The following is a 56,150-nucleotide window of genomic DNA, read 5'->3' as shown; positions in this document are numbered from 1 at the left end:
GGTGCGCGAACATGCACGAGACGCGCCCGAGTTTCGCCAGCGACGCTGCGGTTCCCGAGCTGTGGGACTGCCCGCGTTGCGGTCTTCCGGCGGGCCAGGACAGTGCGAATCCGCCGGCACCACCGAGGAACGAGCCGTACAAGACGCACCTCGCGTACGTGAAGGAGCGCCGCAGCGACAAGGACGGCGCGCAGATCCTCGCCGAGGCCCTGGAGCGGCTGCGCTCCTCCTCGCGCCCGATTTACTGACCGTTCAATCCGGTTTTCGGTCCAACGTCGAAGGCCCTCCCCGCCGATGCGGAGAGGGCCTTCGACGTGTCCGGATCGAGGCCCCGAGGCGTCGAGGGCGGGGCTCAGCCGTGGACGAGCCGCCCGTCGACGAAGGTCATCCGCACCCGAGTCGTCCAGATCTCCTGGGGGTCGAGCGTGAACGGATCCCGGTCGAGCACCACGAGGTCGGCGGGCCGGCCCTCCTCGATCGCCCCGGCCGGTGAGCCGTTCAGCCGGGCTGATCCCGCCGTGTAAGCGGTCATGACCGTCCTGAGGTCGATGCTCTGGCCGGGCAGGAACGGAGTCTGCGCGGTGGGATAGGACGCGTGAACCGACCCTCCCGGCTCGGTGCGGTTGACCGCGACGTGCATGCCCTGCAGCGGGTCGGCCGACGACACCGGCCAGTCGGAGCCCGCCGCCAGACGGGTGCCGTGCCGTACGAGATCGGCGAAGGGGTACTGCCACGACGAGCGCTCCGCGCCGAGGTACGGAATGCACAGCTCGTCCATCTGCGCGTGGTGGGTGGCCCACAGCGGCTGCAGGTTCGCGGTCACGCCGAGCGCGGCGAAGCGCGGCACGTCCTGTGGCGTGATGATCTGCAGGTGGGCGATGTGGTGGCGGTTGCCCGGGTCGGTCCCGGCCAGGGCGTCCAGGGCCTCTCGTACGGCACGTTCGCCGATGGCGTGGAAGTGGACCTGGAACCCCAGAGCGTCGAGCTCCTTGACGTACACCTTGAGCAGCGCGGGGTCCACGTACGAGAGGCCGCGGCCCAGCTCGGGACCACCGCAGCGGCAGTAGGGCTCGATGACGGCGGCGGTGAAGTTCTCCGCGATGCCGTCCTGCATGATCTTCACGGCGGTGGCCCGGAACCGGTCCAGGCCCTCGGCCCTGGCACGCCGCTCGACCAGGCCGGGAACCTGCTCGGCCCCCCGCGCGCGGTCCCACCACAGCGCGCCGACCACCCGAGCGGTGAGGCGGCCGGACGAGGCGGCGGACAGATACGCGGGAAGCTGGTCGTCCGAGCCGGCGTACGATCCCACGATCGCGTCCTGCCACCCGGTGATGCCCAGGGAGAACAGGTGCGCCTGCGCGTCGAGCAGGGCCGCCACCAGGTCGCCGGGGGTCGGACGCGGGGTGAGCAGGCCGACCAGGTCCATCGCGCCCTCGTGCAGCACCCCGCTGGGCGTGCCGTCGGGATCCCGCTCGATGCGGCCGTCCGCGGGGTCGGGGGTGTCCCGGGTGATCCCGGCCAGCTCCAGCGCCCGGGTGTTGACCCAGGCGGCGTGGTGGTCGCGCTGGATCAGGTACGCCGGGCGGTCGAGGAAGTCGAGCTGGGACCGATGGGGAAGGCCGCCCGGGAAGGCCGACATGTCCCACCCGCCGCCGTCGATCCACTCCTTGAATGGATTTTTCGCGGCATAGTCGGATATAGCGCCGAGGTAGGCGTCGAGGCCGTACACCTGGGCCAGATCACACCTGGCGCGCTCCAGCCCGGCCTGTACCGGGTGCATGTGCGCGTCGGTGAAGCCCGGAGTGAGCAGGCCGCCGTCCAGGTCGACCGGCTCGGCCCCGGGCGAGATCCGTGCGAGATCGGCCTCGGCGCCCACGGCGGCGATGACGCCGTCGCGGACGAGGACCGCTTCGGCGAAGCCGCCGGAGTCGCGGGCGTCGACGGCGTGCGGCGTGAAGGCGCGGCCGCCGCGGAACAGGATGTCTGAGCTCACAGTGCCGTCTTCCGCTCAGTGACCGGTGATGAGGTCGGCGATCTTGGCGAGTGCGGAGGTCCGTTCGGCCCCCCGGCTCTCGCGGGCGTCGGCCATGCGGTAGAGGCGGTACATCGAGTGCACGCCCAACCAGCGTAGTGGCTCGGGCTCCCACGAGCGGACCCGCCGGTCCACCCACGGCAGCACGCTCAACTCGCTCTCACGCCGGAGCACGAGGTCCCGGAGCGTACGGCCGGCCAGGTTGGTGGTGGTCACGCCGTGCCCGGTGTAGCCGCCTGCCCAGCCCAGGCCGGTCTCCCGGTCCAGGTGCACGGTCGAACACCAGTCGCGCGGCACGCCCAGCACACCCGACCACGCGTGCGCCACCCGGAACCCGGCCATGGCCGGGAAGAACGAGGTGAGCAGGCTCCACAGCGCGTCGATCGTCCAGGCCGGGGTGTGCCCGCGGTCGTCGATCCTCGACCCGTAGAGGTACGGCTTGCCGCGGCCACCGAAGGCGATCCGGTCGTCGGCCGTCCGCTGGGCGTACATGTAGTAGTGCGCCATGTCCCCGAGCAGTTCGCGGCCGTTCCACCCGATCTCCGCCCACACGTCCTCCGGCAGCGGCTCGGTGACGATCATCGAGCTGTTCATCGGCAGCCAGTCGCGGTGGTGGCCGGGGATGGTCGCGGTGAACCCCTCGGTGCAGCGCAGCACGTAGGTGGCGGTCACTGTGCCGTACGGGGTGACCGCCCTGCCGCGGGAGATCTCGGTGACCGGGGTTCGCTCGTAGACCTCCACCCCGAGGTTCCGTACGGCCCGGGCCAGGCCGCGGGCGAGCTTCGCCGGCTGGATCCGCGCGCAGTGCGGGCTCCAGGTGGCCCCGGTCGCGCCCGACACCCGCAGCCGGGACTCCATCTCGCCCCTGGTGAGCAGGCGGACGTCCGCCTCGGTCCACCCCCACTGCCGTTGGTAGTTCAGCTCCTCGCGCAGCCGGACGTCCTGGGCGGTGCTTCTCGCGACCGTGAGCAGGCCGCCCTTGACGATGTCGGCCTCGATGTCCTCGGCGGCGGCGACCCGGATGACCTCGTCGATCGCCTCGAACATGGCACGCTGGAGCCGTTTGGCGGCGTCCGGGCTGTGCGTCTTCGCGTACCGCTCCGGCGACCCGGCGAGCGCCCCGGTCAGCCAGCCGCCGTTGCGGCCCGAGGCGCCGAACCCGGCGAACTCCTTCTCCAGGACGACGACCCGCAGGTGAGGCTCGGCCTTCTTCAGGTAGTAGGCGGTCCACAGGCCCGTGTATCCGGCGCCGACGATGGCCACATCGGCCTGGAGGTCGCCGTCGAGCGGCTCGCCGGGCTCGGGGACGCCGAGGGACCGATACCAGAAGGACACCTCGCCGTTGGCGAAGTCCGGCGTCAGCGGAGCGCTCATGCCGCACATCCTGCTGTATCCGCGTCAGCTACACCAAGTCGCAACCGAAGCCATCGGTAGATCTGGACAGACATGCGGATAACGGTAGTCCTGGTCGAATAGGCTCCGACGGGAAGGTCGACCTCGAGCGCTGCCTAGACCGCCTGGCGCTGGAAGTCGTAGGCCCGTTCGACCTTGGCCACGTGCACGGCGAACGACTCGTACCAGCGCGCGCGGCCCTCGGCACGGGTCACCGCATGCGCGACGTGGTCACGCCAGGCCCGGATCGACTCTTCGTCGCGCCAGTAGGACACCGTGATCCCCAGCCCGTCGGACCCGCGCGCCGAGTCGACGCCGAGGAACCCCGGCTGGTCGGCGGCGAGCCGGACCATCTCCGCGGCGCGCTCTCCATAGCCGTTGTCACCGTCGGTGCGGACCGAGGTGAACACCACGGCGTAGTAGGGCGGCTCAGGCGGCGCGGCCGGGGCCAGGTCGGTCATGGCACCTCCAGAGACACTGGATCGACACTCGTCGCATGATCTCACGCACTCGTCGCGAGCCGCGACGGCGCGGGCTGAGGCACTATCGTCGCCTCTCGTGACCGGAAGATCCTCCCACCTGAACGCGACAGCCGAGGCCTACGACGCCGTCGCCGTCCAATACGCCGAACTAGTCCGGGACGAGCTCGACCATGTGCCGCTGGATCGTGCCCTGCTCGCCGCGTTCGCCGACTTCGTACGGCAGGCCGGGGGCGGGCCCGTCGCCGAACTCGGCTGTGGCCCGGGTCGTGTGACGGCGTACCTGCGGGGTCTGGGCCTGGACGTCTTCGGGGTCGACCTGTCGCCGGTGATGATCGACCTCGCCCGCCGGGCCTACCCCGACCTGCGCTTCGAGGTCGGCTCGATGGACGCCCTGGACCTGCCCGACGGCGAGCTGAGCGGCATCGTCTGCTGGTACTCGATCATCCACGCCCCGCCGGAAGAACTGCCGTCATATTTCGCGGAGTTCCGCCGCGTGCTGGCCCCGGGCGGCCACCTCCTGCTCGGCTTCTTCGAGTCAGAGGGTGGAGAGGTGGCTGCCTTCGACCACAGGGTGACTACGGCCTACCGATGGCCGATCGACGACCTCGCGGCGGTCGCACGCGAGTCTCGGTTCGTCGAAGTCGGCCGAATGCTGCGCGAGCCCCGGGACGTGGAACGGTTCCGCCAGGGCCGCCTGCTGATGCGTCGGGTTCCGTAGCGGAGGACAAGCCCGAGGACGTGGCCCGGTCGCGCGCTCGCGCGACGTGCGATCTGCTTCGCCGTCGGCGGGCTCGCATACCCGGCGCCCAGCACCACTGCGTCGTGTCCCACGCCCTCCGCTGCCATGGTCATGCGGTCACCGCTTTGTGTCCAGTCCCGACCGCGGGTTTCACCATATTTGACTTCACGGACATCTCGGGCGATTGGCATTTACTTCTCGTATTTTCATTGAATTAGTCAGCGAAAAATCTTGCCATTTCATGTCGAGCATGAGACTGTTCAGATAGATGTTCGAATGCGGGTTGGCGGGGAGGGAATTCCGTGGAGCAGTCCGTGGAGAACGAGGAACTCGTGACGCCGGGACGGCCGAGGCGGATGGCGCTGCGTTTGGCGGAGCTGAGGCCGATCGAGCCGGCGGAACTGGACATGCTCCAGGGGATGTCCGATCCGGATGCACCGCCTTCCCAGGCTCCGCCCTCTGTTCTGTCCCCTGCTCCATCCCTGCTGAGCGAGGAGGAGTGGGCCCGGATGCAGGAGGAGGAGCAGACAGAAGCAGCGGCACACCCTCGCGTGGAGGCGTGTTCCGCGGGCGGTTCGCGTACCCGGTCACGGCCACACCAGCCGAGCCGCGGGCCTCGTGTTTCGGATGTCACTCCCGGCGCGCGCAGGAGAGCCCGCTCCCGCCATCGAACGCGAGCATGGCCATCGGATCCTGGAGGCGGGATCGCGGACACCGGTGTGGCGGTGAACGGTTCCGCCGATGCCATCTGCCCATATGCCGACTCTCATGACGGGGTACAAGCTCGGTTGTGGATCTCGAAGAGGCGGCGGAGCGGCTGTACGGCCTGGCGCCGGGTGAGTTCACGGCGGCACGTGATGCTCTCGCAGGGGAGACCAAGGCCGCGGGGAAGACCCGGCTGGCGCGGGAGATCGGCAGGCTGCGTAAGCCGACTGTGGTGGCCTGGGTGGTCAACCAGCTGGCCCGGCGGCATCCGGACGACCTGGCGGGCCTCCTTGACGTGGGCGAACGGCTGCGGGAGGCCTGGCGGCGGCAGCACGCGGACGCGCTGGCCGACCTCAGCCGACGTAGGACGCGGATCACGGCCGGCCTCATCCGCATGATCAGACAGGACGCCGAGGCGGACGGGCACCCGCTGCCGTCGGCGGCCGTAGCCGAGATCGAGCGGACTCTCGACGCCGCCGTGGTCGACGAGGACGCGGCGGGCGAGGTCCGTCGGGGGAGGCTGGTCCGCCCTCTCAGCTACAGCGGATTCGCCCCCGCGCCGGTGGTACGGCCCACCCCGCGGCGGAACGCCCCTGCGCCGCGACCCGAGGCAGAGAAACGGCGGCAGGAAGACAAGCGACGGGCGGCGGTGCGCGAACGCGAAAGGGCGGAGCGTGAGCGCCACGTCGGTGAGCTGAAGCATGCCCTCGCCGAGGCGGAACGCACCGTCGCCGAGGCGGAGCAGAGCCATGCCGCCCGGGCGGCCGAGCTGGCGGAAGCCGTACGGGACCGAGACCGCCGGGCGGGAAAGGTCGCCGAGTTCACCGCTGAGCTGGCCGAGGCCAGGGAGAGGCTCACCGCCGCCGAGCACCGGGTGGAAGTCGCCGAACGAGAGGAGATCGTCGCGAGCGAGGTGTCGCTGTCCGCCCGCCACCAAGCGAACCAGACCCGGTCGGCTCTCGAGCAGGCCGAAGACGGCAACGGCAGCCGGTGAGGAGCGGCCACCATCGCCCCGGATCGCTCGGACGACACGGCAGACGGCCTCTTCCAGGTGAGAGAGCAACAACGAGGGCGCGGAATAGCGGGAAGGGCAGAATCCGAAGGTGGAAAGGGCGGAGGGCGTTGAGCTGGAACATCGAGAATCCCGAGGCCGAGCGACTGGCGGCCGAGATCGGCGCGCTCACCGGTGAGAGCAAGACCGCCGTCATCATTTCCGCCCTGCGGGAGCGGCACGAGCGGTTGCTTGTGAAGAGCCGGCAGACCGAGGACGCCGCGATGGTGGACGACCTTCTCGCGCTCGCCGCAGGGATCCGTTCGAGGGTCGGCGGGAAGGCGTTGTCCACCGATTTCCTTTATGGCCCCGAGACCGGACCCCGGTGAAGGCGGTGGTGCCAGGGGAGGGGCGGCTCTCGACCAGGGTGGTGAGCGGTAACCGCGGCGATGACGACCGGCCGCGACTTCGCCGGATCGGCTCAGCGTTTGGCCGCATGGTCGGTGAGCTGGGCGGCCGCGCTCTGGAAGTCGTTGACCCACTCGGAGGTCTCCTCGCGTGTGATCAGCGAGATGTCGGCCAGGAAGGAGCGCAGCAGTGCGAGGTAGTCCTGTACCGGGACAGGCTCGGGTCTCACCGCGTCACGGGCGTTTAACTCCGCCCAGTCGAACTGGAAGTCCACCAGGCGGTGCTGGATCTTCTGCGCGGTCGTCATGTCGCGCATCCATCCTGATGACAGTCCGAGAACGTGGTCGAGGGCGACGCAGACGCCAGCGGCGGCCAGCCGCGGACGTCCGCGTAGAAGCGGCTGAACATGGCGAAATAGGGCTCCCATTTCGGCCAATATGGCAGGACCGGATCGTGGTCGTCTCCCTGGCAGTTCAGGAAGTACGCCTCGCACTTTTTCCAGTTGACGTCGTGGTTGCCGGGCACCATGACGACCCGGTCTCGGGCGAGCCCCAATCCTTCTGCCAGGTCCGAGAGAAAGTCGTGGACGTGGTTGAACTCGGCCGGGCGGGCCCATTCGGCCAGGTCGCCCGAGGCCACGATGAGATCGGGAGCGACTCCTCGCTTCTCGCGCAGCCAGGCCAGATCCTTCAGGAGCCGTGCGGCCAGCGAGGCGTGCTCCCTGTCCCCGTCGGTCATCCCGTCGGTGCCGAACCGATGGTGGGCGCCGAACTGCATGTCGGAAACGTGCAGCATCGTGATCGCCTGTCGCCCGGCCACCGCGCCTCCCGCGGGCGCCGCGACATTTCGCCTCGACAACGGCGCCTTCGATTCTGTATTGGGCGACAATTGTAGCCGGATAACCCGGCTTACGTGGCTTGCTACGCGGGCACCTACGAATGTGGATTTATCCGGAAATAACCTGCGAATCGACCGGTCAGGGGGAGGCGATGCGGCTGAGGGAGGGCGGGATCTTGGCGGCGGCGGCGCGGTCGAGCAGGAAGAGCGTGCGCTGCCGCCCGCGCGCCCCGGCGGCCGGCACCTGGAACGGCCCGGCCTCCGACAGCGCCATGTGCACGGCCTGGGCCTTCTCCTCGCCCGCCGCGACGATCCATACCTCCCGGGCGGCCCGGATCGCCGGGAACGTCAGCGACAGCCGGGTCGGCGGCGGCTTGGGGGAGCCGTGCACCGCCACGACCGACCGCTCTTCCTCGTAGACGGCCGGCTGGCCGGGGAAGAGCGACGCGACGTGGGTGTCGGGTCCCATGCCGAGCAGCAGCACGTCGAAGGACGGCACCTGGCCGTGGTCCTCCGGCCTGGTCGCCTTGGTGAGCTCGGCCGCGTAGGCCTCCGCGGCCTCCTCGGCGGTCATGCCGGAGTCGGGGCCCGGCATGACGTGGACCCGGTCCGGATCCACGTCGACACGGTCGAGCAGGGCGGCGCGGGCCCCGGTCTCGTTCCGTTCCGGGTCGCCGTCGGGGAGGAAGCGCTCGTCGCCCCACCAGATGTCGAGCGTCCGCCAGTCGATCGCGTCGCGGGCGGCGGTCCCGGCCACCGCGGCGAGGGTCGCGATGCCGACGCTGCCGCCGGTCAGCACCAGGTGGGCGGACCCGCGCGCTGCCTGGGTGTCCGCCAGCCGGGTGATCAGGCGGGCGGCCACGGCCTGGGCCAGCACCTCGGCGTCGCGGTGGACGATGACTGTGGGAACGCTCAACGAAAGTGTCTTCCTATCTGGATGCCAACTGCTGAATGGCCGAGGCGTAGACCTCGTCGGGGTCGAGTCGCCGCAGTTCTTCGGCGAGCAGTTCCGAGGTGGGCCGCCGGGCCAGCGCGACCCGTCGATCCGGATGGCCGGGCCGCGACAGTGTGGCCAGCCGGGCGTCCGTCCTGGTCACCACGAGCTCGCCGCCGCCCACGACGGCCAGGCGCACCCCCGTGAGGCCGGGCCCGGAGGAGTCGGCCACCTCGATCGGCGCCGCCAGGCGATCCGACAGCCAGGCCGCCAGCAGCGGCGCGCTGGGGTTGCCCGCCGCGCCTTCCACCACGCCCCGCTCGACCTTCCCGATCGGCTGGTCGAAGGCCGCGGCCAGCAGGCTGCGCCACGGCGTCAGCCGGGTCCAGGCCATGTCGGTGTCCCCGGGGACGTACACGTCGGCCCGGCCGCTGATCGCCGCGACCGTGTCCCGCGCCGCCTGCGCGTCGGTGATCCGCCGACCGGCGAGCCGGCCGACGGGGTCCTTGGCCGGCACGTCCGGGCCCTGGCACGGCCACCACGCCACGACGGGCGTGTCGGGGAGCAGCAGCGGAGTGATCACCGAGTGGGCGTGTTCGGTCAGCTCGCCGTACAGGCGCAGCAGTACGACCTCGCCCGGCGCCGACTCGCCGACCCGGATCTCCGCGTCGAGCCGGTTGGGCTCGCCCGGACTGCGGTTGATGATCACCAGGATCCGCGAGGGGTGCTCGCGGGCGGCCTCGGTCGCCGCGCGCACCGCGTCGTACTGCCCGGCCTCGTCGACGACGGCGACCAGCGTCAGCACCATGCCGACCGCCGGCGCGCCCATCTGGTGCCGCAGCCGGGTGAGCGTCGAGGAGATCTTCGACGCGGTGGTCTCGGTCAGGTTGAACGTCGTCACAGTCGCCTCCAGGCTCGCCCGTCCCTGGCCAGCATCTCGTCGGCCGAGGCGGGACCCCAGGTGCCCGCCGGGTAGCCCTCGGGCCTGCCCTGGGAGGCCCAGAACTCCTCGATCGGATCCATGATCATCCAGGAGAGCTCCACCTCCCGCTGGTGCGGGAACAGCGGCGGGTCGCCGATGAGCACGTCGAGGAGCAGCCGCTCGTACGCCTCCGGAGACGACTCCATGAACGACTCGCCGTAGGCGAAGTCCATGAGGACGTCCCTGACCTCCATGGCCGTGCCCGGCACCTTGGAGCCGAAGCGCACGGTGATGCCCTCGTCCGGCTGGACCCGGATGACCAGTGCGTTCTGCCCGAGGATCTCGGTGTCGGTCTTGCTGAACGGCAGGTGCGGCGCCCGCTGGAAGACGACCGCGACCTCCGTCATCCGGCCGCTGAGCCGCTTGCCCGTACGCAGGTAGAACGGCACCCCCGCCCAGCGGCGGTTGGCGACCTCGAGGCGGACCGCGGCGTAGGTCTCGGTGATCGAGTCCGCCGGGATGCCGTCCTCCTCCAGGTAGCCGACGACGGGCTCGCCGCCCTGCCAGCCCCGGGTGTACTGGCCGCGCGCGGTGCCGGCGGCCAGATCGGCGGGGAGTTGGACCGCGCTGAGCACCTTCTCCTTCTCCCGGCGCAGCGAGTCGGCGTCGAAGAAGGTCGGGTCCTCCATGGCGACCAGCGCCAGAAGCTGGAGCAGGTGGTTCTGGATCACGTCACGGGCCGCGCCGATGCCGTCGTAGTAGCCGGCCCGGCCGCCGATGCCGATGTCCTCGGCCATCGTGATCTGGATGTGGTCGACGTAGCGGCGGTTCCAGATCGGCTCGTACAGCGTGTTGGCGAATCGCAGGGCCAGGATGTTCTGGACCGTCTCCTTGCCCAGGTAGTGGTCGATCCGGAAGACGGACTCCTCCGGGAACACCGCGTTGGTCAGCGCGTTCAGCTCGCGGGCGCTGTTCAGGTCGTGCCCGAAGGGCTTCTCCACCACGACCCGCCGCCAGGACCCGCTCGGGCCCTGCGCGAGGTCCGTCCGCTTGAGCTGCTCGATCACCACGGGGAAGTACTTCGGCGGCACCGACAGGTAGAAGGCGTAGTTGCCGCCGGTGCCCCGGGTCTCGTCGATCTCCTTGAGCATCATCGCCAGCACGTCGAACGCGCCGTCGTCGTCGAAGGTGCCGGGGCAGAAGTGGATGCCCTCGCTGATCTGCTTCCAGACCTCCTCGCGGAACGGTGTGCGCGCGTGCTCCTTGACCGCCTCGTAGGTGACCTGCGCGAAGTCCTCGTGCGCCCAGTCACGCCGGGCGAATCCGACCAGGGAGAAGCCCGGGGGCAGCAGCCCCCGGTTGCCCAGGTCGTAGATCGCCGGCAGCAGCTTCCGCTTGGCCAGGTCGCCCGTGACGCCGAACAGCACGAGCACGCACGGCTCGGCCACCCGCGGCAGCCGCCTGTCGCGGGGATCGCGCAGCGGATTGGCGGCGGCCACCTGCTCGGAGGTCGCCTGTGTCGCGGCCTGGGCCGCCGCCTGCGTCACCGACTCGGCGACCGTCCCGGTCGCGGCGGCGGCGGGTGCCGTTTCCTCCGCCCGTGTCCGCGGCTCGGTCATAGCCCCTCCGCCACGGAGAGCAGGTGCCGTACGCCCGCGACCCGGTCGGTGAGGTGCAGGCGGACCGCCGGCCTGCCCCGGGAGGCCAGTGCCCGCAGGTCGCCCAGCGCCTGCGCGAGCTGCAGCCTGCCCAGTGTGTACGGCCTGCCCGGCACCTCGACGTCGTCGGTGACGGCCCCGGTGATCTGCAGGAACACTCCGGCGGCGGGGCCGCCCTTATGGTACTGCCCGGTCGAGTGCAGGAACCGCGGTCCCCACCCGAACGTGACCGCGTGGTCGGTCCGGTAGTCCAGCAGCGCCCGGAGCGTGGCCACGTCGGCGGCCGCCCAGGTCTCGGTCATCTCCTCGAAGGAGGACTCCCCGACGGGCGCGGCGTCGAACGCCGCCTCACGGTCGAGATAGGCCATGATCGCCAGGTAGCCCCGCTCCGGGATCGCGCGCAGCAGCCAGGTCAGCACGTCGGCCAGGTTCTTCGGGTCCCCCGGCACCTCGCCGTACACCTCGACGGGCCCGTCGGTCAGGATCGGCGTCCCGGCGGGCAGCGGTCCGTCGCCGGACTCCGTCAGGATCGCGGTGGTGTTCTCCTTCGACTCGGCCACGTTCGGCTGGTCGAACGGGTTGATCCCGAGGACCCGGCCGGCGACCGCCGTCGCGTACTCCCAGACGAGGAACTGCGCACCCAGCGGGCCGTCCACCGCGGCGGCGCCGTCCGGCCCGATCGACACCACGTACTGGTCGTCGGCCTCGGCCGCGTCGGCGCCGACCACCGGCAGGATGCCCTTGCCCTCCTTGCCGGTCGACTCGGCGATGAGCTGCTCGATCCAGTCGGGCAGCCCGGCGATGTCCGTCGCCGCGTCACGCAGGACCAGCTTGTCGCGGCCGTGCAGCGCCTGCGCGCCGAGCAGCACGCCGAGGTCCAGGCCGGGGTTGCCTTCGGCTCCTTCCAGCAGCGGCTGTACGGCGGCCGCCTCGTCGAGAAGGCCGCGCACATCGGCGCCGGCCAGCGCGCTCGGCACCAGGCCGAACGCGCTGAGCGCGCTGTAGCGGCCGCCCACGTTCGGGTCGGCCAGGACGACCTGGTAGCCGGCCTCGATGGCGGCCTGCTCCAGCGGGGAGCCGGGGTCGGTCACGATGACCATGTGCTCGGCGGGGTCGAGCCCGGCGTCGCGGAACGCCTTCTCGTAGATCCGGCGGTGGCTGTCGGTCTCGATCGTGCCGCCGCTCTTGCTGGACACCACCACGAGCGTCCGCTCGATCGGGGCGGCCAGCGCGCGCCGCACCTGGTGCGGATCGGTCGTGTCGAGGACGGTCAGCGGCACGTCCCGGGTGGCGCAGATGACCTCGGGGGCGAGAGAGGACCCGCCCATCCCGGCCAGCACCACGTGGTCGAGGCCTTCGGCCTGAGCCTTCTCGACGAGCTTGGTGATCTCGGGCAGCAGCTCCCGGCTCGTGAGCGGCAGGTTGAGCCAGCCGAGCCGGATCTCCGCCTCGGAGCGGGCCTGCGGCCCCCACAGCCCGGGATCGCCCGCGGCCAGCGCGGCCGGCACCCCGTCGGAGACTAGCCCGTTCCTGACCGCCTCGACCGCCTGCCCCCCGTCGCCGAGGTTCACCTCAACTGTCATGTCGCCTCAGGCCTTCCCGAGCTCGGCCTTGACGGTCTCGAGCAGCTCGTTCCACGACGTCTCGAACTTCTCGACGCCCTCCTCCTCCAGGACTCGCACCACGTCGTCGTAGTCGATGCCGGCGTTCTTGAGTGACGCCATGACGTCCCACGCCTGCTGGTAGAAGGGGCGGACGGTGTCACCCGAGATCCTGCCGTGGTCGGCGGCCGCCTCCAGCGTCTTCTCCGGCATGGTGTTGACGACCCCGCCGGTCACGAGCTGCTCGACGTAGAGGGTGTCGGGGTAGTCCGGGTTCTTCACTCCGGTGGAGGCCCACAGCGGCCGCTGCGGGCGGGCGCCGGCGGCGCGCAGGGCCTGCCAGCGCGGCGAGTTCATGACCTCCTCGAACGCGGCGTAGGCGAGGCGGGCGTTGGCGACGCCGGCCTTGCCCCGCAGCCCGAGGGCCTCCGGTGTGCCGATCTTCTCCAGCCGGCCGTCGATCTCGGTGTCGAGGCGGCTGACGAAGAACGACGCCACCGACTCGATGGAGGCGAGGTTCACCCCGGCCGCCGCGGCCTTCTCCAGGCCGCTCAGCCAGGCGTCCATGACCTGGCGGTACCGCCCCAGAGAGAAGATCAGCGTGACGTTGACGCTGATGCCCTCGGCGATGGCCTGCGTGATCGCGGGAAGGCCCTCGACGGTCGCCGGGATCTTGATGTGCACGTTGGGCCGGTCGACCAGCCACCACAGCGCGCGTGCCTCGGCGATGGTCGGCTCGGTCCTGCGGGCCAGCCGGGGATCGACCTCGATGGATACCCGGCCGTCCACCCCGTGGGTCACGTCGTAGACCGGCCGCAGCACGTCGGCCGCCCAGCGGATGTCGAAGGTCGTGATGGCCCGCACGGCCTCCTCGACCGAGACGCCGCGCACCGCGAGGTCGCGGAGCTGCGTGTCGTACGCGTCGCCCTTGCTGAGGGCGTTGGCGAAGATCGTCGGGTTGGACGTGACGCCGCTCACGTTCCTGTCCTTGACCAGGGCGGCCAGGCCGCCGCCACGCAGCCGGTCCCGGCTGATGTCGTCGAGCCAGATGGAGACTCCGGCCTCGACAAGGCGCTTCAGATTCTCACTCATCTTGATCCCTCAGTTTCCGGTCGTCTCACCCTTGTCGGCGCCGGTCCTGGCCAGGCTGGCCTTGGCGGCGGCGACGACGCGGTCGGCGGTGAGGCCGAACTGCTCGTAGACGGTCTTGTACGGGGCGGAGGCACCGAAGTGCTCCAGGCTCAGCACTTCCCCCGCTTCGCCGACGAACTCCCGCCAGCCCAGCGCGACTCCCGCCTCCACGGCCACCCGGGCGCGGACCGAATGCGGCAGCACGGTCTGCCGGTAGGCGGGCTCCTGCGCCCTGAACCACTCGACGCACGGCATCGACACCACCCGGGTCGGGATGCCCTGCGCCTCCAGGGTCTTACGTGCCTCCACCGCGAGCTGGACCTCGCTGCCGGTCCCGATGATCACCACGGCCGGCTGGCAGTTGGACGCGTCCTGCAGCACGTAACCGCCGCGCGCCACACAGTCGGGGTCGCCGGTGCCGTCCAGGACCGGCAGGTTCTGCCGGCTGAGGCACAGCCCGGCGGGACGGTCGGTGTGCTCGAGGATCGCCTTCCACGCGGCTGAGGTCTCGTTGGCGTCGGCCGGGCGGACCACGTCCAGGCCCGGAACGGCGCGCAGCGACCACAGGTGCTCGATCGGCTGGTGGGTCGGACCGTCTTCGCCGAGACCGATCGAGTCGTGCGTCCACACGTAGGTCACCGGGAGCTTCATCAGCGCGGCCAGCCGCACCGACGGGCGCATGTAGTCGCTGAACACCAGGAACGTGCCGCCGTACGGGCGGGTGCCGTTGTGCAGGGCGATGCCGTTCAGGATGGCGCCCATGCCGTGCTCGCGGATGCCGAAGTGCAGCGTCCTGCCGTACCGGTTGCCGGGGAACTCCCTGGTCTGGAACTCCTCAGGGATGAAGGACGGCTCGCCCTTCATCGTGGTGTTGTTGGAGTCGGCGAGGTCGGCCGAGCCGCCCCACAGCTCGGGCAGGACCGGCGCGAGCGCGCTCAGCACCTCACCGGAGGCCTTGCGGGTGGCGACCGACGACCCGATCTCGAAGGAGGGCAGCGCCTTGTGCCAGCCCTCGGGGAGCTTGTGCCGCGAGATCCGGTCGAACAGCTCGGCACGCTCGGGGTCGGCCGCCCGCCAGCTCGCGAACCGCTTGTCCCACTCGGCACGCGCCTCCCGGTTGCGCGCCACGACCTCGCGGGCGTGCGCGAGGACCTCGTCGGGGACGTCGAAGTGCTTGGACGGGTCCATGCCGAGGACCTGCTTGGTCGCGGCCACCTCGTCGGGGCCGAGCGCCGAGCCGTGGATCTTGCCGGTGTTCTGCTTGTTCGGCGCGGGCCAGCCGATGGTCGTGCGCAGCTTGATGAAGGTCGGCCGCTCGGTCTCGGCGCGGGCCGCCTCCATCGCCGCATACAGTGCCTGGACGTCCTCGACATACTTTCCAGAAGCGGTCCAGTCGACCTCCAGGACCTGCCAGCCGTACGCCTCGTACCGCTTGGCGATGTCCTCCGACAGCGCGATCTGGGTGTCGTCCTCGATCGAGATCTGGTTGGAGTCGAAGACGACGACGAGGTTGCCGAGCTTCTGGTGGCCCGCGATCGCGCTGACCTCGTGGCTGATGCCCTCCTCGATGTCGCCCTCGGAGGCGAAGCACCAGATCATGTGGTCGAACGGGGAGGTCCCCGGCTCGGCGTCGGGGTCGAACAGGCCGCGCTCGCGGCGGGCGGCCATGGCCATCCCCACGGCGTTGCCCAGACCCTGTCCCAGCGGGCCCGTGGTCGTCTCCACACCCGCCGTGTGGCCGTACTCCGGGTGGCCCGGGGTGAGGCTGTCCCACTGGCGCAGGCCCTTGATGTCGTCAAGGGTGAGGCCGTACCCGGAAAGGTAGAGCTGGATGTAGAGCGTCAGGCTGGTGTGCCCGCAGGACAGGACGAACCTGTCGCGCCCCGCCCACTTCGGATCCGAAGGATCGTGGCACAGGACGCGCTGGAAGAGAAGGTAGGCGGCGGGAGCGAGGCTCATCGCGGTGCCCGGGTGACCCGAGCCCGCCTTCTCGACCGCGTCCATCGCCAGGGCCCGCACCACGTCGACCGCCTGCCGATCGAGGTCACTCCACTCAAGGCTTGCGCTGCTCAACTACTCGATCCCCTCTGAATTCTTCGCGCCGATTTGGCAATTCCCGCCCACCCTGGACCCTAACGGTTTCCCGGTTGTACCGTTTGGCAGGCCGTTCGCCATGCGGACACGGACGGCGATGAACCGGAGCGTCCGGCCCCGATTGATGGACCACCGGAACCTGCGACTACAGTGATTGCGCAAGTGCCCACCGTGTGCCTGCCGGGAGTGAAACCCGGACGGAACACACCGGAGATCCCTGTCGCAATCAGAGGTTACGCGTTGACCCCGCCCTTGCTGGAAGCGCCTTGACGGTGCTCACGAACAAGCAGACGATGACCAGTCTCGGGACCGCCCGAGGCGCCGCCGCCTCGGCCGCGGCGCCCCGCTCCGTCGGAGCGCTCGTGAAGGCCTACGTGGCGCTCACCAAGCCGCGGATCATCGAACTGCTGCTGATCACGACCCTGCCGACGATGTTCCTCGCGGCACGAGGCCTGCCCGATGCGTGGACGGCCATCGCGACCATGCTCTTCGGCACCCTCTCGGCGGGCAGCGCGAACGTCCTGAACTGCTACATCGATCGGGACATCGACCAGACGATGCGGCGCACCCGCCGCCGGCCGCTGCCCAAGCACGAGGTCTCGCCCAAGGGCGCACTGCTCTTCGGTGTGATTTTGGGCACGCTGTCGACGATCGGCCTCGCGCTGTCGGTCAACGTGCTCGCGGCGGCCCTCTCGCTGGCCGCGATCCTGTTCTATGTCCTGGTCTACTCGATGGTGCTGAAGCGGCGGACCGCGCAGAACATCGTGTGGGGCGGGATCGCCGGCTGCATGCCCGTGATGATCGGCTGGGCCGGGATCACCGGTAGCGTGTCGTGGGCGCCCGTGGTGCTGTTCGGCGTGGTCTTCTTCTGGACGCCGCCGCACACCTGGACCCTCGCCATGCGCTACCGCGAGGACTACGCGTCCGTCGAGGTGCCCATGCTGCCCGTCATCGCCACCGAGCGGCGGGTCCTGCGGCAGATCATCGTCTACACCTGGGCGACCGTGCTGTGCTCGCTGCTGCTGTGGCCGGTCGCCGGCACCTCGCTGCTCTACCCGGCGGTCGCCGCCGTCCTCGGCGCGGTGTGCCTGTTCGAGGTGTACGCCATGCTGGCCCGGCTCAACGCCGGGAAGGCCGGCCTCGACCTGCGGCCGATGCGCTTCTTCCACTGGTCGAACGTCTATCTCGCGATCCTCTTCCTCGCCGTCGCGGTCGACTCCCTGATCGTCTGAGCCTCGCCTGCCACGGCGGCGTTCAGCCGTACGTGGCACGGACGTTGTCGCGCGGCGGCGGCTGGAGCCTGCCCGCCGGGCCTTCGGCGAAGGCCCGCAGCAGGTTGGCCGTCGCCTTCGTGACGAACCGCCGGGTCCGGACGTCGATGCCGTGCGCACGTGGGAGATCCCGGGTTCTCGCCATCAGCGCCTCCGCCCACCGCATGGTCCCCGAGGCGAAGACGCCCGCCCCGCCGGGCATGGTGTAGTACGCCGAGTCGGCGAAGCTCGGCCGCCCCGCGCACGTCACCGGTGAGTGGGAGATGATCTCCAGCGGCCGGGGTGTCGGGACGGCCGGGACCACCCTGTCGTACTCCACGCCGACCAGGTGGGGGAACTGCTCGCCCCGCCGGACCCCGGTGCCCGCGAAGATCCAGTGACCGGGCCGGGTCACCACATACGGCGCGTCCACGGGATAGCCGTCGTAGAAGACGCCGGTCAGCGAGGATTCGGGGTCGGCGGCCGGGCCCGACCGGTAGTCGGCGGTCGCCAGTGCCGGGCGCCTGCCGTACATCGGATCCCTGGCGACGTCGGTCTTGTAGCACACCACCAGCCGGCCGCCCCGTTCCAGCCGGATCCGCCGATAGCAGGTGTTGGCCCCGAGGAAGGCCAGGTTGACGCCCGCGTCCCGGGCGTCGGTCGCGCGGGCGCGCATGCCCGGCGTCCAGTACTCGTCGTGCCCGAGGAAGAACACCGCCGCGGCGTCCTTCAACACGCCGCCTCCGGCATCGATGTCGCCGCTGGTCGTGTACGCGAGAGGCAGCCCGAGCCGTTCGGCCAGCGCCACCACCGCCCGCTCGTGGACGAGGAACTTCTCCATCCCCGTACGGTCGTAGGGCCGGTCGAAGCTCACCGCCAGAGAGCGGCTCTCGTAGCGGCCGTCGCCGCCGAAGTAGAGGCTGTGGCCACCCCACCTGTTGTAGGCCTGCCACGTTCCGGTCGCGTGCACGAGCACGGTCTTCCCGGCTCCCGATGCCGAGCGGACGACCAGCGGCACATACCGCTGGTGCCCCCGGTCGGCGTCGAGGCGCAGGAGATAGACCCCCTCCGGCCAGCCGTCCGTCGGCACCGTGAGCGAACGCCGCCAGTCGGCGTGCACGGTGCGGGTCGTGGCCACCAGGTCACCGGGGCGTTGCCGCCGGCCGCTGATCCAGGCCGACCGCCACACCCGGCGCGCCAGGGCGCCGCCGTACCAGCCCATCCGGTACGCGGTGACGCGGAAGCGGTCGGCCGTGGTGGAGACGCACAGCCCGACCGGCTCGCCGGGCAGCACGCTCGCCCTGTCGCAGTAGCCCTCCACCGCGTCGTCCGGGCCGTACCGCCGGATCCGCCAGTCGGTGTCGCCGGGAAGCAGCCGCTCGGGCGTGGGGGACGGGCGGGCGGCCACGGCGGGAGACGGCCCGGCGGCGGGTGACGGGCCACCGGGTGACGGGCTTGCGGATGACGGGCCGGTCTCGGGCGCCGCCCGCCCCGAGGCGCCGCATCCGGCCGTCCCGATGGCGGCCGCCGCGGCCGCGCCCGCGGCGTACAGGAAGCGGCGTCGACCCAGATCGCCGCCAGGTGTATCGTTCATGGCCGTCCATGTTTCCGGGTGGGTGGCGCCGATCCTATCGGGCGGCGTGCCGTACCCCGTGGACGTGCGTTCTACGGCGCGAAGGACTCCGGGCGGGGGAGGACAGGACGTGGGCAGTCGGTTACATTCGCGGCATGGCGAGCCTTGATCCGCGTGCGGTGCTGAAGGAGCGGCCGTCGATCGGCCTGATCAGCGGTCTGGTCGTCGCGGGGCTGTGCGCGCTGGTGTCGTTATCCTTCGACGTCCTGGACGGCGACCCCGTCCAGTTCTCCATCGCGCTCGTGCTGGCCGTGGCGCCGGTGCCGCTGCTGCTCGCGGGGGTGCTCGCGCTGGACCGGATGGAGCCCGAGCCCCGCGCCAACCTGGTCTTCGCCTTCGCCTGGGGGGCGGGCGTCGCCGTCCTCGTGGCGGGCATCCTCAACTCGCTCAACCTCCTGCTGCTGGAGCGCTGGCTGGGCCACAGCGCGCACAACCTCGTCGCGACGTTCGGGGCGCCCCCTGTCGAGGAGACGATGAAGGGGCTGGTGCTGCTCGGGCTGCTGTGGTTCCGCAGGCAGGAACTGGACGGGCCGACCGACGGGATCATCTACGCCGGCATGGTCGGCCTCGGGTTCGCGATGTCGGAGAACGTCAGCTACTACATCTCGGCCCTGAGTGAGAACGGCCCGGAGGTGCTGGCCGCGACCGTCGTGCTGCGCGGCGTGCTCTCCCCGTTCGCGCATCCGCTGTTCACGTCCCTGATCGGCATGTCGGTCGCGTACGCGGCCGCTCAGCGGCGGAACGCGAGCGGGGTAGTGATGATCATATTCGGCTGGGTCGGCGCCATGATCATGCATGGCATCTGGAACGGCTTCGCCCTGTTCGGCGGGCTGGGCGGGCTGGCCGTCGCCTACCTGCTGTTGATGATCCTGCTGATCATCGAGCTGATCGTGATCATCCGGGACCGGAGGCGGATCGTCGGGCTGATCAATCGCTATCTGCCGCCGTACGAGGCCTACGGCCTGATCAACCAGGCGGACATCTTCATGCTCTCGTCCCTCAGAGGCCGGCGGCAGGCCCGGGTCTGGGCCAAGGCACACGGCGGCCGCGCCGGAGTCCGGGCGATGGCCGACTACCAGCTCGCCGCCACCGAGCTGGGGCTGCTGCACGCCCGCGCCGCACGAGGCGGGGTGGAAGAGCCCGCGTTCCGGACCGCACAGCGGTCGCTGGTGGAACTGATGGCCTACGCCCGCATGTCCTTCCCGCTCCCGGACCGGCACCGGGACAGCGCGGCGAGGGGTGTGCCGCCGCCCGGGTACGCCTCGGGCTACGGAGCGTCGAACAGGTGGGCCGCTCCTCAGCTGCCTCCCCCCGACCGGCCGCCGTACCCCCACGGGCAGGAGCCCCCGCAGACCGATTGACCGCACACCGATGCCGTGACCTTGCGAGTATTCGCAAGATCACGGGACGGGAGTGGCGGGGGTGGGGAGGGGTTCGGCGTCGGACGGGACCGGATCGCGGCTGCGCATCGCGAACACCACACGCAGCGCGCAGATCCACACCAGGGTCGAGCCGAGCACGTGCAGCAGGACGAGCGCGGCCGGGATGGCCAGGAAGTACTGTGTGTAACCGATCGCGCCCTGGGCCAGTTCGACGGCGAACAGCACCAGTACGGCACGCCGGGCCCGGGTCGGCGACTCGGTCAGGTGGAGCGCGAACAGCAGCGCGAACGTGAGGCCGACGACGATCCAGACGACATCGGCGTGCAACTGGGTCACGTCCCGGACGTCGAAGTGGAACCGCGAGGCGGCGGCGTCGCCCGAGTGCGGACCCGTGCCGGTCACCACGACGCCGGCGACGAGCAGCACGCCGACCGCGGCGAGCAGGATGAAGCCGAGCGTGCGGATGTGCCGGTGGACGAGTGAGCGCGGCGGCTCGACGCCCTCCCCGGCTCGGGCGAACAGCGCGTACGCCGCCCAGATCATGGCGATGGACAGCAGGAAGTGGACGCTCACCGTGTACGGGTTGAGCATGGTCCGCACCACGATGCCGCCCCACACCGCTTGGGCGAGAACGCCGATCGGCTGCAGCCAGGCGAGCCGTACCAGGTCGCGGCGGCCCCGGGCCCGGCCGTCGCCCGACCTGAGCAGCCGGATCGCGGCGACGACGCAGGCGATCCCGACCACGAGCACCACGAAGGTGATCAGCCGGTTGCCGAACTCGATCGCCATGTTGAACGGGGAGTGGTCGTCGTGCTGGGCCGGGACGAAGCTGTCCGGTGTGCACCTCGGCCAGGTCGGGCAGCCCAGTCCCGACTTGGTCACGCGCACTCCCGCGCCCGTGACCGTGATGCCCGCGTTGACGACGATGCTCGCGAATGCCCAGCGCCGCATCGTGACGGCACTGGGCAGCCAGTACGACCGGTGGAAACCGGCCGCGCGATCACGGATCTGGGTGGAAAGGCTGGTCACGCTCAAATGGTAGGCGGCGCCGGGGGCGGTCCCGCCTCCGGCCCACGACGGGAACGTGGGTATTGCGGAGGACAGTGATACACGCGCGCGGAGAGCTGCCGCTGGGCACCGACTTCGTCAACGAGTCGTTCATCGGCACCCGGTTCGTCGGCCGCCTGGTCGCGCACACGTCCGTCGGCGACGTTCCCGCCGTGGTCCCGACGATCACCGGCCGGGCGTGGGTGACCGGCACCGCGCAGTACTTCCTCGATCTCCGCGACCCCTTCCCCGAGGGCTTCCTGCTGTAGCTGCTTCGGTACGGCCGCGGTCAGCAATGCCGCGTCGATCGTGGATCATGCGGCTGACCGATCCCGGCACGGCTTACCGCTCGGTGTCCTGGGGGTACCAGCGCAGCTCGACGGTGTTGCCGTCCGGGTCCTGCACATATACCGACTGTGCGTCGCCTCGCGCGCCGAACCGGCGGACCGGCCCCTCCAGCACGGTGAAGGCGCCGGAATCGATCACTTGCCGCCAGTCCACAGGATCCACGACAAGGCAGATGTGATCCACGTTGGACGCGCCACGCGGGCGTTCGACCAGATCGATGATGGTGGACTCGTTGACCCGTACCGACGGGAAGGCGGCGTTACCCGCCCGCCACTCCGCGACCCGCTCCTCCTCGAGTCCGAGTGTTCCCGAGTAGAACATCAGCGCCCGCTCAACATCTCGCACGTTGAGCACCAGGTGATCAAAGGCTTTCACTCGCACGACGATCTCCTTCATCTGGAGGCCTGGCCTATTTCCCGACGGGTTCCAACGCATCGGTGCGGACGGTGCGTGAGGTCTTCTGGCGGGCGACGAGTGCGAGGAGGAGCGAAGCCGCTGTCAGCGCCACGCCGAACCAGACAACACTCGCGACACCCAGATGATCGGCGAACAGTCCGCCGAAAAGCGCCCCGAGGGCAATGGACGTGTTGTATGCCATGGTGTTCAGCGACATCGCGGCTTCGAAGGTGTCGGGCGCTGCGGCCTGCGTCATGTTGATCTGGGAAAGCTGGACGACCCCGAAGGATGCTCCCCAGAGAATCAGCGCGGTGATCGAACCGGCCTCCGCGTGAGCGATCGTGAGCAGCAACAGCAGGGACACCACGAGTCCCACGCAGCCGACGATGAAGCTGCCCCTCGAACTCTTGTTCACCGTGTATCCGGCGATGAAGTTTCCGGCCGCACCTCCGGCGCCGTAAACCATCAGCACCATGGTGATGAAGAAGGGCGTGGCGGATGCACTGTGCTCCAAGTAGGGCCGCACGAACGTGTACGCGCCGAAATGGCCGAGCACGAAGAGTACGACGATGCACAGCACCAGACGTAGCCGCACGTTCTTCAGCGGGAGCCCGAAGACTTCCCGCACCGAGACCGCGTTCGTCGACGGCAGCGACGGAATGGTGGTGACGACCGCGAGGAACACCAGCGCACTGAGGCCGGCCCAGACGAGGAACGTGGTGTGCCAGTCGGTGAGGCTTTCCATGACCGTGCCCAGCGGTATGCCCACGACCGCGGCGATCGAGATGCCGGACATCACGATCGCGGCCGCCCTGCTCGCGTGGCGTCCCGGAACAAGGCGCATCGCCATGCTCACGCCTATGGCCCAGAAAACCCCGCTGGCGAAACCCATGATGAGCCGCGTTGTCAAGACCAGCGGATAGTTCGGCGAGATGGCGGTGATCACGTTTCCCAGGGTCAATATCGCCAGGAGCGTGGACAGCAGGACCCGTCGGTTGACCCGCCTGGTCCAGGCCACGATGAACGGTACGCCGATCCCGGCTGAGACGCCGTACAGAGTGACCATCAGCCCGGCGATGCCCACGGATATGCGCAGGCTTGTGCTTATCGGAGTAAGCAGGCCGACGGGCATCAGTTCGGTCGTGAGGAATACGAACAGACTGGCTGTGATCGCAGAAACCCCCAGCCATGATCTCAAAGTCGAGTGCGGATGTCTGTCGTGTGTGGCCATCGGCTTCTTTCTGATGTCTTCGGGTTGGGCCGCTTCAGGGTTTCCGCCCTGCGCTCAAGGATGCGTGAGCAACGATCAATGAGTCCAACACATAGTTTTCATCGTGATCGATCGTGATGCACGATGGTTGAATGGAACTACAGCAGCTGAGGTATGTCGTCGCGGTCGCGGAGACCAGGAACTTCACCAGGGCGGCCGAGCACTGCCGGGTGGTGCAGTCCGCGCTCAGTCATCAGATCGCCGGTTTGGAACGGGAGCTGGGCGCTCGGTTGTTCGAGCGCACCAGCCGCCGCGTACGTCTGACACCGGCCGGAGAGGCGTTCCTGCCCGTGGCGCGGGAGTGCCTGGAGGCAGCGGACCGCGCACGGGCCGAGGTCGCGGCCGCCAGCGGGGAGATCCGCGGGCAGCTCGCCGTCGGCGCCATCCACACGATGGCGGCCGTCAACCTGCCAGTCGCCCTGAGGGACTACCGCCGGCGCCATCCGCGGGTGCACATCACCCTCACCTCGGCGGGCAGCGAAGACCTGATCGAGCGGGTCCGGCGAGGCGCCGTCGACGTCGCGTTCCTCGGACTGCCGCCCCGCAAAGAGCCGAAGGGCGTCCAGAGCCGACGGCTCGGCGCAGGCGAACTGGTCGCCGTGGTCGCGTCCGACTACCACCGGACGGAGCACGAGGTGGACCTGCGGAGTCTGGCGGACGAACCGTTCATCGACTTCCGTGCCGGCGCGGCCGGGCGAGCACAGTCAGACGAGGCCTTCGCAGCCGCGGGGGTACGGCGTGAAGTGCCCTTCGAGGTGTCGTCCGCCGACTTCATGGTCGATCTGGTACGGCAGGGCCTCGGCGTGGGCATGCTGCCGGCCGCGTTCGCCCCGCGCTTCTCCGACCTGCACATCATCCGTCTTCGTGATGCGCCCACGCGGGTGGAGCACCTGATCTGGGACAACCGGCCGTCCCCGGCGGCCACGGCCTTCCTTGAGCTGATTAGCACTGATCACGCGGAAGGCGTCTCCCATCTGAGTCACGCCGTACGGGAAACCTTCTCCGCGTGATCAACGCGACGTGGTGCATCCGGCCCGCCGGCCGGCATGAGGATGGCCCCGCCGCGTCACCTTCATCCGGAGCGGGTGGCGCCGATGGAGGCGATGACGACGCAGCCGATCGCGGCCCACTCGCGGATCTGGAGGAACTCCCCGAGAACGAAGAGCCCGACCAGCGCGGCGACGGCGGGCTCGAGGCTCATCAGGATGCCGAAGACCCGCTTGGACATGCGGCGCAGCGCCTCCAGTTCCAGCGAGTACGGAATGACCGACGAGAGCAGGCCGACGCCCGCGCCGACGAGCAGGATCTCCGGCCGCAGCAGATCGGTCCCGCCCGACGCCACGCCGACGGGCGCGATCACGGCCACCGCCACGATCATGGCGAAGGACAGCCCACTCGCGCCGGGGAACCGGGCCCCGGTCGCGGCCGACAGCACTATGTAGGCGGCCCAGCAGAGTCCGGCCAGCGCGGCGAACCCGATGCCCGCCCAGCTCGCGCCGCCCGCCACGCCCCAGGGAGCGAGCAGGATCACCCCGGCGCCGGCCAGCGCGACCCACAGCAGGTCGAGCCGCCGCCGGGACGCGGCGACCGCGACGCCGAGCGGCCCGATGAACTCGATCGCGACGGCGATCCCGATCGGCAGCCGGGCCAGCGCCTCGTAGAACGACAGGTTCATCAGCGCGAGGCTCAGCCCGAAGGCCGCGCCGACGGCCAGATCCCGTCGGCCGAGCCCCCGCAGCCGGGGCCGGGCGAACGGGATGAGGATGGCCGTGCCGATCGCGATCCGCAGGAAGACCACGGCGCTCGGCGGCAACTGGGCGAACAGGTTCTTGGCCAGCCCCGCCCCGAGCTGGACGGACAGGACTGCGAGCAGCACCAGCCCGGAGGGCGGCACGGCCCCGGACGCCGCCCGCAACGCCGAACCCGGCCGGAACCGCGCACGGTACGGCTCGGCCGGACCGGGCAGGGACTCGGAGGTCACGCCGCCGGCCCCGTCATTCCCATGGCCCACGTCATCCCTATGGCCCCCGTCATTTCCACGGTTCCGGTCATTCCCAGCGGAACGTCCGGGCGGCCAGGCCCAGCGTGACGATCGCCCAGCCGGCCAGCACGAGAAGCTGCGTCGCCGGCAGGCCCGCGCCGTTCGTCAGCACCCCGCGCAGCCCGTCGGACAGCGCGGTGATCGGCAGCAGCCCGACCACGTGCTGCACGCCGGCGGGGAACTTCTCGATCGGGAACAGCACACCGCCGAGCCCCAGCAGCACCAGGTAGACGAGGTTGCCCGCGGCCAGCGTCGCCTCGGCGCGCAAGGTGCCCGCCATGAGCAGGCCGAGCCCACTGAAGGCCGCCGTCCCGAAGAGGATCAGCAGCACCACCCACAGCGGGTCGCCCTGCGGCGACCAGCCGAGCGCGATCGCCACCATGCCGATGACGATGACCTGGAGCATCTCGACGGCCACGACCGCCGCCGTCTTGGCCAGCAGCAGCCCGGCCCGGGACAGCGGGGTGGCGCCGAGCCGTTTCAGCACGCCGTACCGCCGCTCGAAGCCGGTGCCGATGGCCTGGCCGGTGAACGCGGTGGACATGACCGCGAGCGCGAGCACGCCGGGAGCGATGAAGGCGACCCGGGACCCGCCGCCGATGTCGATCAGCGGCGCCAGCGAGAAGGCGACCAGCAGCAGGACGGGAATGATCAACGTGAGCACGAGTTGCTCGCCGTTGCGCAGCATCGCCCTGATCTCCGCGCCGGCCTGGGCGAGGACCATCCGGGGCAGCGGCGCCGCCCCAGGCCTGGGGGAGAAGTCGATCGCGTGGCCGGAAACAGGGGTGGCACCGGTCACCGCAGCTCCCTGCCGGTCAGCTCCAAGAACACGTCCTCCAGCGTACGCCGCTCGATGCGCAGGTCCTCCGTCGTGACGCTCTCGGCGGCGCACCACGCCGTGACGGTCGCCAGCATCTGCGGGCCGACCTGTCCCTCGATGATGTAGTGGCCGGACGGTGACTCCTTGGCGGCGCTGCCGGGCGGCAGGGCGTCGAGCAGCTGGTCGACGTCCAGGCCGGGCCGGGCGCGGAAGCGGAGTTGGCGCTCGGCGCCGGTCAGCTCCCGCGGGGTGCCCTCGGCGACCACCCGTCCATGGTCGATGACGACCACATAGTCGGACAGTTTCTCGGCCTCGTCCATCTGGTGGGTGGTCAGCACCACGGACACGCCCGCGTCCCGCAGTCCGGTGACCACGTCCCAGCAGGCGTGCCGCGCCTGCGGGTCGAGACCCGCCGTCGGCTCGTCCAGGAAGACCAGCTCCGGCCGTCCGATGACGGCCGCCGCGAGCGACAGGCGCTGCTGCTGCCCGCCCGACAGCCGCCGGTACGGCGTACGCGCGTGCTCAGTCAGACCCAGCAGGGCGAGCAGGGCGTCCGGATCGAGCGGGTGGGCGTAGAAGCGCGCGACCACCCGCAGCCACTCGCCGGCCCGTACTGCGGGTGGGACGCCGCCGGCCTGGAGCATGACCCCGAGGCGCGGTTTCAGCGCGGGGTCGGCCGGATCGAGGCCGAGCACCCGGACGGTCCCTCCGTCCGGACGCCGGAAGCCCTCGCAGATCTCGATCGTGGAGGTCTTGCCCGCGCCGTTCGGCCCGAGGATCGCGGTGACCTCGCCGGTGCGGCAGGTCAGCTTCAGTCCGTCGACGGCGGTCTTGCGCCCGTACCGTTTGACCAGCTCCCGGATCTCCACTGCGTGCGGTGTGCTCACGATCTCGAGTTTAGGGATCGGGCGGCGGGCCTCCGCATCCGGAGCCGCGTCACGGCGAGGCAACCGCGGTTAGGTAAGGCTTTCCTGCGTGAGAAATTGCACTCAGCTCGGCGTGGCGTAGGGTTTGTCGTGCGGGAAGGAATTACGGCACACTGATGTTGTGAAATACGTGCCCGGGAGGACGAACGCCGAGGGGGCCGCGAGGCAGCGGCCGTCGTCGGTCACGCCCGAGCACGCGGATACCAAGCACGGGGACATCAAGCACGGGGACATCGGGGCTGAACGCGGCACCCGGGCCCGCGTCGCGAGGCTGATCCTGGAGCACGGTCCCGTCACAGCCGCCGCGCTGGGCGAGCGGCTCGGACTGACCCCGGCCGCGGTGCGCCGCCACCTCGACGCGCTGCTCACCGACGGGATGATCGAGCCCCGTACGGCCGGGCCGTACGGCAGGCGGGGGCGCGGCAGGCCGGCGAAGATGTTCACCATCACCGACGCGGGCCGCAGCGCCTTCGTCCACGCCTACGATGACCTGGCCGGCAGCGCTCTGCGTTTCCTGGCCGAGCGCATGGGCGGCGAGGCGGTGTCGGAGTTCGCGCGCGCCCAGGTGTCCGGCCTGGTCGGCATGCTGGAGGCGGTCATGCGCGAGGTGCCCGCCGAGCAGCGGATCAGGGTGCTCGCCGAGGCGCTGTCGGCCGAGGGCTACGCTGCTTCGGCCAGCAAGACGGGCAGCGGCGGTGAGCAGCTCTGTCAGCATCACTGCCCGGTGGCGCACGTCGCGGCGGCGTTCCCCCAGCTGTGCGAGGCCGAGACCGAGGCGTTCGCTCGGCTTCTCGGCACTCCGGTGCAGCGGCTGGCCACGATCGCCAACGGCGACGGGGTCTGCACCACGCATGTGAGCTCCCACGCGCTGGCCGAACGGCGGGTGCGTGCCCCAGAGCCGAGCACATCCATATCGACGAGCAAGGAGTCCGGAAGGTGACTGTCACCGACCGCCCGGAGCTGGAAGGCCTCGGGAATTACAAGTTCGGCTGGGCCGACACGGACGTGGCCGGCGCCACCGCCCGGCGTGGACTGTCGGAAGAGGTCGTCCGCGACATCTCCGCGCTCAAGAACGAGCCGGAGTGGATGCTCGACCTGCGTCTCAAGGGCCTCCGGCTGTTCGGCAAGAAGCCTCTGCCGACCTGGGGCGCCGATCTCACGAGCATCGAGTTCGAGAACATCAAGTACTTCGTCCGCTCCACCGAGAAGCAGGCCGCGTCCTGGGACGAGCTGCCGGCGGACATCAAGAACACCTACGACAGGCTCGGCATCCCCGAGGCGGAGAAGCAGCGCCTCATCGCCGGTGTCGCGGCGCAGTACGAGTCCGAGGTCGTCTATCACAAGATCCGTGAGGACCTCGAGGAGAAGGGTGTCATCTTCGTCGACACCGACACCGGCCTGCGCGAGCACGAGGACCTCTTCAAGGAGTACTTCGGCACGGTCATCCCGGTGGGCGACAACAAGTTCGCCGCGCTGAACACCTCGGTCTGGTCGGGCGGCTCGTTCATCTACGTCCCGCCGAACGTGCACGTCGAGATCCCGCTGCAGGCCTACTTCCGGATCAACACCGAGAACATGGGCCAGTTCGAGCGGACCCTGATCATCGTGGACGAGAACTCCTACGTGCACTACGTGGAGGGCTGCACGGCCCCGATCTACTCGTCCGACTCGCTGCACTCGGCGGTCGTCGAGATCATCGTGAAGAAGGGCGCCCGCTGCCGCTACACGACGATCCAGAACTGGTCGAACAACGTCTACAACCTGGTCACCAAGCGCGCCGTGGCGTACGAGGGCGCGACTATGGAGTGGATCGACGGCAACATCGGCTCCAAGGTCACGATGAAGTACCCGGCCGTCTACCTCATGGGCGAGCACGCCAAGGGCGAGACCCTGTCGGTCGCCTTCGCCGGTGAGGGCCAGCACCAGGACGCCGGCGCCAAGATGGTGCACCTCGCGCCGAAGACGTCGTCGACGATCATCTCCAAGTCGGTCGCGCGCGGCGGCGGGCGGACGTCCTACCGCGGCCTGGTGCGGATCGACGAGGGCGCCGCCGGCTCGGCCTCGACGGTCAAGTGCGACGCGCTGCTGGTCGACCAGGTCAGCCGGTCGGACACCTACCCGTACGTCGACGTCCGCGAGGACGACGTGTCGATGGGCCACGAGGCCACGGTCTCCAAGGTGTCGGAGGATCAGCTCTTCTACCTGATGAGCCGCGGCCTGACCGAGGACGAGGCGATGGCGATGATCGTGCGCGGCTTCGTCGAGCCGATCGCCCGCGAGCTCCCCATGGAGTACGCGCTGGAGCTGAACCGCCTGATCGAGCTGCAGATGGAAGGGGCTGTCGGCTGATGGGCCTGGACACGAAGCCGCTGTCGACGCTGCACGAGATCTCGTCGTACAACGTGGCGGACTTCCCGGTGCCGACCGGGCGCGAGGAGGAGTGGCGGTTCACCCCGCTGTCGCGCCTGCGCGGCCTGCACAACGGCAAAGCCGAGATCACCGGCGGCGTCGTGGTCGAGGTGGACGTCGCCCCGGAGGCGACCGTCGAGACCGTCGGCCGCGAGGACCCCCGGATCGGCCGGGCGTACGTGCCGGCCGACAGGGTCAGCGCCCAGGCGTACTCGTCGTTCGAGAAGGCGACGGTCGTCACGGTGCCGCGCGAGGCCGTCACGTCGAAGCCGATCGTGATCAACGTGCGAGGGACGGGCGGCGCCGCGTACGGCCACATCCTGGTCGACGTCGGCCCGATGGCGCAGGCCGTGGTCGTGCTGGACCACCGCGGCGGCGCGCTCTACGCCGACAACGTCGAGTTCGACGTCGCCGAGGGCGCCACGCTGAAGGTGGTCAGCCTGCAGGACTGGGACGACGACGCGGTACACGTCTCGCACCACCATGCCAGGATCGGCAAGGACGCCACATTCCGGTCGTTCGTGGTCACCCTCGGCGGCGATCTCGTACGGCTGTCGCCCTCGGTGTCGTACACGGCGCCCGGCGGTGAGGCGGACCTGACCGGGCTGTACTTCGCCGACGCCGGCCAGCACCTGGAGCACCGCCTGCTGGTCGATCACACGGTGCCGAACTGCCGCAGCAACGTGACCTACAAGGGCGCGCTGCAGGGCGACGGCGCTCACGCGGTGTGGATCGGCGATGTGATCATCCGGGCGGAGGCCGAGGGCACCGACACCTATGAGCTGAACCGGAACCTGATCCTCACCGACGGCGCCCGCGCCGACTCGGTGCCGAACCTGGAGATCCTCACCGGCGAGGTCGCCGGGGCGGGCCACGCGTCCGCCTCCGGTCGCATCGACGATGAGCAGATCTTCTACCTCCAGGCCCGCGGCATCCCGTTCCAGGAGGCCCGCCGCCTGGTCGTGCACGGGTTCTTCGCCCAGCTCCTGGAGAAGATCGAGGTCCCCGAGATCCGGGAGCGGGTGCTCTCGGCGGTCGAAGCGGAGCTGGCCCGATGAGCGCCGAATGGGAGAGGGTCTGCTCCCTCGGCGACATCCCGGACGAGGGCACCATCGGTGTGGAGGTCGGCGACGTCCCGGTCGCGGTCGTCCGCGTCGGCGACGAGGTGTTCGCCCTGCACGACGTCTGCACGCACGCCGAGGTGAAGCTCAGCGAGGGCGACGTCTACGACCACACGCTGGAGTGCTGGCTGCACGGCTCGTGCTTCGACCTGCGCAGCGGCAAGCCCACCGGCCCGCCCGCGACCAAGCCAGTGAACGTCTACCGAGTCAAGATCGAAGGCGATGACGTGTTCGTCTCGCTCTCGAAGGAGTGAAACGTGCCTACCCTTGAGATCCGTGAGCTGCACGTCGCCGTCGGCGACAAGGAGATCCTGCGCGGCGTCGACCTGACCATCGCGGCGGGGGAGACCCACGCCATCATGGGGCCGAACGGCTCCGGCAAGTCGACCCTGGCCTACGCCCTCGCCGGTCACCCCAAGTACACGATCACGTCGGGCACCGTGCTGCTCGACGGCGAGGACGTGCTGGCGATGTCCGTCGACGAGCGCGCCCGGGCCGGCCTGTTCCTGGCCATGCAGTACCCCGTCGAGGTGCCCGGCGTCAGCGTCTCCAACTTCCTGCGCTCGGCGATCACGTCGGTCCGCGGTGAGGCGCCCAAGCTGCGCCAGTTCGCCAAGGACCTGAAGACCGGGATGGACGCGCTGTCCATCGACTCCGCCTTCGCCCAGCGCAACGTCAACGAGGGCTTCTCCGGCGGTGAGAAGAAGCGCCACGAGATCCTCCAGCTCGAGCTGCTCCAGCCGAAGATCGCTGTGCTCGACGAGACCGACTCCGGTCTCGACGTCGACGCCCTGCGCGTCGTCTCCGAGGGCATCAACCGGTTCCGGAGCAGCGGCGACACCGGCGTGCTGCTGATCACGCACTACACCCGCATCCTGCGGTACGTGAAGCCCGAATTCGTGCACGTCTTCGCCGGCGGCCGGATCGTCGAGGAGGGCGGCCCCGAGCTCGCCGAGAAGCTGGAGGCCGAGGGGTACGAGGCATACGCGAAGGCCTCCGCCTGATGACGAGCAGCGACGTCCAGCCGGCGGCGAGCGCGGGGAGCCTCGACGTGGAGAGGATCAGGAAGGACTTCCCGATCCTCTCCCGCGAGCTGCCCGGCGGACGCGAGCTGGTCTACCTCGACTCGGCGAACTCCTCGCAGAAGCCGATCCAAGTGATCGACACCATGCGCGAGCACCTGATGTCGCACTACGGCAACGTCGGCCGCGCCCTGCACGTGCTGGGCAGCGAGTCCACCGAGGCGTACGAGTCGGCTCGCGACAAGATCGCCGCGTTCGTCGGCGCGCCGTCGCGGGAGGAGGTGATCTTCACCAAGAACGCCTCCGAGGCGATCAATCTGGTGGCGTACGCCTTCGGCAACCCGGTGAACACCGACGAGCGGTTCCGCGTCGGCCCCGGTGACGAGATCGTCATCAGCGAGATGGAGCACCACTCCAACATCGTGCCGTGGCAGCTGCTCGCGCAGCGGACCGGTGCGACGCTGCGCTGGTTTCCGGTGACGGACGAGGGCCGCCTCGACGTCTCCGGCCTGGAGGAGCTGGTCACCGAACGCACCAAGATCGTGTCGATAGCGCACCAGTCGAACGTGCTCGGCACGGTCAACTCGGTCTCGCCGATCCTGGCGAGGGCCCGTGAGGTGGGCGCGCTGATGATGCTCGACGCCTCGCAGTCGGTGCCCCACCAGGCCGTCGACGTGTGCGAGCTCGGCGTCGACTTCGTGGCCTTCACCGGGCACAAGATGACCGGGCCGTCCGGCATCGGCGTCCTGTGGGGCCGCCGCGAGCTGCTCGAGGCGATGCCGCCGTTCCTCGGCGGCGGCGAGATGATCGAGGCGGTCTGGATGGACCGCTCGACCTACGCCCCCGTGCCGCACAAGTTCGAGGCGGGCACGCCGCCCATCGTCGAGGCGGTGGGGCTCGGCGCGGCCGTCGACTACCTCACCTCGGTCGGCATGGACCAGATCAAGGCGCACGAGCGGACGCTCACCCAGCACGCACTGGACGCGCTGACGGAGATCCCCGGGCTGAGGATCATCGGTCCGCGCACGGTGGTCGCCCGCGGTGGCACGGTCTCCTTCACTCTGGAGGGCATCCACCCCCACGACGTCGGCCAGATTCTCGACGACGTGTACGGCATCGCGGTGCGGGTAGGCCACCACTGCGCCCGGCCGCTCCACCTGCGCTTCGGCATCCCGGCGACCACCCGGGCGTCTTTCTACCTGTACAACACGACGGCCGAGATCGACGCGCTCGTCCGCGGCCTCCACCACGTGCAGAAGGTGTTCGGCTGAGTCATGATCGCTGAATCCATGTACCAGGAGCTGATCCTGGAGCACTACAAGCGCCCCCAGGGCCGGGGGCTGCGCGAGCCGTACGACGCGGAAGTCCACCATGTGAACCCGACCTGCGGCGATGAGGTCACGCTGCGGGTGAAGCTGGCCGACGGCGGCAAGGTGCAGGACGTCTCCTACGACGGCCAGGGATGCTCGATCAGCCAGGCCGCCGCCTCGGTGCTGCATGATCTCGCCACCGGGTCGACGGTGGAGGAGTCGCTCGCGGTCGTCGACGAGTTCACCCGGCTGATGCAGGGCAGGGGCCAGGTCGAGGCCGACGAGGACGTGCTGGGCGACGCGGTGGCCTTCGCCGGGGTGGCGAAGTTCCCCGCCCGCGTCAAGTGCGCCCTGCTGGCCTGGATGGCCTACAAGGACGCGGTGTTGAGAAGCCAGGAGGCGATGTGAGCAAGCCGACGGAGACCCCGACAACCACCTATGAAGGGGATGTCTCCACCGATGAGGTGCTGGAGGCGCTGAGGGACGTCGTCGACCCCGAGTTGGGCATCAACGTCGTCGACCTCGGCCTGATCTACGGGGTCAACCTCGACCCCGCCGGCGAGGGGGAGCGCCCCATCGCGACGGTCGACATGACGCTGACCAGCGCGGCCTGCCCGCTGACCGACGTGATCGAGGACCAGGCCAACTCCGCGCTGGCCGATCTGACGTCGAGCGTCGTGATCAACTGGGTGTGGCTGCCGCCGTGGGGGCCTGACAAGATCACCGAAGAGGGGCGCGAGCAGTTGCGCATGCTCGGCTTCAACGTCTGATCGAGGATCTTCGCCGGATGCCCGGCCGTCCCGGCGCGGGGCCGGCCCGGCGTCCGGCGGCGCTGTCAACCCTTCAGGCCGCCCACACCCCCGCCCAGTTCTCCGCCGGCCTGCGCGACGGCGTCACCCCGCCCTCGACCTTCTTCGCCGCCTCATCTCGGTCTGGCCGTTCAACGGCCACGAGGGCGGCGGATCCCAGCAGGCACAGGAGATGCTCCGCATGGCCCGGAAGGCCCTCAGCTGAGCCGGCACCGGTCCGCTACCCTGAATGGGCCCGTACGACGATCCCGAGAGAAGACATGAAGACCTTCGAAGAGCTGTACGCCGAACTGGCTGAGAAGGCGCGCACCCGCCCGGAGGGGTCGGGCACGGTGGCCGCACTGGACGCCGGCGTCCATGCCATCGGCAAGAAGGTCGTGGAGGAGGCCGCCGAGAGCTGGATGGCGGCGGAGTACGAATCCACGGAGCGGACCGCCGAGGAGATCTCGCAGCTGCTCTACCACATCCAGGTCCTCATGCTGGCGCGCGGCATCGGACTGGACGAGGTCTACAAGCATCTCTAGGGGGTGTGCTGCCCCCGGGAGATGCCGCCGTCCTCACCTCGTTCAATCTGACTCCGGAAGGGTTATCCACCCCATGCTGCGCATCGCCGTACCGAACAAGGGCGCGCTCGCCGAGGCCGCCCAGACGATCCTGAAGGAAGCCGGATACCGGCAGCGCAAGGACAGCAAGGAGCTCGTGGTCGTCGACCCGGACAACTCCTGCGAGCTGTTCTTCCTGCGCCCCCGCGACATCGCCGTCTACGTCGGCGAGGGTACCCTCGACGCCGGCATCACCGGCCGCGACATGCTCTTCGACTCCGGCGCCCCCGCCGAGGAGGTCATGCCGCTCGGGTTCGGGCGGTCGACGTTCCGCTTCGCCGCCGCCCCCGGCGCCTACTCCGGGGTGACCGACCTGGCCGGGCGGCGCGTCGCCACCTCCTACGCCGGACTCCTCGGCAAGTACCTCGCCGACCAGGGCGTCGACGCCCGGGTGATCAAGCTGGACGGCGCGGTCGAGACCGCGATAAGGCTCGGCGTCGCCGACGCGGTGGCCGACGTCGTCGAGACCGGAACCACGCTGCGCAACGTGGGCCTGGAGACGTTCGGCGAACCGATCGCCTCCTCGGAGGCCTTGCTGATCAAGCGGGCCGGCGCGCCGGAGGAGAACGGGTTCCGGCAGCTCATCCGCCGCCTCCAGGGCGTTCTGGTGGCCCGTGACTACGTGATGGTCGACTACGACATCCGGGCCGAGCGCATCGACGAGGCCATCTCGATCACTCCCGGAATGGAGGGGCCCACGGTCTCCCCGCTGCACCGCGAGGGCTGGGTCGCGGTGCGGGCGATGGTCCCCAGGAAGGGCCACCAGCAGGTGATGGACCACCTCTGGGAGATCGGCGCCAAGGCCATCCTCGTCACCGACATCTACGCCTGCCGGCTCTGACCACCGAAGGTCGAGAACATCGGCTGTTTGACGTTCATGCGTTGGCATTGTAGGGTTGCCCTTCGTTATGCCCGAAGCGACTTGAACGACGGTGTTCGTGACAGGGGCGCTCGCGAAGACGCGGGTGAATCGAGTGGCATTGCCGCCTGACGCAGGAGCCCTACCAGCCGGTTAAGTCGGACTTTTGGCCCACCCTTGTGTCCGATTCGGGTAGGGCAAAGCAGTACATGTCCCGGCTCGTCCTTTCATAGAAGTGACGTGCCCCCCGTGTTCCGACACGTTGGCTTCCATGAAAGGCACGACCTCGTGACCATGCTTGACGCTGGCCATATTCTTCCCGCCTCCGACTCCACGCCCGGCGCCACGTTCGTGACGCTCGGGCTGCCCAGGCCGCTCGTGTCCGCGCTGGCCCGGGAAGGCATCACCACGCCGTTCCCCATCCAGGAGGCGGCCATCCCCGACGTACTCGCCGGACGTGACGTGCTGGGCCGGGGCCAGACCGGCTCCGGCAAGACCCTCGCCTTCGGCCTGCCGACGATGGCCCGCGTCGCGGGGGAACGCGCCGCCTCCGGGCGGCCGCGCGCCGTCATCCTCGTGCCCACGCGCGAACTGGCCCTGCAGGTCGCCGACACCCTGGAGCCGCTCGGCCGTGGTCTGTCGCTGCGCACCAGGACCGTCGTCGGCGGCATGCCGATGGGCAGGCAGATCGACGCGCTCCGCCGCGGCGTCGAGATCGTCGTGGCCACGCCCGGGCGCCTGACCGACCTCATGAAACAGGGCGAGTGCTCGCTCGAGGATGTCGAGGTCACGGTGCTCGACGAGGCCGACCATATGTGCGACCTCGGCTTCTTCCCCGTGGTGAGCGCCATTCTCAACGCGACCCCGGCGGACAGTCAGCGGCTGCTCTTCTCCGCCACGCTCGACGGTGACGTGGACAAGCTGGTCCGGCGGTTCCTCACCGACCCGGTCACGCACTCGCTGGCTCCGGCGACATCCCCGGTCGAGACCATGGAGCACCACCTCTTCCAGGTGCACCGGGACGACAAGGTCGACGTCGCCGCTGAGATCGCCAACCGCGAGGGCCGTACGATCCTGTTCGTCCGCACCCAGCACGGTGTGGACCGGCTCGTCAAGCAGTTCGCCAGGGTGGGGGTCCGCGCCGGAGGGTTGCACGGCGGCAAGCGGCAGAACCAGCGAACCCGCATCCTCGATGCGTTCCGCGAGGGCAACGTGACCGTCCTGGTCTGCACGGACGTCGCCGCCCGCGGCATCCACGTCGACGACGTCAGCCTCGTGCTGCACGTGGATCCGCCGATGGATCACAAGAGCTACCTCCACCGCGGCGGCCGTACGGCCCGCGCGGGGGAGAGCGGCAGCGTCGTGACGCTCGTCATGCCGGACGAGCGCCGCTCCATCAACGCGATGACCCGGCGAGCGGGCATCACCCCGACGTGGCACCGGGTCCAGCCCGGCGACGCGGTCCTCGGCGAGGTCGCGGGGGCGCGGCGGCCCAGCGGCGAGGCCATCGCCGTGTGGCAGCCCGAGGTCCGCAATGCGCCGCGCCCGCGCCGTGAGGGCCAGCCGTCGGACCGCCGCCGCTATCAGGGAGAGCGCCCCCACGGCGTCTCGAATGGCAACAGCGGCTCGTACGGAGGCTTCCAAGACGACCGGCCCCGCCGCCGGGACGGCGAGAGCCGGCCGGAGCGGCGGGGTGGCGGCTTCCGCCAGGGAGGTCGCGCAGGAGGCCGCTCCGGCAACCGACACGGCCGCTGACCGTCGGTCCGCCGGCGACGTCCTTCTCGTCAGACGAAATAGCGCAGCCAGACATACGCCCAGGCCATCAGAATGCTCAGCGCGGTCACGAAGATTCCATACCTGGTGAACTGCCAGAAGCTGATCTTGTGGCCGGTGCGGGCCGCGATGCCGAGCGCGACGATGTTGGCGCTGGCCGCCACCGCGGTGCCGTTGCCGCCGAAGTCGGCGCCCAGCGCGAAGGCCCACCACAGCGCCTGCCCGGTCTGCGGATCGGCGGTCTGCGCGACCAGGCCCTCGACGATGGGCGCCATGACGGTGGCGTAGGGGATGTTGTCGAAGAAGGCCCCGAGCACGCCGGAGCCGAACAGCAGCGTCGTCGCGGTGAGGAAGTGGTTGCCGCCGAGCACCCCCACGGCCCAGCCGCCGATCGCCGCGATGACGCCCGTGTGGACCAGCCCGGCGACCATCACGAACAGGCCCATGAAGAAGACCAGGGTGGGCCACTCGACCTCGCGCAGCACCTCTGAGACGTCCGTGCGGGCCACCAGCATCATCACCCCGGCGCCTACCAGCGCGACGAGCGCCGGCTCCAGCGGCAGCACGGAGTGCAGGCAGAACGCGAGGATGACCGCACCGAGCACGATCATGCACCGGACGAGCAGGCGCCGGTCGGTGATGGCCCGCCGCTCCTGCAGGGCCATCACCGATGCCACGTGCTCGGGGTTGTACTGGAACGCGTTGCGGAACAGCACCCGGGTGAACAGTACGAACGTCACGAAGATGATGACCACGATGGGCGCCATGTGGACGAGGAAGTCGTTGAACGTCAATCCGGCGCGGCTGGCGATGATGATGTTGGGCGGGTCACCGATGAGGGTCGCGGCGCCGCCGATGTTGGACGCGAGCACCTCGGCGATCAGGTACGGCTGAGCCGGGATGCGCAGCCGGTCGCAGACCACCACCGTGACCGGCGCGACGAGCATGATCGTGGTGACGTTGTCGAGGAACGGCGAGGCGATCGCGGTGATGGTCATCAGCATGACCATCAGCCGGTACGGCTGCCCTTTCGACTTCTTGGCCGCCCAGATCGCGAGGTAGTCGAAGATCCCCGTCTGCTTGACGATGCCAACGATGATCATCATGCCGAACAGCAGAAATATAACGTTCCAATCGATCCCGGCATGCTCGGAGAAGAACACCTCGGTGCCGGGGATCAGCGCCAGCACGGCCATCAGACCGGCGGCGATCAGCACCACCTTGACCTTGTTCGCCTTCTCGGTGGCGATGAAGAAGAAGGCGACCAGGAAGATCGCGAGAGCGGCGACAGCGCTCATCGGCGCCCCCCCGGCGGCGCGACTGGTACGGACCCTTTCGGCGCGGAAATCATGGAAACGGCGAAGGAACTCATGGCAGGCCTCCTGACGTCGGGGCATGTGGCGGCGAGGCGGAACGGGGCGAAACGGCCCGGCGGAGGGTCAGGCCCCGGGACTGAACAGCGCCAGGCTGGTGAGCAGCCGCTCCAGCGTGATCGCCCCGGTCAGCGTGCCGTCGGGGGCGACCACGGCAACGAGCGGCGTGCGCAGCCGGGTCATCACGGCGGCCACCTCGAGCAGGGTCGCGCCGAGTGGGACGGTGACCGGCTTGACCAGCGGGCGCGGCAGGCAGTCGCCCACCGACAGGTCGCCGATGTCCTGGGGGAAGGCGTCGGCGTAGGCCTCGTCGACGACCCGGGTGAGGGAGGGATCCTCGTGGTAGGCCCGGGGGATCGCGAGTCGCAGAACGTCGGTGCCCGACAGCACGGCCCCCGGCCGGCCCGCCTCGTCGACGACGATCAGGCCGGGCATCCGGTTCAGCGCCATGATCTGGATGGCCTTGATGACCCGGTCGCGGGTGGTGACCGTGGGCGGTTTCACGGCGATGTCACGTGCTTGCACGGCGGTTATCCGTTCGGGGACGACGATCCCGGTCGCCCGGGCGTTCTGGGCCGTTCCCGGCGCGGTCATGACGCCGTTCCGGCGGTCTCGGCGATCTCGGCGACCCGGCGTTCGAGGACGGCGACTCGATCGGCGATGGGCCGGCTGTGCAGGATCTCGGCGAGGTGGTCGGCCTCGTCCTGCTCGAGTACGATGCTCTGCAGTGGTTCGTCCGACTCGGCTGTGTAGACGAGGAGCCGGTACCGGCCGGTTCTGTCCGAGAGGACGCCGAAACGCTGCCCTCCTCGGGTGACACAGTGATGTACGGTGCCGGTGCCGGGCACAGCCGTGCGGGAGACGCGCACGCAGAGATACCTCCGTTCCGAGTGGTCGCCGATTCTCATCGCGGGTGACGCCGGATTCTTCCGCTTCCGGCCCCTGTATCCATTTTCGATGGTGGAGCGATCGTCCGCTATCAGGTCCGGCACCCATTTCGGCAGGGGTCGGACGTGCAGTCGCGGGTCCATGATGGGAGATGACTCACATGGACGCCCGGGTACCGCCGGGCTAGGAAGGACTGTGGAAGGGAGGGAGGGCGCCTGCTCGCCCGTCCGGAAGGCGGGCCGCACGCCAGAACCTCGATGAGTCACTCCGACGACCGGCGGCCTCTTCGGCCGCGGCAGGCCGCCAGGCGTTCACGGTCCCGGGCACGGATCGGGGCACGGATCGGGGCACGGATCCAGGTGCGCACGCCGGCGCGGACGCTGTTCTGGCGGCTGTTCGCCATCAACGGGCTGGTGTTCACCGTCGGCACGCTCGTGCTCGCGCTGTCGCCCGCCACGGTGTCCTCGATGGTCCGCCTGGCCGAGTTGCCGGTCCTGACGATCGGGCTGACGCTGATCATCACTGCGAACGCGCTGCTGCTGCGGGCCGGCCTGGCTCCGCTGGACGCGCTGACCACGCTCATGCAGCGCGTCGACCTGCTGGAATCCGGAGACCGGCTCGCCGACAGCGGCAAGGGAGACCTCTCCCACCTGATCGGCACGTTCAACTCGATGCTCGACCGGCTCGAGTCGGAGCGCAGCGCGAGCAGCGCGCACGCGCTCGCGGCGCAGGAGGGGGAGCGGCGGCGCATCGCACGGGAACTGCACGACGAGATCGGCCAGAGCCTGACCGTGGCGCTGCTGAGCCTCAAACGCGTCGTCGACCGGGCGCCCGACGACCTGTGTGAGGAGCTGTGCGCCGCCCAGGAGACGGTCCGTTCCAGCCTCGACGAGGTGCGGCAGGTGGCGCGCAGGCTGCGTCCCGGCGTGCTCGAAGATCTCGGGCTGCAGAGCGCACTGAACGCGCTGAGCAGCGAGTTCTCCCAGGTCAACCAGGTTCCGATCACGCGGGCGGTCGACCCCGGGCTGCCCGATCTCAGCGAGGACGTGGAACTGGTCATCTACCGGATCGCACAGGAGAGCCTGACCAACGTGGCCAGACACGCCCGCGCCGGCCATGTGGAGCTGTCCCTGACCGCGGGCGACGGCGACCTGACCCTGCGCGTCACCGACGACGGGCGCGGCGGCGCCCGGCAGGAGGGCGCCGGAATACGCGGCATGCGGGAACGCGCCCACCTCATCGGCGCGCGCCTGACCATAACGTCCCCGCCCGGCGGCGGCACCGACGTACGTCTGGTCATACCCGTCGAGGCCGAACGCAGCCGATGAACATGTCAGCGGAGTTGAACATGGAGACTGCCAAGACCCGCATCCTGCTGGCGGACGACCACGCCCTGGTCCGGCACGGGCTGCGCCTGATCATCGACGCCGAGCCCGATCTCATGGTCGTCGCCGAGGCGGCGGACGGTGCCGAGGCCGTCGAGGCGGTCTCGGCCGGCGAGATCGACCTGGTCATCCTCGACATCGCGATGCCGCGGATGACCGGGATCCAGGCGGCCCGGGAAATCAACCGGCGGGCGCCCGGCGTCCGCATCCTGATCCTGTCCATGTACGACAACGAACAGTACTTCTTCGAAGCGCTCAAAGCGGGCGCCTCGGGCTACGTGCTCAAGTCGGTGGCCGACCAGGACCTCCTGGAGGCGTGCCGGGCCGCGGTGCGCGGCGAGCCGTTCCTCTATCCGGGGGCGGTCACCGCGCTCATCCGCGACTACCTGCACCGCGCCCGCCAGGGCGAGCAGATGCCCGCCAGCATCCTGACTCCGCGCGAGGAGGAGATCGTCAAGCTGATAGCCGAGGGCAACTCCGCCAAGCAGATCGCGGAGACCCTCTTCATCAGCGTCAAGACCGTCGACCGGCACCGCGCGAACATCCTGCAGAAGCTCGGCATGCGCGACCGGCTCGAACTGACCCGCTACGCCATCCGCGCCGGCCTCATCGAACCCTGAACCGGCGCGGACGGCGGCCCGGTGACAAATGTCATCGCGAAAACCGGAGGCGCGGCACTGATCGGCGGACGGCGGTGATTCCTGATGGTCTCCATGGCCGCCTACGGGGCGCTGGCCGCCGCCATGATCTCGACCGCGGTCCCCTGGTCGCAGGAACGGCACAGCGGCTGGCTGCGGCAGCTCCAGATCACCCCGCTGCCGGGCTGGGCGATCATCCTCACGAAGCTGGTCTCCTCGCTGCTGCTGGTCCTGCCGTCGCTGCTGCTGGTCGGCCTGGCCGCGGTGCTGACCCAGCATGTCTCGCTGCCGCCGGGGCGGTGGGCGGCGCTGATTCTGGCGATGTGGATCGGCACGATCCCGTTCGCTGCGCTGGGCCTGGCGATCGGGTCCCTGCTGCCGCCGGAGGCCGCGCAGCCCGTCGCGATGGTCGGCATGATGGGGCTGGCCCTGCTGGGCGGAATCCTGTTCCCGGAGAGCATCATGCCCTCGGCCATGAAGACCATCGCCCACGAGTTGCCGTCGTACGACTATGCGAGCATCGGGTGGCGGATCATCGCGGGGGAGGCCCCGAATACAGCGGAGGTCGCGGGCATCCTCGCCTGGGGCGTGGCGCTGGTGGCGCTGGCGCTCGTCGCCTACCGCCGCGCCACGGTCCGCGCCTGAGCATCGCGACACGGGAGGGACGGCGGGATGAGCCGGCTGGCCAGAGTGTTCACCTTCGGCGGAACGGACGACAGCCCCGCCCGCCTGCGGCGGCTCATGGGTATGTCGCTGGGGCTGATCTACCTCTTCTACCCGCTGTCCGACGTGACCGACGGCAGGGTGAGCGGCGCGCAGGCGGTCTGGCGTGTGATCGCGCTGGCGGTCTTCGTGGCCGTCTACCTGACGGTCGTGCTGGGCCCGCGTGACCTCGACCGTCACCCCCGGTGGATGTTCGCCCTCCTCGGCGTCGCGACCGCGATGGGGGCGGCCTTCCCGCTGCTCTTCGGGAGTTCCACCTGGCTGGCCCTGGCGGTCTATCTGGCGATCGTCTACGCGATGGCGCTGCAGCCCCGCCGTGCTCTGCTCGCCATCGCGGGCATGGCGGCGATCGTGGTCGTCGACGGCAACCTCATCGGAGCCGACGGCGACATGCTCTGGACGCTTCTGCTGCAGGTCGTCACGCTCGGCGTGCTGTTCATGAGCGTGCGCAACACCCGCGTGCTGATCGACCAGCTGCGGCAGGCCAGGAGCGAGGCGGTCCGGCTGGCGGCCGCGGAGGAGCGGCTGCGGATCGCCCGCGACCTGCACGACCTGCTCGGCCACAGCCTGTCGCTCATCGTGCTGAAGAGCGAGCTGGCCGGCCGGCTGAGCGAGCAGGCCTCGCCAAAGGTGGCTCAGGAGGTGGCCGACATCGAGTCGGTGGCGCGGCAGGCGCTGGTCGAGGTGCGCGAGGCCGTGACCGGCTACCGGCGGCGATCCCTCGCCGACGAGCTGGACGGCGCCCGTGCCGCGCTCGCCGCCGCCGAGGTCGCCCCGACGATCAGAACCGCCGACACCCCGCTGCCCGCCGATCTCGACGAGCTGTTCGCCTGGGCGGTGCGGGAGGCGGTCACCAACGTCGTACGGCACGCCCGCGCCACGCGCTGCGAGATCGAGCTGTCGTACGACGAGGCCGGCGCCGTGCTGGAGGTGACCGACGACGGCAGGGCCGGGCCGTACGGCAAGGCCCCCGGCGGGGGCGCGGGCAGCGGCCTCACGGGCCTGACCGAGCGCGTGAACGCGGCCGGGGGCACGGTCGTGGCCGGGCCTGTCACCGCCGGGACCGGCTTCCGCCTGCGGGTGACGGTGCCCCGGGTGCCCCGGGTGCCCCGGGTGACCGGGACGACGGGGCCCGGGCTGACGCGGACGCCGGACGCGGATAGGTTGACGGCATGATCAGGGTGATCCTGGCGGAGGACCAGGCCATGGTGCGCGGGGCGCTGGCCTCCCTTCTCGGGCTTGAGCCCGACATCGAGGTCGTCGGGGAGGCCGCCACCGGCGACGATGCCGTCGAGGTCACGGACCGTACCAGGCCGGACATCGTCCTGCTGGACATCGAGATGCCGGGTATGGACGGCATCGCCGCGGCTGCGGAGATCCGCCGCAGGCACCCCGAATGCCAGGTGATGATCCTCACCACGTTCGGCCGGCCGGGTTACCTGCGCCGGGCGATGGAGGCGGGCGCGGCGGCCTTCCTGGTGAAGGACAGCCCGGCCAGGGAACTGGCCGCCGCGATCAGGCGCGTGCGGGACGGTGAGCGCGTCGTCGACCCCGGGCTGGCCGCCGCCGCGCTCAGCGCCGGGCCGAACCCGCTGTCCCCCCGCGAGCGCGAGGTCCTGGCGGCCGGCGCGGACGGCTCCACGATCGGTGACATCTCCCGCCTGCTGCACCTGTCGGAGGGCACGGTGCGCAACTACCTCTCCTCGGCCATCCAGAAGACGGCGGCGCGCAACCGCATCGAGGCCGCCCAGAAGGCCCGCACCCACGGCTGGCTCTGACCCGGCCGGTGGGAGCGGTGATGAAGCGGCGAACCAGGTGCGGTGGTCACGCGGTGCGGACCTCCTGATCGACCACCGAAGTGATCGCATCGATGTTGGCGGCGATGAACTCGCCCAGCTCTGGCGGCATCAGCGCCACGGCCCGGACGGCTTCGGAGATCAAGGGGACACGGACGACCTCGTAGCCGCCGCGCTCAGGCTTCGAAAATTCGGTGCCGGTGCGGGTGGCAAGGTCGATGCTGTTCAGACGGGCCGCGAAGATGTGCTGCACGCCGAGGCCCGAATCCAGGGAATCGGTGATGAGGAACACCAACTGTGGTGCGGTGATCGTACCGCCGAGCTCCTCAAACACCTCACGGCACAGCGCCGCCTCGAGGCTGTCGTCGGTCTCCTCAAGGCCGCCGCCGACAGTGACCCAATATGGGTCACGGCCCGGCCTGGTGCGCTTGATGAGCACCAGATCCTCTCCGTCGAGCAGGATCACCCGAACGTTACGTTTGACGATCGGCGGCATGAGTCGACTCCTTGTCATCTGGTACGGCGGACTGCCTGGACCGCGACTTCCCAGGATGCTCGCGCGATGCCTGTTTGATCCTGCTTGCTGTCGCTCATCCGATAGCCTGGCGTGTCGTGGTGGTGCGGCTGGCGGCGGGTGGGGGCAGATGGGTGTCTGTCGCGCCCGGACGGCTCGCCCGGTGGATCGAGGGCTTCGCCGTACGGCACGGGGCCGTCGAGGCGGCCGTCACCGGCGAGGTGGTCCGGCTGGCGGCGGCCGACGGCTGCGTGGCCGAGTGTCACGTGCCGTTCCCGCCGCTGCGGGGGGACCGGGCCGAGGACCTGGTCGAGCACGCCTGCCGGGAGCGGACGGTGGGGGTCCTGCTGGTGCGGCTCGGCGGCTACGCGGCCGGCGTGTTCATCGGGGACCGGCTGGTGGCCGCCAAGGTCGGGTCGCGGCCGGTGCACGGGCGCAGCGCGGCGGGCGGCTGGTCGCAGCAGCGGTTCGCCCGGCGCAGGGAGAAGCAGTCCGCCGAGGCGCTCGGCGCGGCGGCCGATGTGGCGTTCCGAGTACTCGTACCGTACGTCGCCGGGCTGGACGTCGCAGGGCCGGGCAGGGGCGAGCTGGACGCGGTCGTGTTCGGCGGGGACCGCCGCGCGGTCGCCGAGCTGCGCGGCGACCGGCGGCTGGCGCCGCTGTTCGCGCTGGAGGCAGAGCCCTTCCTGACCGTGCCCGATCCCCGGCGGAGCGTGCTGGAGGGGACTCCCGCGATGTTCCGGAGCGTCCGCATCCGCGTCGTCGAGACCGGTGAGGCCGTAGAGACCACGGACTGACCCGGTGCCGAGCGGGCCGCATACCGGCCGGGCGGGCCGATAACCACGTTCGGCTCTTGGCGGTCGGCGACTACAATGGCGGGCATGTGCGCTCCCGACTGATCGACATCGTGCGCCGATCCATTTCGAAATTTCCTCACGGGAGTGTCTCCATTCATGATCATTGCTACTGACGTCGAACTGCGCGCGGGATCCCGGCTGCTCATCGAGGGCGCGGCCTTCCGGGTGAACCCGGGCGACAAGATCGGGCTGGTGGGCCGCAACGGGGCCGGTAAGACCACGCTCACCAGGGTCCTCGCAGGTGAGGGCCTTCCGGCCGGCGGCTCGGTGACCGCCACCGGCAGCATCGGCTACCTGCCGCAGGACCCGCGCACCGGCGACCTGTCGGTGCTCGCCCGCGACCGCATCCTGTCTGCCCGGGGCCTCGACGAGGTGCTGCGCGAGCTGCGCGATGCCGAGCTCGGCATGGCCTCGGACGACACCCGGGTGCGTGACAGGGCGGTGCGCGCCTACGGCCGGCTGGAGGACCGGCTGCACGTGCTCGGCGGCTACGCCGCGGAGGCGGAGGCCGCCTCGATCGCCTCCAGCCTCGGACTGCCCGACCGGGTCCTGCGGCAGCCGCTGGAGACTCTGTCCGGTGGGCAGCGCAGGCGGGTGGAGCTGGCCCGGATCCTGTTCAGCGGAGCCGAGACTCTCCTGCTTGACGAGCCCACAAACCACCTCGATGCGGACTCAATCGGGTGGCTTCGGGATTTTTTGCGCGCCCACCAGGGCGGGTTGGTCATCATCAGCCACGACGTAAACCTTCTTGAAGCGACGGTAAACCGGGTCCTGCACCTCGACGCCAACCGCTGCGTGATCGACACCTACAACGTCGGCTGGAAGGCGTACCTGGCGCAGCGGGAGACCGACGAGAAGCGCCGCAAGCGCGAGCGGGTCAACGCCGAGCGGCAGGCGTCCGCGCTGCTGTCGCAGGCCGACCGCATGCGGGCGAAGGCCACCAAGGCCAAGGCGGCGCAGGACATGGAGCGCCGGGCCCGACGCCTGCTGTCGGGCGTCGAGGGCGAGCGGCGTGCCGACCGGGTCGCCAAGCTGCGCTTCCCCGAGCCCGCGCCGTGCGGCAGGACGCCGATGACGGCCCACGGCCTGTCCAAGTCGTACGGCTCGCTGGAGGTCTTCACCGACGTCGACGCGGCCGTCGACCGCGGCTCCAGGATCGTGATCCTGGGCCTGAACGGCGCGGGCAAGACGACGCTGCTGCGCCTGCTCGCCGGCATGGAGAAGCCCGACGCCGGAGAGGTGCGGCCCGGCCACGGCCTCAAGATCGGCTACTACGCGCAGGAGCACGAGACCCTCGACCCGGAGCGCACGGTCCTGGAGAACATGCGCTCGGCCGGGCCCGATCTCCTCGAGGTCGAGCTGCGCAAGGTGCTCGGCTCGTTCCTGTTCTCAGGAGACGATGTGGACAAGCCCGCCGGGGTGCTGTCCGGAGGAGAGAAGACGCGACTCGCCCTGGCCACGCTGGTGCTCTCGAGCGCCAACGTGCTGTTGCTCGACGAGCCTACCAACAACCTGGATCCGGCGTCGCGGGAGCAGGTTCTGGCGGCCCTCGGCTCGTACGCCGGAGCGATCGTGCTGGTCACCCATGATGAGGGTGCCGTGGAGGCGCTCCGTCCGGATAGGGTGATTTTGCTGCCGGACGGAGTCGAAGACGCGTGGAGTGACGAATTTTCCGATCTTGTGGCACTCGCCTGATCTTAATTTGAGCGGGTAGGGATCTTTTCCCGCGGAGTAGGTAGCCGATCTCGCCGAAATGACTGATCATGGCGTGAGTAACGCTGCGGAAGTCTGGCACTACAGGAGGTACTCGTGGCCGAGACTCTCAAGAAGGGCACCCGGGTGACCGGGGCAGACCGTGAAAAGCTGGCCAACGATCTGAAGAAGCGCTATGCCGCGGGTGAGAGCATCCGCGCTCTGGCGGCTTCCACCGGCCGGTCATACGGGTTCATCCACCGCATCCTCAGCGAGTCCGGAGTGACTCTGCGTGGGCGCGGCGGGGCGACCCGGGGCAAGTCCAAGCGCTAGCGATCCACCTCACGACGCGCGACCGCAGCCGCTCGTTCCAGCAGTCCGAGTGGTCGCGTCCGAGCCACCAGAACGAGATTCGGTAGGCTCGGGCGCGACCGCGGGAGACAGGGGAGCGCGAGCATCCGGCACGTACGGAAAACACGCACGGGCCGGACGCGTACGGACGGGACGCCGCACCGGACCCGGCCGTGCGTGAGGCGAGCGACCTCTCATCGGAGGCAGGAGCGAGCAGCGATGGCGGAAGCGGCAACTGGGGGGACCGGACTGCGCTTCGAGATGGACGGCGAGATCGCGACCATCACACTGGACCGGCCGGAGAAGCGGAACGCGCAGACGTTCGGCACCTGGTCGGCACTGGCCCGGATAGGCGACGAACTTCCGGAGCACGTGCGGGTGGTCGTGATCAGAGGCGAGGGGCCGTCCTTCTCGTCGGGCATCGACCTGGGCATGTTCACCCAAGATCCCGGACTGGCCCAGGGCCCCGGGCCCGCTGAGGGACCCGGGACGGATTCGTTCGCCGCGGCGGCCGCCCACGGCGACGCCGATCTGCAGCGGCTGATCGCCGAGGCCCAGCGCGGCTTCCTGTGGCTGCGGCGGCCGGAGATCGTGTCCATCGCCGCCGTGCGGGGTCACGCGATCGGTGCGGGCTTCCAGCTCGCGCTCGCGTGCGACCTGCGGATCGTCGCGGACGACGTCATGTTCTGCATGAAGGAGCCCGCGCTCGGGCTGGTCCCCGACCTGACGGGGACCAAGCCGCTGGTCGACATCGTCGGGGTGCCACGCGCCATCGAGATGTGCCTGACCGCACGGGTCGTCGGCGCGGCCGAGGCGCTGCGGCTCGGCCTGGCCGAGATGGCGGTGCCCGCCAACGAGCTGGGCCAGGCCGTACAGGACCTGACGGCGGCGCTGCTGGCCGTGGACCGCGCGGCGGCGACCGCCACCAAGCGGCTGCTCCAGGGTGCGCCGCACCGGACGCTGGAGGCGCAGGCCGCCGCCGAGCGGACCGAGCAGGCGACCCGGATCAGGGCGCTGTTCGCTTCCAGCAAATGACGGAATCAGGCGCCTGTCCTGGGTGCTTCACCTCCCGGGAGGATGGCGACATATGGCGATGATGGGCGGCGGTTACGGCTTCGAGGCGATGCGGTCGCTGCGGCGCGACAGCTCGGTGACCAGCGAGCGGCTGGCGCCGGGGACGGTACGCCGCATCGCCGGGTACGCCCGGCCGTTCAGGGGGCAGATCACGGCGTTCCTGGCGCTCGTCGTGGTCGGTTCGGTCATCGCGGTGGCCAACCCGCTGCTGATGAAGGCGATCATCGACGACGGCATCATCCCGAAGCGGACCGGGATCGTGGTCTGGCTCGCCGTGGCCATCGCCGCCCTGGCCGTGGTGGACGCCGGACTGACCCTGGCCCAGCGGTGGTACTCCGCGAGGATCGGCGAGGGGCTGATCTACAACCTGCGCACCGAGGTCTTCGACCACGTGCAGCGCATGCCGGTGGCGTTCTTCATGCGCGCCCAGACCGGCGCGCTGGTCTCCCGGCTGAACAGCGACGTCATCGGGGCCCAGCGGGCACTCACCAGCACGCTGTCGTCGGTGGTCTCCAACGTGGTCAGCCTGGTCATGGTGCTCGGCGCGATGCTCGTGCTGTCGTGGCAGATCACGCTGGTCGCACTGGTCCTGGTGCCGATCTTCATCATCCCGGCCAAATGGGTCGGCCGCCGGATGTCGGCGCTCACCCGCGAGCAGTTACAGCTCGACGCGGAGATGAGCTCGGTGATGACTGAGCGGTTCAACGTGGCCGGCGCCATGGTCGCCAAGCTGTACGGCAGGCCGGCCGACGAGGCCGTCCACTTCGGGGAGCGGGCCGGGCGGGTTCGCGACGTCGGGGTCACGGTCGGAATGTACGGAACGGTGTTCCGGGTCGCACTCGGCCTGGTCGCCGCGCTCGCGACCGCGCTCGTCTACGGCCTCGGCGGCATGTTCGCCGTGTCGGGGGCGTTCGAGCTCGGCACGCTGGTCGCCCTCGCCTCGCTGCTCATGCGCCTCTACGGCCCGCTGACCAGCCTGTCCAACGTCCACGTCGACGTGATGACCGCGCTGGTGAGCTTCGACCGGGTCTTCGAGGTGCTCGACCTCAAACCGATGGTGGCCGAGCGGCCCGACGCCCGGCCGATCCCCGACGGGCCGGTGGAGATCGAGTTCGACGACGTGCGGTTCCACTACCCGGAGGCCTCGGAGGTCTCGCTGGCCTCCCTGGAGTCGGTGGCGCGGCCGGACACCGGGCCGTCGCAGGAGGTCCTGAAGGGCGTGTCGTTCACGGCCCGGCCGGGCGAGCTGGTGGCGCTGGTGGGTCCTTCGGGGGCGGGCAAGACGACGACGACGTCCCTGGTTTCCCGCCTGTACGACGTCAACGAGGGCGCCGTGCGGATCAACGGCCTGGACGTACGGGACGCCACCCTCGACAGCATCAGGGACACGGTGGGCGTGGTCATGCAGGACGCCCACCTGTTCCACGACACGATCGGCGCCAACCTCCGCTACGCCCGTCCCGAGGCGACCGACGAGGAGATCTGGGACGCGCTGCGGGCCGCGCAGATCGCCGACCTGGTCAAGGGCCTGCCCGAGGAGCTGGAGACCGTCGTGGGCGACCGGGGCTACCGGCTGTCGGGCGGGGAGAAGCAGCGCGTCGCGCTGGCCCGCCTCCTGCTGAAGGCGCCGCGCGTCGTCGTGCTCGACGAGGCCACCGCCCACCTGGACTCCGAGTCAGAGGCGGCGGTGCAGCAGGCGCTGAAGACCGCACTGCGGGGGCGCACCTCTCTGGTGATCGCCCACCGACTGTCCACCATCCGCGAGGCCGACACGATCCTGGTGATCGAGGACGGGCGGGTGGTCGAGCACGGCCGCCACGAGGAGCTGCTCCGGCGCGACGGCGCCTACGCGGAGCTCTACCGCACCCAGTTCACCGGTTGAGCGGTCACGGGTTGGTCGATCATCGGTAGCCGAGGCGGCCGAGCTCCTCGCGGGCGACCTTCTCCACCAGTTCGGCGTCGACCGCCGACAGCCGCTTGCGCCACGCGCCCGCCTTCGGCTTGACCGTGCCGTACAGGGCGATGGTGGAGATCTCGGCGTGGAGGAAGTCCGACACCGCGCCGATCGCCCGGCCCGGGGAGGCCAGCATGTCCTCGTACCGCAGGGTCAGCAGCTGCTCGGCGGGCAGCTCGCGGCGGAGCGTCGCGCTGAGCCGTACGGCGCTGCGCCACCGCAGCGCGCACTTGCCCGCCGCCGGCATGTCGTTCCACAGGCCCCGGTGTTCGGCCGAGCGCACGCCGAGGAACGGATTGGGAAACTCGGCCTCCTCGCCCAGCATGTGCGGCCTGAACCAGGCCAGGCAGGCCGGGTCGGCCAGCATGTCGGCGACCACGTCGCGCCCGTCGCGGATGATCTGGATGAGCCGGGCGTCCGGGAACGCCTGCAGCAGCACCGGGGCGCTGTAGAGGAGATCGGGCCCGGCGTCGCCGAACCTGGTGAGCGAGCGCGACGCCACGCAGGGCCCCGACCCGATGATGCCGCCCGCATCCTTGCAGGTCGCGCCGCATTCGGCGCAGGCGTCCGGCACGACCTGCCACGCCTCGGCCAGCACGTCGCGCAGCACCCGGTGCGCCCCCCGGCTCCGGGCGATCGACGGCCGCCGGGCGAACGCGTACACGACCCGGGCCACCGCGGCGCGGCCCATGGTGACGTGGAAGCCGGAAGATCGTTTGAGGGCACGGCCGACCAGGTCCGCGCCGGAGTGCGGAGCGGCGATCACGAACACCGGCTGACGGACCTTGACACCGTTGACCACGAGTATGTGCGTCGGAGGTCGCATAGATACGGTTAAGTCTGACACCCTTTGGGAGTGGAGGAGCGCAGCACACGCGGGGTGGACCACGGCGAGGCGCCGGCGGCGCGGCCGATATCGCGGATGGTACGCGGCCCGCGGCGGCTGCGGCCGGGGGACACGGTGGCCCTGGTGGCGCCGGCGGGGCCTGTCGATCCGGTACGGCTCGCGCGCGGCCGGGAACTGCTCGTCGAGCTCGGCCTGGAGGTGGTGATCGGCGCACACCTCCTGGACCGTGATGGGTTTCTGGCCGGTGCCGACACCGGCCGCGCGGCCGACCTCCAGGAGGCCTGGTGCGACCCGGGGATCGCCGCGGTCGTCTGCGCCCGCGGCGGCTACGGCACGACCCGGCTGCTCGACCTGCTCGACTGGGAGGCCATGGCGGCGGCTGAGCCCAAGATCCTTCTCGGCTCCAGCGACATCACCGCGCTGCACCGGGCGTTCGCCGACCGGCTGGGCGTCGCGACGCTGTTCGGGCCGATGCCCGCGACCGTCGTCATGGGCGGCCCCGAGGGGCCGGACCAGGACTCGTTCGCGAGCCTGAAGGCGGCACTGTTCGAGGGCGGGCACCTCGCACCGATCATCGGCGACCGCCTGCTCGTGCCCGGCCGGGCCGGCGACGCGGTCGTCACCGGTCCCGTCGTCGGGGGCAACCTGGCTCTGCTCGCCGCGCTGTGCGGGACGCCGTACGCGCTGCGCGCCGAGGGATGCGTCGTGCTGCTGGAGGACGTGACGGAGGAGCCGTACCGGATCGACCGCATGCTGACCCAGCTCCGGCAGGCCGGGTGTTTCGACGGGGCGCTGGCCTTCGCGCTCGGGTCGTGGGTGGAGTGCGGGGATCCGCTTCCGGTGCTCGCCGAGCGGCTCGCCCCGCTGGGGGTGCCGGTGATCGCCGGGCTTCCCGTGGGGCATGGGGCACCACAGCTCAGTGTGTGGATGGGGGCATATGGGGTTATCGATACAGAACTGTATTCTTTGACGAACATGTTCCGCGACCCGGAGGCGGCACCCTGAAACCCGCCCCGGAAGGTCCGGGCAGCGGCGAAGGGATGGTGCGTTGGGACTCTTGCGGCGACTGCTCGGCCGGACCCGGACCGATTCCCCCGCTCCAAGGCCCGTCGAGGACGTCGACCTCGACTCCCTGCTCGCCCTGGTCGCCGAGACCATGGGGTTCACCTGCGCGTTCGCCCCTGACGGCGCGTCCCTGACGCTGCGCTCCGCGGACCCGATCGTGGCGCGGGTGGTCAACCTCGTCGGCCTGCGCCGCGAGGCCGCCCGGCGCTCGCGCGAAGACTGGCCGATGCTGGTCTCCGAATACCTGGCCCACGCGGTGTCCGGCGAGCCGTTCGACGCCTGCAACCTCGCGCCGATCAAGCCGCTGCTGCGCGCCCGGGTGCACGCCGCCGACGACCCGGCGATCCCCGACCCGTCCCGCATCATCGGCCGCCACCTGAGCCCCGACCTGATCGAGGTGCTCACCATCGGCACCCGCCCGGTCCGTCCCGAAGAGGCGTTCTGCTGGCCGATCCCGCCCGCTGAGGCGCTGGACATCGCGATCGGCAACGCGCTCGCCGACGAGCGGCCCGCCGTTTCACGGCTCGACCTCGCCGGGACCGCGGTGTCCCTGCTGACCGCGCCGAGCGCGGCCGCGCACCTGCGGCGGCTGTCCGACCACGCGCCCATGCCGAAGGACGGCGTGCTGGTCGCCATGCCGCACCGGGGGATGATGGCCGTGCACCCGGTGGCGGGCATCGAGGTGGTGCGCGCCATCGAGCGGCTGCGTGTGTTCGCCCAGCGGGAGTACGCCACCAGGGAGGACGGGCTCACCCCGCACGTCTACTGGTGGCATCGGGAGCGGCTCACCCGCATCCAGGCCGACCTGGTCGCCCACAACGGGCAGACCCGCCTCGTCGTCACGCCCCCGCCGGCCTTCGCCCGCCTCCTCGCCCGCATCGCCACAGAGTCGTAACCGTCAGAGGCCGAGGCGTTGGTCGTGCCGGGTTCCCCGGTAGGCGGCCTTACCCTTGCCGATCGTCGCAGGCCCGTCACCACCCTGGAAAACGGAGGGCGAACCGGCGTCAGCGGCTAAGGATGCAACGGCGGCACGCGTGTTCTGTCCGGTTATGACCCTGTGCATCGATCTCGCCGTGCCGATGACGTCGAACTCGTAGCCGCTCACGGTGACCCAGCGCGAGATCGCCGCTGTCTACTGTCGCTCTCGCAACTTTTCGTGACGTGGTCGCGTCTAGACGAAATGTATTCGTGTGATGTGAGTCACATCCGCATCTTTGGAGTGTTTCTTCGTCTGGTCGTGTGAGCTGGGCGGATTCGCGGCGGCTGGGGGATCGTTCCAACGAGATCACTGTGAGTGATCATCTAGGCGCGGAAGAGATCTTGACTCTCGGTTGTCAGCCGCTCATGATCTCCTTTGGTCTGTTTATGCCTGCTTTATGCGAGTGAGCGGCACTGTGTCGTGCCGCGTGCTTCGCATGCCTGCGGAGGAGTTCGGCGTGCCGGTTTCGCGTGCCCGGAAGTTGTCGTCCAGCCGGATGCCCGGCCGTTTTTCACGGTCGTGGGTCGCCGGGCTGGTCGCGCTCGGTGTGTTCGTGTCGGGGATCGGTGTGCCGGACGGGCTGGTCACGCAGGCCAGCGCCGCGGCGCAGGAGCAGGGGCAGCCGGAGCGCAGTGTGGAGGGCCGGCCGGTCGTGACCCCTGCCCCGGGCGCGAAGCCTGCGACGGAGTCGCGTCGCGCGAAGGTGCCCGCGAAGCCGGTCTGGCCGAAGGGTGGGTCGGCGTGGGTTGACCTGGTGGCGGGCAAGGGAGCGGTGCCGGTGCCGGGGTTGCCGGTGTCGCTGGCCCCGGCCGCCGGTGGTTCGGCGGCCGGTGGTTCGGGAGACGGGGAAGGGTCGCAGAGCGCGGCCTCTCCGGCGCCGTCGCCGGCCGTGACGTCCTCGCCGCCCATGCCGTCAGAGTCGCCCTTGCCGTCGGCGTCTCCCTCCCAGAAGCAGCAGAAGGCACAGGAGCGGCAGGAGCCGCAGCGGTCGAACTCGAAGGGGTCGCTGTCGCCTGAGGCGATCCCGTCGTCGAAGCCGGTGTTGGAGTCTGCCGGGTCGGCTGAGGTGAAGGTGTTCGACAACACGGTGGCCCGCAGGCTCGGCGGGGTCGGCCTGGCGTTGCAGGTGACTCGGGCGGACGGTGGCACTGGTGTGGCGGCGGCGCAGGTCACGGTGGACTATTCGTCGTTCCGGCATGCGGGCGGGGGTGGGTTCGCGTCCCGGTTGACGCTGGTGGAGTTGCCGGCGTGTGTGCTGCCCTGCCGCTGACGGCTGAGTGTGGCAAGCAGCGGGCGGCGCAGCGGCGGGTGCTGCCGGTGGTCAACGATGTGAAGGCCGGCCATCTGACGGCTGAGGTCCGGGTGGCGCCCGCCGCCGAGGCCGGTTCTGGCGGGGGTGTGGCCTCGCCGACCGCTGCCCCTGCGGCAGCCAGTGGCGGTGCCAGTGCCAGTGTTGAGGCGGGTGCGTCTGGTGCGGTGCCTGTGGGTGGGGTTGTGTATGTGGTGGCGGCGTCTGCTGCGGCGACGGCGTCGGGGTCGTTGGTGGGGGATTTCTCGGCGTCGCCGTTGAAGCCGTCGGGGACGTGGCAGGCGGGGGCGTCGGGTGGGGCGTTCACCTACAGTTACCCGATCACGGCCCCGCCGGCGCCGTCGGGGGATGCGCCGGCGTTGGCGTTGCAGTATTCCTCGGCGGCGGTGGATTCGCTGACGTCGCAGACCAACAACCAGTCCGGGCTGGTCGGGATGGGCTGGGAGTTGGGCACGGGGTTCATCGAGCGGTCGTTCGTGTCGTGTGCGGGGTATGCGAGTTCGGGCCGGTTGGGGTACCACCCGGCGCAGCAGGGCTGGCCGGACAAGTGCTGGCACTCGCCGTACTCTTCCGACCCGGCCGCCTCGAAGCTGACGTTGTCGGTGGACGGGCGTTCCACCGACATCGTGAAGGACTCCGGCGGTAAGTGGCGCACGGTTGAGGATTACGGGTGGAAGATCGAGCCGATCGGCTCGCAGTCGTGGTGGCGGATCACCACGCAGGACGGCACGGTCTACCGGTTCGGTTACAACGAGGACTCCGCGTTGTCGATGTCGTTCATCGGCGACGATGAGGGCGAGCCGTGTTATCAGTATTATCCCAAGCCCGGCAGCGGTAAGTCGACGGTCGATCGGGTCTGTGAGGACACCTGGCGTTGGATGCTGGACCGGGAGGTCGATCCGAACGGCAATGTGATCGATTATTCCTACGATGTGGAGTACGGCTCCTACTGTACGTCGGCGCTGGGCGGGTGGGATGAGTGTTCCCCGGAGTACGACCAGGCCGCGCATGTGCGTGAGGTGCGGTACGGGCACAACGTCAACGTCGCCGGGTCGACGCCGAGTGCGCGGATCGTGTTCGCGACCGCTGCCCGGGCCTCGGGTGGGATCACCGATGAGCCGGAGTGGTGCAAGGACGGTGACTGGTCGTCGTGTCTGTTCGCCCCGCCGACCTTCTCCACCAGCAAGAAGCTGACCTCGATCACCACTCAGACCTGGAAGGCGGGGGGCGGTTCTGGGTGGGAGGACGTGACCCGGTGGGAGTTGTCGTACGCGTGGTTGTACGGCGATGTGCTGGAAGAGCATCCGATCTTGTGGCTGGATTCGATCCGGCAGGTCGGCCTGGCCGGTGGTAACGGCACGCAGATCGCGCTGCCGGCGACCACGTTCGATGCGACGTTCCTGGACAACGCCGTCAGCATCTACCTGGATCCGGTGCGGTTCCCCCGGATCGGCGCGGTCGGCAATGGGCTGGGCGGGCGCAGCGAGGTGGAGTACGGCCAGGCCCGCCCGTGCCCGAACCCGTGGCGGTATCCGCCGACTGACGGGTGGGAGAGTCGGGGGCTGGACTGCTACTTCGTCACCACGAGCCAGGAGATCGTCAACGGGACGTGGTACTACACCGGTGAGGTGTACGCGAAGTGGCTGGTGATGTCGGTCACCGACATCGACCTGGTGGGCGGCTCTCCGGAGCAGGTGACCGGCTACTCCTACGGCGGTGACCCGGCCTGGGTGATCCCGGACAATCCTTTGGCGCCGCGTC

General features: G+C 70.1%; 56 protein-coding genes and 1 pseudogene (1 of these 57 running past the window's edge). 33 read left to right on the top strand and 24 right to left on the bottom strand.

Annotation, left to right across the window (positions count from 1 at the left end):
* Window positions 1–248 carry the 3' portion of an RNA polymerase-binding protein RbpA gene (locus tag ACFHYQ_RS12510; protein WP_204015623.1) on the top strand. The gene continues 100 nt to the left of window position 1, outside the view, so 248 of the gene's 348 nt are visible here — the last part of the coding sequence; its start codon lies off the left edge, out of view; its stop codon occupies window positions 246–248.
* A gap of 104 nt (window positions 249–352) precedes the next feature.
* Here ACFHYQ_RS12510 and ACFHYQ_RS12505 read toward each other — a convergent pair whose 3' ends face one another.
* The 3 genes from ACFHYQ_RS12505 to ACFHYQ_RS12495 form a co-directional block, all read right to left on the bottom strand.
* Window positions 353–1,993 carry an amidohydrolase gene (locus ACFHYQ_RS12505; RefSeq protein WP_394301282.1) on the bottom strand — a complete coding sequence of 547 codons (1,641 nt, stop codon included), beginning with the start codon at window positions 1,991–1,993 and terminating at the stop codon, window positions 353–355.
* Between the two features lie 15 nt (window positions 1,994–2,008).
* Window positions 2,009–3,406, bottom strand: coding sequence for an NAD(P)/FAD-dependent oxidoreductase (locus ACFHYQ_RS12500; protein WP_394301281.1), 1,398 nt, complete (start codon window positions 3,404–3,406; stop codon window positions 2,009–2,011).
* Between the two features lie 134 nt (window positions 3,407–3,540).
* Window positions 3,541–3,885, bottom strand: a complete 345-nt coding sequence (locus tag ACFHYQ_RS12495) for an antibiotic biosynthesis monooxygenase family protein (RefSeq protein WP_394301280.1) — start codon at window positions 3,883–3,885, stop codon at window positions 3,541–3,543.
* 97 nt (window positions 3,886–3,982) lie between these two features.
* On the opposite strand from ACFHYQ_RS12495, the gene ACFHYQ_RS12490 reads away from it, so the two are divergent.
* The 3 genes from ACFHYQ_RS12490 (at window position 3,983) to ACFHYQ_RS12480 (ending at window position 6,730) form a co-directional block, all read left to right on the top strand.
* Entirely contained in the window at window positions 3,983–4,624 is a 642-nt protein-coding gene (locus ACFHYQ_RS12490; RefSeq protein ID WP_394301279.1) for a class I SAM-dependent methyltransferase, read from the top strand.
* An 811-nt stretch (window positions 4,625–5,435) separates the two neighbouring features.
* Window positions 5,436–6,344, top strand: coding sequence for a hypothetical protein (locus ACFHYQ_RS12485; RefSeq protein ID WP_394301278.1), 909 nt, complete (start codon window positions 5,436–5,438; stop codon window positions 6,342–6,344).
* Between the two features lie 128 nt (window positions 6,345–6,472).
* On the top strand, window positions 6,473–6,730 hold the full coding sequence (locus ACFHYQ_RS12480) for a type II toxin-antitoxin system VapB family antitoxin (RefSeq protein ID WP_394301277.1): 258 nt from the start codon (window positions 6,473–6,475) through the stop codon (window positions 6,728–6,730).
* A 92-nt stretch (window positions 6,731–6,822) separates the two neighbouring features.
* Here ACFHYQ_RS12480 and ACFHYQ_RS12475 read toward each other — a convergent pair whose 3' ends face one another.
* From ACFHYQ_RS12475 to tkt, 8 genes are all read right to left on the bottom strand, one after another.
* Complete coding sequence (locus tag ACFHYQ_RS12475) at window positions 6,823–7,080, bottom strand: SLATT domain-containing protein (protein WP_394301314.1); 258 nt, start codon at window positions 7,078–7,080, stop codon at window positions 6,823–6,825.
* Complete coding sequence (locus tag ACFHYQ_RS12470; protein WP_394301276.1) at window positions 7,053–7,568, bottom strand: metallophosphoesterase family protein; 516 nt, start codon at window positions 7,566–7,568, stop codon at window positions 7,053–7,055. The genes ACFHYQ_RS12475 and ACFHYQ_RS12470 overlap by 28 nt, the downstream gene beginning before the upstream one ends.
* Before the next feature lie 157 nt (window positions 7,569–7,725).
* Window positions 7,726–8,502: a 6-phosphogluconolactonase gene (pgl, locus tag ACFHYQ_RS12465; RefSeq protein WP_394301275.1), complete on the bottom strand. Its 777-nt coding sequence runs from the start codon at window positions 8,500–8,502 to the stop codon at window positions 7,726–7,728.
* Window positions 8,503–8,515: 13 nt separating this feature from the next.
* A complete protein-coding gene (locus tag ACFHYQ_RS12460) occupies window positions 8,516–9,421 on the bottom strand; it encodes a glucose-6-phosphate dehydrogenase assembly protein OpcA (protein WP_394301274.1) in 906 nt (301 codons plus the stop codon).
* On the bottom strand, window positions 9,418–11,061 hold the full coding sequence (gene zwf, locus ACFHYQ_RS12455; RefSeq protein WP_394301273.1) for a glucose-6-phosphate dehydrogenase: 1,644 nt from the start codon (window positions 11,059–11,061) through the stop codon (window positions 9,418–9,420). Before zwf ends, ACFHYQ_RS12460 begins: the two co-directional genes overlap by 4 nt.
* On the bottom strand, window positions 11,058–12,683 hold the full coding sequence (locus ACFHYQ_RS12450) for a phosphoglucose isomerase-related protein (RefSeq protein WP_394301272.1): 1,626 nt from the start codon (window positions 12,681–12,683) through the stop codon (window positions 11,058–11,060). The genes zwf and ACFHYQ_RS12450 overlap by 4 nt, the downstream gene beginning before the upstream one ends.
* 6 nt (window positions 12,684–12,689) lie before the next feature.
* Window positions 12,690–13,793 carry a transaldolase gene (tal, locus tag ACFHYQ_RS12445; protein WP_394301271.1) on the bottom strand — a complete coding sequence of 368 codons (1,104 nt, stop codon included), beginning with the start codon at window positions 13,791–13,793 and terminating at the stop codon, window positions 12,690–12,692.
* 9 nt (window positions 13,794–13,802) lie between these two features.
* Window positions 13,803–15,905, bottom strand: coding sequence for a transketolase (gene tkt, locus ACFHYQ_RS12440; protein WP_394301270.1), 2,103 nt, complete (start codon window positions 15,903–15,905; stop codon window positions 13,803–13,805).
* Between the two features lie 287 nt (window positions 15,906–16,192).
* Between tkt and ACFHYQ_RS12435 the strand changes: the two genes are divergently transcribed.
* Window positions 16,193–17,158, top strand: coding sequence for a heme o synthase (locus tag ACFHYQ_RS12435; protein WP_394301269.1), 966 nt, complete (start codon window positions 16,193–16,195; stop codon window positions 17,156–17,158).
* A gap of 22 nt (window positions 17,159–17,180) precedes the next feature.
* Here the strand turns inward: ACFHYQ_RS12435 and ACFHYQ_RS12430 are convergent, their stop codons facing one another.
* Window positions 17,181–18,770, bottom strand: coding sequence for a N,N-dimethylformamidase beta subunit family domain-containing protein (locus ACFHYQ_RS12430; RefSeq protein WP_394301268.1), 1,590 nt, complete (start codon window positions 18,768–18,770; stop codon window positions 17,181–17,183).
* A gap of 134 nt (window positions 18,771–18,904) precedes the next feature.
* Between ACFHYQ_RS12430 and ACFHYQ_RS12425 the strand changes: the two genes are divergently transcribed.
* Window positions 18,905–20,170: a PrsW family intramembrane metalloprotease gene (locus ACFHYQ_RS12425; protein WP_394301267.1), complete on the top strand. Its 1,266-nt coding sequence runs from the start codon at window positions 18,905–18,907 to the stop codon at window positions 20,168–20,170.
* Window positions 20,171–20,209: 39 nt separating this feature from the next.
* Here the strand turns inward: ACFHYQ_RS12425 and ACFHYQ_RS12420 are convergent, their stop codons facing one another.
* Entirely contained in the window at window positions 20,210–21,220 is a 1,011-nt protein-coding gene (locus ACFHYQ_RS12420) for a COX15/CtaA family protein (protein WP_394301266.1), read from the bottom strand.
* Between the two features lie 47 nt (window positions 21,221–21,267).
* On the opposite strand from ACFHYQ_RS12420, the pseudogene ACFHYQ_RS12415 reads away from it, so the two are divergent.
* A pseudogene (locus ACFHYQ_RS12415) lies at window positions 21,268–21,507 on the top strand (proline racemase family protein); the annotation flags it as partial.
* 73 nt (window positions 21,508–21,580) lie between these two features.
* On the opposite strand, the gene ACFHYQ_RS12410 reads toward ACFHYQ_RS12415, so the two are convergent.
* Together ACFHYQ_RS12410 and ACFHYQ_RS12405 are read right to left on the bottom strand one after the other, a co-directional pair.
* Complete coding sequence (locus ACFHYQ_RS12410) at window positions 21,581–21,967, bottom strand: VOC family protein (protein ID WP_394301265.1); 387 nt, start codon at window positions 21,965–21,967, stop codon at window positions 21,581–21,583.
* 28 nt (window positions 21,968–21,995) lie between these two features.
* A complete protein-coding gene (locus tag ACFHYQ_RS12405) occupies window positions 21,996–23,213 on the bottom strand; it encodes an MFS transporter (RefSeq protein ID WP_394301264.1) in 1,218 nt (405 codons plus the stop codon).
* 131 nt (window positions 23,214–23,344) lie between these two features.
* Here ACFHYQ_RS12405 and ACFHYQ_RS12400 point away from each other — a divergent pair, with 131 nt between their 5' ends.
* Complete coding sequence (locus ACFHYQ_RS12400) at window positions 23,345–24,262, top strand: LysR family transcriptional regulator (RefSeq protein WP_394301263.1); 918 nt, start codon at window positions 23,345–23,347, stop codon at window positions 24,260–24,262.
* 62 nt (window positions 24,263–24,324) lie between these two features.
* On the opposite strand, the gene ACFHYQ_RS12395 is transcribed toward ACFHYQ_RS12400, so the two are convergent.
* From ACFHYQ_RS12395 to ACFHYQ_RS12385, 3 genes are all read right to left on the bottom strand, one after another.
* Complete coding sequence (locus tag ACFHYQ_RS12395; RefSeq protein WP_394301262.1) at window positions 24,325–25,233, bottom strand: EamA family transporter; 909 nt, start codon at window positions 25,231–25,233, stop codon at window positions 24,325–24,327.
* 67 nt (window positions 25,234–25,300) lie between these two features.
* On the bottom strand, window positions 25,301–26,092 hold the full coding sequence (locus ACFHYQ_RS12390) for an ABC transporter permease (protein ID WP_394301261.1): 792 nt from the start codon (window positions 26,090–26,092) through the stop codon (window positions 25,301–25,303).
* Window positions 26,089–27,000, bottom strand: coding sequence for an ABC transporter ATP-binding protein (locus tag ACFHYQ_RS12385; protein ID WP_394301260.1), 912 nt, complete (start codon window positions 26,998–27,000; stop codon window positions 26,089–26,091). The genes ACFHYQ_RS12390 and ACFHYQ_RS12385 overlap by 4 nt, the downstream gene beginning before the upstream one ends.
* Before the next feature lie 160 nt (window positions 27,001–27,160).
* On the opposite strand from ACFHYQ_RS12385, the gene ACFHYQ_RS12380 reads away from it, so the two are divergent.
* The 11 genes from ACFHYQ_RS12380 (at window position 27,161) to ACFHYQ_RS12330 (ending at window position 36,926) form a co-directional block, all read left to right on the top strand.
* Window positions 27,161–27,979 carry a helix-turn-helix transcriptional regulator gene (locus tag ACFHYQ_RS12380; RefSeq protein ID WP_394301259.1) on the top strand — a complete coding sequence of 273 codons (819 nt, stop codon included), beginning with the start codon at window positions 27,161–27,163 and terminating at the stop codon, window positions 27,977–27,979.
* On the top strand, window positions 27,952–29,388 hold the full coding sequence (gene sufB, locus ACFHYQ_RS12375; protein WP_446746295.1) for a Fe-S cluster assembly protein SufB: 1,437 nt from the start codon (window positions 27,952–27,954) through the stop codon (window positions 29,386–29,388). The genes ACFHYQ_RS12380 and sufB overlap by 28 nt, the downstream gene beginning before the upstream one ends.
* Window positions 29,388–30,506, top strand: a complete 1,119-nt coding sequence (gene sufD, locus ACFHYQ_RS12370) for a Fe-S cluster assembly protein SufD (protein WP_394301257.1) — start codon at window positions 29,388–29,390, stop codon at window positions 30,504–30,506. Before sufB ends, sufD begins: the two co-directional genes overlap by 1 nt.
* Window positions 30,503–30,823, top strand: a complete 321-nt coding sequence (locus ACFHYQ_RS12365) for a non-heme iron oxygenase ferredoxin subunit (RefSeq protein WP_394301256.1) — start codon at window positions 30,503–30,505, stop codon at window positions 30,821–30,823. The genes sufD and ACFHYQ_RS12365 overlap by 4 nt, the downstream gene beginning before the upstream one ends.
* A 3-nt stretch (window positions 30,824–30,826) precedes the next feature.
* On the top strand, window positions 30,827–31,573 hold the full coding sequence (gene sufC / locus ACFHYQ_RS12360; protein ID WP_394301255.1) for a Fe-S cluster assembly ATPase SufC: 747 nt from the start codon (window positions 30,827–30,829) through the stop codon (window positions 31,571–31,573).
* Window positions 31,573–32,862, top strand: coding sequence for a cysteine desulfurase (locus ACFHYQ_RS12355; RefSeq protein ID WP_394301254.1), 1,290 nt, complete (start codon window positions 31,573–31,575; stop codon window positions 32,860–32,862). The genes sufC and ACFHYQ_RS12355 overlap by 1 nt, the downstream gene beginning before the upstream one ends.
* Before the next feature lie 3 nt (window positions 32,863–32,865).
* On the top strand, window positions 32,866–33,309 hold the full coding sequence (gene sufU / locus ACFHYQ_RS12350) for a Fe-S cluster assembly sulfur transfer protein SufU (RefSeq protein ID WP_055482145.1): 444 nt from the start codon (window positions 32,866–32,868) through the stop codon (window positions 33,307–33,309).
* Entirely contained in the window at window positions 33,306–33,671 is a 366-nt protein-coding gene (locus tag ACFHYQ_RS12345; RefSeq protein WP_204015661.1) for a metal-sulfur cluster assembly factor, read from the top strand. Before sufU ends, ACFHYQ_RS12345 begins: the two co-directional genes overlap by 4 nt.
* 299 nt (window positions 33,672–33,970) lie before the next feature.
* Window positions 33,971–34,234, top strand: coding sequence for a phosphoribosyl-ATP diphosphatase (locus ACFHYQ_RS12340; protein ID WP_204015797.1), 264 nt, complete (start codon window positions 33,971–33,973; stop codon window positions 34,232–34,234).
* Between the two features lie 64 nt (window positions 34,235–34,298).
* Window positions 34,299–35,153 (top strand): ATP phosphoribosyltransferase, encoded by an 855-nt coding sequence (gene hisG / locus ACFHYQ_RS12335; protein ID WP_394301313.1) that lies wholly within the window; start codon window positions 34,299–34,301, stop codon window positions 35,151–35,153.
* Between the two features lie 312 nt (window positions 35,154–35,465).
* Window positions 35,466–36,926, top strand: coding sequence for a DEAD/DEAH box helicase (locus ACFHYQ_RS12330; protein ID WP_394301312.1), 1,461 nt, complete (start codon window positions 35,466–35,468; stop codon window positions 36,924–36,926).
* A gap of 29 nt (window positions 36,927–36,955) precedes the next feature.
* On the opposite strand, the gene ACFHYQ_RS12325 is transcribed toward ACFHYQ_RS12330, so the two are convergent.
* From ACFHYQ_RS12325 to ACFHYQ_RS12315, 3 genes are all read right to left on the bottom strand, one after another.
* The gene (locus tag ACFHYQ_RS12325; RefSeq protein WP_394301253.1) at window positions 36,956–38,242 is read right to left on the bottom strand and encodes an ArsB/NhaD family transporter; all 1,287 of its coding nucleotides are present in this window, start codon (window positions 38,240–38,242) and stop codon (window positions 36,956–36,958) included.
* Between the two features lie 141 nt (window positions 38,243–38,383).
* Window positions 38,384–38,911: a CBS domain-containing protein gene (locus ACFHYQ_RS12320; RefSeq protein ID WP_394301252.1), complete on the bottom strand. Its 528-nt coding sequence runs from the start codon at window positions 38,909–38,911 to the stop codon at window positions 38,384–38,386.
* Window positions 38,908–39,186 carry a cation:proton antiporter regulatory subunit gene (locus ACFHYQ_RS12315; RefSeq protein WP_394301251.1) on the bottom strand — a complete coding sequence of 93 codons (279 nt, stop codon included), beginning with the start codon at window positions 39,184–39,186 and terminating at the stop codon, window positions 38,908–38,910. Before ACFHYQ_RS12315 ends, ACFHYQ_RS12320 begins: the two co-directional genes overlap by 4 nt.
* Before the next feature lie 378 nt (window positions 39,187–39,564).
* Between ACFHYQ_RS12315 and ACFHYQ_RS12310 the strand changes: the two genes are divergently transcribed.
* The 5 genes from ACFHYQ_RS12310 to ACFHYQ_RS12290 all read left to right on the top strand — a co-directional run bounded on the left by ACFHYQ_RS12310 (window position 39,565) and on the right by ACFHYQ_RS12290 (window position 43,729).
* The gene (locus ACFHYQ_RS12310) at window positions 39,565–40,533 is read left to right on the top strand and encodes a HAMP domain-containing sensor histidine kinase (protein WP_394301250.1); all 969 of its coding nucleotides are present in this window, start codon (window positions 39,565–39,567) and stop codon (window positions 40,531–40,533) included.
* Between the two features lie 20 nt (window positions 40,534–40,553).
* Complete coding sequence (locus ACFHYQ_RS12305; RefSeq protein WP_204015667.1) at window positions 40,554–41,210, top strand: response regulator; 657 nt, start codon at window positions 40,554–40,556, stop codon at window positions 41,208–41,210.
* A gap of 84 nt (window positions 41,211–41,294) precedes the next feature.
* Window positions 41,295–41,873 carry an ABC transporter permease gene (locus tag ACFHYQ_RS12300; RefSeq protein ID WP_394301249.1) on the top strand — a complete coding sequence of 193 codons (579 nt, stop codon included), beginning with the start codon at window positions 41,295–41,297 and terminating at the stop codon, window positions 41,871–41,873.
* A 27-nt stretch (window positions 41,874–41,900) separates the two neighbouring features.
* Window positions 41,901–43,127 carry a sensor histidine kinase gene (locus ACFHYQ_RS12295; protein ID WP_394301248.1) on the top strand — a complete coding sequence of 409 codons (1,227 nt, stop codon included), beginning with the start codon at window positions 41,901–41,903 and terminating at the stop codon, window positions 43,125–43,127.
* Window positions 43,124–43,729 (top strand): response regulator transcription factor, encoded by a 606-nt coding sequence (locus ACFHYQ_RS12290; protein ID WP_394301247.1) that lies wholly within the window; start codon window positions 43,124–43,126, stop codon window positions 43,727–43,729. Before ACFHYQ_RS12295 ends, ACFHYQ_RS12290 begins: the two co-directional genes overlap by 4 nt.
* Window positions 43,730–43,775: 46 nt before the next feature.
* Here ACFHYQ_RS12290 and ACFHYQ_RS12285 read toward each other — a convergent pair whose 3' ends face one another.
* The gene (locus ACFHYQ_RS12285; protein WP_394301246.1) at window positions 43,776–44,243 is read right to left on the bottom strand and encodes an NUDIX hydrolase; all 468 of its coding nucleotides are present in this window, start codon (window positions 44,241–44,243) and stop codon (window positions 43,776–43,778) included.
* Between the two features lie 116 nt (window positions 44,244–44,359).
* Here ACFHYQ_RS12285 and ACFHYQ_RS12280 point away from each other — a divergent pair, with 116 nt between their 5' ends.
* The 5 genes from ACFHYQ_RS12280 to ACFHYQ_RS12260 all read left to right on the top strand — a co-directional run bounded on the left by ACFHYQ_RS12280 (window position 44,360) and on the right by ACFHYQ_RS12260 (window position 50,117).
* Entirely contained in the window at window positions 44,360–45,058 is a 699-nt protein-coding gene (locus tag ACFHYQ_RS12280) for an acVLRF1 family peptidyl-tRNA hydrolase (protein ID WP_394301245.1), read from the top strand.
* 156 nt (window positions 45,059–45,214) lie between these two features.
* Complete coding sequence (locus ACFHYQ_RS12275) at window positions 45,215–46,813, top strand: ABC-F family ATP-binding cassette domain-containing protein (protein ID WP_394301244.1); 1,599 nt, start codon at window positions 45,215–45,217, stop codon at window positions 46,811–46,813.
* Between the two features lie 114 nt (window positions 46,814–46,927).
* Window positions 46,928–47,143, top strand: coding sequence for a helix-turn-helix domain-containing protein (locus ACFHYQ_RS12270; protein ID WP_055482135.1), 216 nt, complete (start codon window positions 46,928–46,930; stop codon window positions 47,141–47,143).
* Window positions 47,144–47,380: 237 nt separating this feature from the next.
* Entirely contained in the window at window positions 47,381–48,196 is an 816-nt protein-coding gene (locus ACFHYQ_RS12265; protein WP_394301243.1) for an enoyl-CoA hydratase/isomerase family protein, read from the top strand.
* A gap of 52 nt (window positions 48,197–48,248) precedes the next feature.
* Complete coding sequence (locus ACFHYQ_RS12260; RefSeq protein ID WP_394301242.1) at window positions 48,249–50,117, top strand: ABC transporter ATP-binding protein; 1,869 nt, start codon at window positions 48,249–48,251, stop codon at window positions 50,115–50,117.
* Window positions 50,118–50,136: 19 nt separating this feature from the next.
* Here the strand turns inward: ACFHYQ_RS12260 and ACFHYQ_RS12255 are convergent, their stop codons facing one another.
* Window positions 50,137–51,015 carry a sulfotransferase gene (locus ACFHYQ_RS12255; protein WP_394301241.1) on the bottom strand — a complete coding sequence of 293 codons (879 nt, stop codon included), beginning with the start codon at window positions 51,013–51,015 and terminating at the stop codon, window positions 50,137–50,139.
* Between the two features lie 30 nt (window positions 51,016–51,045).
* Between ACFHYQ_RS12255 and ACFHYQ_RS12250 the strand changes: the two genes are divergently transcribed.
* Both ACFHYQ_RS12250 and ACFHYQ_RS12245 read left to right on the top strand, forming a co-directional pair.
* Window positions 51,046–52,041, top strand: coding sequence for a S66 peptidase family protein (locus ACFHYQ_RS12250; RefSeq protein ID WP_394301240.1), 996 nt, complete (start codon window positions 51,046–51,048; stop codon window positions 52,039–52,041).
* A 43-nt stretch (window positions 52,042–52,084) separates the two neighbouring features.
* Window positions 52,085–52,996 (top strand): hypothetical protein, encoded by a 912-nt coding sequence (locus ACFHYQ_RS12245; protein WP_394301239.1) that lies wholly within the window; start codon window positions 52,085–52,087, stop codon window positions 52,994–52,996.
* 468 nt (window positions 52,997–53,464) lie between these two features.
* On the opposite strand, the gene ACFHYQ_RS12240 is transcribed toward ACFHYQ_RS12245, so the two are convergent.
* Window positions 53,465–54,166, bottom strand: coding sequence for a hypothetical protein (locus ACFHYQ_RS12240; RefSeq protein WP_394301238.1), 702 nt, complete (start codon window positions 54,164–54,166; stop codon window positions 53,465–53,467).
* Between ACFHYQ_RS12240 and ACFHYQ_RS12235 the strand changes: the two genes are divergently transcribed.
* Window positions 54,153–54,350, top strand: a complete 198-nt coding sequence (locus ACFHYQ_RS12235; protein WP_394301237.1) for a hypothetical protein — start codon at window positions 54,153–54,155, stop codon at window positions 54,348–54,350. The two genes, ACFHYQ_RS12240 and ACFHYQ_RS12235, sit on opposite strands and share 14 nt — an antisense overlap.
* Window positions 54,329–56,150, top strand: a 1,822-nt coding sequence (locus ACFHYQ_RS12230) for a SpvB/TcaC N-terminal domain-containing protein (RefSeq protein ID WP_394301236.1), incomplete at its 3' end; no start/stop codon positions are given. The genes ACFHYQ_RS12235 and ACFHYQ_RS12230, both read left to right, overlap by 22 nt.

This window comes from Sphaerimonospora cavernae (genome assembly GCF_042435035.1).
GTDB classification, from domain to species: domain Bacteria; phylum Actinomycetota; class Actinomycetes; order Streptosporangiales; family Streptosporangiaceae; genus Sphaerimonospora; species Sphaerimonospora cavernae.
This window is presented reverse-complemented; position numbering and strand designations above follow the sequence as displayed.

Excerpts from the sequence above, each read along its gene's own strand:
- ACFHYQ_RS12500 (WP_394301281.1), bottom strand. The coding sequence starts at position 3,406 with ATGAGCGCTCCGCTGACGCCGGACTTCGCCAACGGCGAGGTGTCCTTC.
- ACFHYQ_RS12495 (WP_394301280.1), bottom strand. The coding sequence starts at position 3,885 with ATGACCGACCTGGCCCCGGCCGCGCCGCCTGAGCCGCCCTACTACGCC.
- zwf (WP_394301273.1), bottom strand. The coding sequence starts at position 11,061 with ATGACCGAGCCGCGGACACGGGCGGAGGAAACGGCACCCGCCGCCGCC.
- ACFHYQ_RS12450 (WP_394301272.1), bottom strand. The coding sequence starts at position 12,683 with ATGACAGTTGAGGTGAACCTCGGCGACGGGGGGCAGGCGGTCGAGGCG.
- tal (WP_394301271.1), bottom strand. The coding sequence starts at position 13,793 with ATGAGTGAGAATCTGAAGCGCCTTGTCGAGGCCGGAGTCTCCATCTGG.
- ACFHYQ_RS12430 (WP_394301268.1), bottom strand. The coding sequence starts at position 18,770 with ATGAACGATACACCTGGCGGCGATCTGGGTCGACGCCGCTTCCTGTAC.
- ACFHYQ_RS12425 (WP_394301267.1), top strand. The coding sequence starts at position 18,905 with ATGGCGAGCCTTGATCCGCGTGCGGTGCTGAAGGAGCGGCCGTCGATC.
- ACFHYQ_RS12405 (WP_394301264.1), bottom strand. The coding sequence starts at position 23,213 with ATGGCCACACACGACAGACATCCGCACTCGACTTTGAGATCATGGCTG.
- ACFHYQ_RS12400 (WP_394301263.1), top strand. The coding sequence starts at position 23,345 with ATGGAACTACAGCAGCTGAGGTATGTCGTCGCGGTCGCGGAGACCAGG.
- sufD (WP_394301257.1), top strand. The coding sequence starts at position 29,388 with ATGGGCCTGGACACGAAGCCGCTGTCGACGCTGCACGAGATCTCGTCG.
- ACFHYQ_RS12365 (WP_394301256.1), top strand. The coding sequence starts at position 30,503 with ATGAGCGCCGAATGGGAGAGGGTCTGCTCCCTCGGCGACATCCCGGAC.
- ACFHYQ_RS12355 (WP_394301254.1), top strand. The coding sequence starts at position 31,573 with ATGACGAGCAGCGACGTCCAGCCGGCGGCGAGCGCGGGGAGCCTCGAC.
- sufU (WP_055482145.1), top strand. The coding sequence starts at position 32,866 with ATGATCGCTGAATCCATGTACCAGGAGCTGATCCTGGAGCACTACAAG.
- ACFHYQ_RS12340 (WP_204015797.1), top strand. The coding sequence starts at position 33,971 with ATGAAGACCTTCGAAGAGCTGTACGCCGAACTGGCTGAGAAGGCGCGC.
- ACFHYQ_RS12330 (WP_394301312.1), top strand. The coding sequence starts at position 35,466 with ATGCTTGACGCTGGCCATATTCTTCCCGCCTCCGACTCCACGCCCGGC.
- ACFHYQ_RS12325 (WP_394301253.1), bottom strand. The coding sequence starts at position 38,242 with ATGAGCGCTGTCGCCGCTCTCGCGATCTTCCTGGTCGCCTTCTTCTTC.
- ACFHYQ_RS12320 (WP_394301252.1), bottom strand. The coding sequence starts at position 38,911 with ATGACCGCGCCGGGAACGGCCCAGAACGCCCGGGCGACCGGGATCGTC.
- ACFHYQ_RS12305 (WP_204015667.1), top strand. The coding sequence starts at position 40,554 with ATGGAGACTGCCAAGACCCGCATCCTGCTGGCGGACGACCACGCCCTG.
- ACFHYQ_RS12300 (WP_394301249.1), top strand. The coding sequence starts at position 41,295 with ATGGTCTCCATGGCCGCCTACGGGGCGCTGGCCGCCGCCATGATCTCG.
- ACFHYQ_RS12295 (WP_394301248.1), top strand. The coding sequence starts at position 41,901 with ATGAGCCGGCTGGCCAGAGTGTTCACCTTCGGCGGAACGGACGACAGC.
- ACFHYQ_RS12290 (WP_394301247.1), top strand. The coding sequence starts at position 43,124 with ATGATCAGGGTGATCCTGGCGGAGGACCAGGCCATGGTGCGCGGGGCG.
- ACFHYQ_RS12285 (WP_394301246.1), bottom strand. The coding sequence starts at position 44,243 with ATGCCGCCGATCGTCAAACGTAACGTTCGGGTGATCCTGCTCGACGGA.
- ACFHYQ_RS12275 (WP_394301244.1), top strand. The coding sequence starts at position 45,215 with ATGATCATTGCTACTGACGTCGAACTGCGCGCGGGATCCCGGCTGCTC.
- ACFHYQ_RS12265 (WP_394301243.1), top strand. The coding sequence starts at position 47,381 with ATGGCGGAAGCGGCAACTGGGGGGACCGGACTGCGCTTCGAGATGGAC.
- ACFHYQ_RS12260 (WP_394301242.1), top strand. The coding sequence starts at position 48,249 with ATGGCGATGATGGGCGGCGGTTACGGCTTCGAGGCGATGCGGTCGCTG.
- ACFHYQ_RS12255 (WP_394301241.1), bottom strand. The coding sequence starts at position 51,015 with ATGCGACCTCCGACGCACATACTCGTGGTCAACGGTGTCAAGGTCCGT.